Origin of the sequence: Bradyrhizobium sp. HKCCYLS20291, from assembly GCF_051167715.1 — a bacterium.
Lineage (GTDB): Bacteria > Pseudomonadota > Alphaproteobacteria > Rhizobiales > Xanthobacteraceae > Bradyrhizobium.
On record NZ_JBNPTO010000002.1, the window covers coordinates 789,367 to 835,973 of the forward strand.

Here is a 46,607-nt window from a genome sequence, read left to right on the forward strand (position 1 = left end):
CTCCTCTCAGTGAATGGTGACGAGAGAACTGCAACGGACAGTCCGCGTTCCGCCGGAACCACGATTTCGTCACGTTGCGCGACAAGCGGCCTCACCGCGACGCGGAAGTGTTACTGAGTGACGGTTGGGGGAGGAGAATTCGTTGTTTCGGCAACTGTGGGTTCGTGCGCACGGTTGTAGTTGAGAACTTGGTTGCATCTTGTCGATCGATGCGAACCGCCCGCCGCAACGACAGTCGGCTCCCTCTCCCCGTTCTTCACGGGGAGAGGGTTGGGGTGAGGGGCAACGGCACGGGAAGTGCAAGTCTTTCCCCGATGGCTTGTGATGAAAGAGCTAAGCTCGAACTGCGTCGGAGACGCGCGAGCCTCGAGCAGACTTCAGTTCTAACAACTAAGTCTGCCCATGTGGCTGCCCCTCACCCCGACCCTCTCCCCGTGAAGAACGGGGAGAGGGAGCGCACCGCCGTCGCGGTTGCAGCTCACGGCTTATTCGCTCGTTTCTCATGGAGGAAATCGGCAGAATTTAGCTAAACCCTGCAGGCCTGCCAACCACCTACGCCGCCAGCGCGCCGTCATCAACCGCTTCGGCGTAGAAGGCGATGGTCTCGTAGCGGTAGTCGCAGAGGCGGCAGTGCCAGAGATAGGCGGTGCGGCGGCCATCCTTCTCGACCCAGGACGGCAGCGCGATCGGCTCGCCGCATTGGGCGCAAGGATTGTTGCGCGGCATGTCGAGGACGCGCACGGCGGGTTGCGGGCTGTCGATGCCTCGGAAATGGATGTTAGTTGATGCGATGTCGGCTGGCTTCGCGGCCATGACGCGCTCCCTCTCTGTTCAGTCTTTTTGAATGAGTCAGGCTTGCTGTCGAACTGACAGGTCTCATCATAGCCGCATGGCCACCGGTTTGCACGCGCCGGGATGCCGCGCGACATCCGACCTCACGCGGATGCGATCGATGTGTTCGATTCAGTGAGCGGCAGAATCGACCGCCGGTTCCACGGCATGCCGGACGCCAGCCTTGCGCAGATGGATGGTGGCGATGTCATCGGCATAGACTTTCTGCCAGCCATCGACATGGTCGAGCAGCTTGGTGGCCGCGCTCTGGGTGCGCAGCAAGGTCGCCTCGATCTGGTAGTCCTTCAGCAGGCGGAACAGATTGTCCGGCTCCATCAGGCCTGACGCGGCGTTGTGATCGACGAAGAATTTTTCACCATAGAGCTCGGTGCGGCCGTCGATGAACGGCGCCACGCCGGCCGAGATCAGATAGCCACCGAAATCGTAGTCGTTGAGGACGCGGGTGAGGTTGAGCTTCTTGAGCTCGGTCACCGCCGCAACCGGCGTGCCGCGCAGGTTGGGCGCAAAGGAGAGGATCGGCGCCGAGGCGAAGGTGGCCATGCAGAGCGCGAGCACGACCGCGGCCGTCAGCAACGCCCGCGCACCGCCGGCTGTTTGCGTCGGCTCTCCGTTGGATTGCCGCGCCAATGGCGATGCGAGCACCAGCGGGCCGACCAGCGCCAGGATTTCCGCAGCGCGCCCCTGCGCCAGCGCCATGTGCAACAGGCCGAGCAGCATCAGGATGCGCACCGGCGGCAGCCGGACGCCGTGAAACAGCGCAAATCCGATCGCCATCAGCAGGCAGATCTCGAACGGACCGAGGCCCTGGAAATCAGCCGCCTTCCATTCCACGATCAGCGGCAGCGCCTCGCCGAGCGACAGGATCTTCTGCGACGCGAGCAGCGCGTTCCAGCCATAGGGCGTGCAGCAGCTCGCGGCCAGTGCCAGCGCGGCGAAGGCGGCCCAGCGCAGCGCGAGCGCACGGCGGGCGTGCGGCTCGGCATTCACCAGCGCATCGAGCGCGGCGGGTGCGATGAAGAACAGGCCGAACACGAAGCCGCCGTGCAGATTGGCCCACAGCGCCAGCAGCAGCACCATCGCGATCGGCGGCGCCTCCTTGCGGTCTGCGGCGTCGATCAGCCCGGCCATCCAGGCCACCAGGATCGGAAACGCCAGCACGTGCGGCCGCGCCAGCAGGTGCGGCAGGCAGAGCAGGAACGCGGCGACCACGAACACCAGCGTCGTGCTGTCGCGCAGCTGTCGGCTCAAGGCGCGCGCGAGCAGCGCGAAGGCGAGCGCAATGGCGGAAGCCGCCAGCACCACAGGGCCGGTCCAGCCGGCGATGGCGTAAGCGCCGGCATAGGCGACCTGCGCCAGCCATTGCGTCGAGATCCACGGCGCGCCGCGCATGGTGAAGGAATAGACGTCGACCTCGGGAACCGCGCGATGGTCGATGATCCACTGTCCCACCGTGATCTGCCACAGCGTGTCGGGATCGTTGAGCAGCCGGTTGCCGGAGATCAGCAGCAGCGCGTAGACGCCGGCGCCGACCCACAGCGCGAGCTGCGCGTGCGCCGGACGGGCGGTCGCTTCGGAGTGGGTGACGGACAGCGTCATTGCGGCAAGAGCCCTGATCGGGAGACGTCCGCCACCCAAGCACGCCGGCCATAATTCGGGGTAAATCCCGGAAACCATCGTGCCCAAACCGGCGTCATCGCCGCATTTCGGCCATAATATCGCCCGGCGTTCGCACCAATTACGGTGCGTAAAGTGTAAACGCGTGCCGGGGGGCCTGCTTGGCACGCGCGTTGGTTCCCGGGGGATCCTGACACATGAAACGTCTCGTGCTGACGGCCTGCCTGGCGGGCCTTGCCATGGCTGGTCACCTGCCGTCGGTCATGGCGGCCGAGGATGCGACCACCGCATCGGACACGGCCGGCAAGGCCCGGTCCGGCAAGATCAAGCTGGCGCACGTCCGTGCCGACAGCATCAAGGATTTCGCCGCGCGCAGCGCCGTGACCAAGGCCGCGCGCGAGGTCGAGGCGATCGAGGCGGTGAGCAGCGCCGACACCACCCAGCCGATGGATGCCAATGCCGCCGCGCCGGCCGATGCCGACGCCCTCCCGGCCGAGCCCGCCGCCGAGCCGCGCGAGACCGAGCGCCGGGCTGCGGACATCAAGCCCAAGCACATGAACACCGGCCATCCGCATATCGATGCGCTGGTCGCCGTTCATGCCGCCGCCAACAACATTCCGGAATCGCTGATTCACCGCGTCATCGTGCGCGAGAGCAAGTACCAGAAGGACCTCGTCGGCAGTTGCGGCTGCATCGGCCTGATGCAGATCAAGCTCGGCACCGCGCGCGGCCTCGGCTACACCGGCGATGCGGCCGGCCTGCACGATCCGAACACCAACCTCACCTATGGCGTGCGCTATCTCGCCGGCGCCTATCGCGCCGCGCGCGGCGATCACGACCGCGCGGTGGCCTATTTCGCCAAGGGCTATTACGAGGTGGCCAAGCGGCAGCGCCTCGCCGATTCCAGGCCCTCCCTCCGGCCGGTGCGCGTCAGCGCGCCGCTCGACATCACGCCGAAGATCGCCGGCAGCCGCCACGCCCGCGCGCACTGACGCGATTTGGTTCCTAACGGCCGTACACCGTGTTTCCATGACACTCCGTTGACACGGGGCCGTATCGGTCTATTTTAAGCGCGTTCCGAGGGGAGCTCCGAGGGGGAGCTGAGATACCGCAGCGTGAATGCGGTGACCCTTTGAACCTGATCCGGGTCATGCCGGCGAAGGGACAGGGATGCAGCAGACGCTTACGCGCGGGGATGTCCCCGTATCCATCATCGGTGCAGGCATTGCAGGCGCCTGGCAGGCGCTGCTGTTCGCGCGCGCCGGTCACGACGTGACCCTGCACGAGCGCAGCGACGCCGCGCTGATGCTCTCCACCAGCCATTGGGCCGGCGGCATGCTGGCGCCGTATTGCGAAAGCGAAATCTCCGAGCCCGTCATCAGCCGGCTCGGCCTCGCCTCGCTCGACATCTGGCGGCGCGAGATGCCGGAGACGCCGTTCAACGGTTCGCTGGTGATCGCCCATGCCCGCGACCGCGCCGATTACGACCGCTTCGCCCGCCGCACCTCGGGCTATCAGCGGCTCGACGCCGCGGCTCTCGCCGCGCTGGAGCCGTCGCTGGAGGGCCGCTTCCGCGAGGGCCTGTTCTATCCGACCGAGGGCCATGTCGAGCCGCGCCGCGTGCTGCCGAGGCTGCACCAGAGGATCGTCGAAGCCGGCGGCCGCGTGCTGTTCAACAGCGCGGTGAGCGCTGATGATCTCGATGGCTTGGTGATCGACTGCCGCGGGCTCGAGGCGAGAGACGCCGAGCCGGAGTTGCGCGGCGTCAAGGGCGAGATGATCCTGATCGAGACATCAGAGGTGCAGCTGGCGCGGCCCGTGCGGCTGATGCATCCGCGCTTTCCGCTCTATCTGATCCCGCGTGAGGACAACCTGTTCATGCTCGGCGCAACCTCGCTCGAGGCCGAGGACACCGGCGTCAGCCTGCGCTCGGCGCTGGAGCTGCTGGGCGCCGCCTACTCCGTGCATCCCGCGTTCGGCGAGGCGCGCATTCTCGAATTCGGCTCCGGCTTGCGGCCGGCCTATCCCGACAATCTGCCGCGCATCACGGTGCAGAGCGAGCGCGAGATCCGCGTCAACGGCCTCTACCGGCACGGCTTCCTGATCTCGCCGGCGCTGGCGCAGGCGACGCTCAACTATGTCGCGCATGGCCAGATCGACAACGAGGTGATGCGATGCGCGTGACGGTCAATGGCGAAGCCCGTGACATCAGCGCCACCAGCGTCGCCGCGCTGCTCTCCGAGCTCGACTACGAAGGCACCCATTTCGCGATCGCGCTGAACTACGACGTCGTGCCGAAGAGCCGCTGGGCCGAAACGGCGCTGAACGCCGGCGACGAGATCGAGATCATCACGCCGCGGCAGGGAGGGTGATGGCCGTGAGACGCGCGCTCTGGCCTCAAACTCCGCCGTCGTCCCAGCGAAAGCAGGGACCCATAACCACCGGCCGCAGTGATGGCGCTCGGTCTCTCCCATCGTGCCGCCACGCGAGATCACGCGGTATGGGTCCCGGCGTGCGCCGGGACGACGGCTTCGTTCGGAGCGACACCGTCCGTAACGACGGAGACAACTAATGCCTACATTCTACGACAAGACCTTCACCTCGCGCCTCCTCATCGGCTCCGCGCTCTACCCCTCGCCCGCGATCATGCAGGACGCGATCCGGGCCTCCGGCGCTGAGATCGTCACCGTGTCGCTGCGGCGGGAGGCCGCGGGCGGCAAGAGCGGTGATGCATTCTGGAAGCTGATCAACGCGCTCAATGTCACGGTGCTGCCGAACACCGCCGGCTGCCGCAGCGTGCGCGAGGCGGTGACGACCGCCAAGCTCGCGCGTGAATTGTTCGGCACGAACTGGATCAAGCTCGAGGTGATCGGTGACAACGACACCCTGCAGCCCGACGTCATAGGCCTGGTCGAGGCCGCCACCATCCTGATCAAGGACGGTTTCGAGGTCTTCCCCTATTGCACCGAGGATCTGACGGTGGCGACACGCCTGGTCGATGCCGGCTGCAAGGTTGTGATGCCCTGGGCGGCGCCGATCGGCTCGGCGAAGGGCATCATCAATCGCGACGCGCTGAAGCTCTTACGCGACCGCCTGCCCGACATCACGCTCGTCGTCGACGCCGGCCTCGGCGCGCCCAGCCACGCCGCGGAAGCGCTGGAACTCGGCTACGACGCCGTGCTGCTGAATACCGCGATCGCCAAGGCCGCCGACCCCGTCGCGATGGCCCGGGCCTTCAGGCTCGGCTGCGACGCCGGCCGCACCGCCTACGAGGCCGGGCTGATGGACGCCCGCGATTTCGCTTCCCCCTCCACCCCTGTCGTTGGGACCCCGTTCTGGCATGCCGTATCCTGATCGCTTCTATCCCGTCGTCGACAGCCTCGCCTGGGTCGAGCGCCTGACCAAGCTCGGCGTCGGCACCGTGCAACTGCGTGCCAAGGATCTCAATGACGGCGAGGCGCTGCAGATCGTCACCGACGCGCTCGCCATCACCAGGGGCACGGCGACGAAGCTTATCGTCAACGACTACTGGCGCGCCGCCGTCGTCGCCGGCGCCGAGCATGTCCATCTCGGCCAGGAGGATCTGGCGGAGGCCGACGTCAAGGCGATCAAGGACGCTGGCCTCACGCTCGGCCTCTCGACCCATGACGATGCCGAGCTGGAGACTGCGCTCGCGGCCCAGCCCGACTACGTCGCGCTCGGCCCGATCTTCCCGACCACCTTGAAGGCGATGCGCTTCGCGCCGCAGGGCATCGCGAAGATCGGCGTGTGGAAGCAGCGCATCGGCAACATCCCGCTGGTCGCGATCGGCGGCATCAAGCTGGAGCAGGCCGCGGAGATCTTCGCCGCCGGCGCCGACTCCATCGCCGTCGTCAGCGACGTCACCCAGAACCCCGACCCCGACGCCCGAATCCGCGCCTGGCTCGATGCGGTGAGGGAGCCGGCGTGATGCCCCACTCGCTCCACCGTCATTGCGAGCGAAGCGAGGCAATCCAGGGCCGCGGGTGCCGCCCCGGATTGCTTCGTCGCAAGTGCTCCTCGCAATGACGTCCCCCATTCACTCCGACAACAACAATTGAGAAGGAGGATCCCATGAACATCCGCTCCAATCCCGACACCACCCTGCCCGCCGTCACGACCGGCCCGCTGCCGTCCTCGCGCAAGATCTACGCGACACCTGACGCCGCGCCCGACCTGCGCGTGCCGCTGCGCGAGATCATCCTCTCCGAGGGTGCGGGCGAGCCGAACCTGCCCGTCTACGACACCTCCGGTCCCTACACAGATCCGTCCGTGACGATCGACGTCAACGCCGGCCTGTCGCGCGCCCGCTCCGCATGGGTGCTGGAGCGCGGCGGCGTCGAGGAGTATGAGGGCCGCGACATCAAGCCGGAGGACAACGGCAATGTCGGCGCCGACAAGGCGGCGAAGGCCTTCGTTGCGCATCACAAGCCGCTGCGCGGCCTCGACGGCCACAAGATCACCCAGCTCGAATTCGCCCGCGCCGGCATCGTCACCAAGGAGATGATCTACGTCGCCGAGCGCGAGAATCTCGGCCGCAAGCAGCAGCTGGAGCGCGCCGAAGCCGCGCTCGCCGACGGCGAGAGTTTTGGCGCCGAGGTCCCCGCCTTCATCACCCCGGAGTTCGTACGCTCCGAGATCGCGCGGGGACGCGCCATCATCCCCTGCAACATCAACCACGCCGAGCTGGAGCCGATGATCATCGGCCGCAACTTCCTCACCAAGATCAACGCCAATATCGGCAACTCGGCGGTGACCTCTTCAGTGGAAGAGGAAGTGGACAAGATGGTGTGGGCGATCCGCTGGGGCGCCGACACCGTGATGGACCTCTCGACGGGCCGCAACATCCACACCACGCGGGAATGGATCCTGCGCAACTCGCCGGTGCCGATCGGCACCGTGCCGATCTACCAGGCGCTGGAGAAGTGCAACGGCGATCCGGTGGCGCTGACCTGGGAGCTCTACAAGGACACCCTAATCGAGCAGTGCGAGCAGGGCGTCGACTACTTCACCATCCACGCCGGCGTGCGGCTCGCCTACATCCACCTCACCGCGAGCCGCGTCACCGGCATCGTCTCGCGCGGCGGCTCGATCATGGCCAAGTGGTGCCTCGCGCATCACAAGGAGAGCTTCCTCTACACCCATTTCGACGAGATCTGCGACATCATGCGCAAGTATGACGTCTCGTTCTCTTTGGGCGACGGCCTGCGCCCCGGCTCGATCGCCGACGCCAACGATCGCGCGCAGTTCGCCGAGCTGGAGACGCTGGGCGAGCTCACCAAGATCGCCTGGGACAAGGGCTGCCAGGTCATGATCGAAGGCCCCGGCCACGTGCCGATGCACAAGATCAAGATCAACATGGACAAGCAGCTCAAGGAGTGCGGCGAAGCGCCGTTCTACACCTTGGGGCCGCTGACCACCGACATCGCGCCGGGCTACGACCACATCACGTCAGGCATCGGCGCCGCCATGATCGGCTGGTTCGGCTGCGCCATGCTGTGCTACGTGACGCCGAAGGAGCATCTGGGTCTGCCCGATCGCAACGACGTCAAGACCGGCGTCATCACCTACAAGATCGCCGCCCACGCGTCTGATCTGGCCAAGGGCCACCCCGCCGCGCAGCTGCGCGACGACGCGCTGTCCCGCGCCCGCTTCGAGTTCCGCTGGACCGACCAGTTCAACCTCGGCCTCGACCCGGACACCGCCAAAAGCTTCCACGACGAGACTCTGCCGAAGGAAGCCCACAAGGTCGCGCATTTCTGCTCGATGTGCGGCCCAAAGTTCTGCTCGATGAAGATCACCCAGGACGTCCGCGACTACGCGGCGACGCTGAATGATCCCGCTACGGTCGGCATGACCATCAGCGGCACCATCGAGGACGGCATGGCCCAGATGAGCGCCAAGTTCAAGGAAATGGGCGGCAGCGTTTATCTGGATGCTGACAAGGTGAAGGAGAGCAACAAGGCGTTGTCCTGACGCCGCGCGCAGCTCTCTCCATCGTCATGGCCGGGCTTGACCCGGCCATCCATCAAAGCCGGGCGCAAGCCCGGCTTTTTGCTCATGTTGCTGCAGTTGTCGAACGATCCAATCCTTCGTTCTCGTTAAATGTACGCGCCATCTTGGCCTTTCGAAGCAGGTGCTGCGCAAACAAAATCAGTTCAAGAGAAAGCAAAGGGTCGTCTATCCATTTGAACTCGTGCGTAACTGGATTGCGGATTCCTAGCATTGCACCCGCATATAGCTGCAGATAACCCTTTTGCTCATCCTGTTCGGAGGTTGTTTTACGTTCGCTCCAAAAGAGGAGCGGATTCGCAGTACTAAATACTTGTTGCATTAGCGGCGTCCCAGATACTCCAAGAGCATTCGACTTCTGTTGAACATACTTTTCAACAGCCTTGAACGCTTCTTGAACAGCGAGCGAATAGTGCCCGGACGCGTAAAGATCGCGAGAGACGGATTCAATTTCAACTTCTGTAACGGCGCGGATGTAAATACTTACCGGACCGGAGTCTTCACTCAACCGAGGAAGCGCAAGCATTCGCGGAGCTGGCAGCGCGAGAACGGTCTGGGCTAATCCCACTTCCAGGATATGTTCTTGTAGCTGCTTTATGCGCTCAAGAAAGTGGCTTATCATACAGGTAACGCCTCATCGCTGAAAAAATTGACTCGATCTGCTCTCCCGTCGCGTCTGCACTGATATGAATTTGAACATTTACGTTAAGCGGCATCAAGTCGAGTTGCCTCGCGTTCGGAGCGACTTCGGTCGATTTTATCTGCTTAGATGGCTTAGCCTTTGCTGCTTTTGGCGCTTCAGCGGACCCCTTTTGCGCTGAGGCTCCTTTCGAAGGACTCTCGCTAGGCGTTCTGCTACCCATCATAAGATAGGTCGCAGCCTTATTTCCCGCTGTACCGCTGCCGAGTCCTTCATGCGTAAACCACGCTATGGCCTTCTGCCGGTTCTGATCCTCCGGCGGAGCAACGTGCAGTAGTCCTTCAGGGTATACAGACGCCAAGATTTCCTGCACTGCAGCGGAATAAGTCTCGTTGTTGCGCCAACGTAAAGCAACCGCTGTCGCCTTGCCTTCTTCCGTGAGAATTCCCACGCGTTTAAGTTCACTAAGATATTGTCGAGCGGCAACTTCCTGAACACCGAGCTGAACGCCAAGAAAGCGATCATCTATCGTAACCGTAGGGGTTCGCTGCAGAATTCCTCTTAGTCCCCACCAGACGGTGGCAGGTATTTGCGGATAGCTATTTTTATCAGCCATTTCACTCCCCATGTAACTTGCTTCACAAGCAATCCTCTTACTAAGGTATATATTTCCAATGAACTTCAAGGGGAAGTTGCATTTTTTCCTGTTATATTCCTCTCCGTGATATGAGCCACGGGAGAGCAAAAGAGATCATAATATGCCTTTTCGGACTTACGCAGAACTCAACAGACAATCTCAGAAGAACTAAAAGGCGCCACTCAAACTCTCGGGTCGGTTCAATATGCTCAGACTCGGAGTTGCGCATTTCACTTTTTATAGAGGCATAGGCTTCGTGCCCATCCACCACATCCCCGCCCCATCGCACATCAAAGCCCCTCCGCTGTCGTTCGGGACCCGCGTCGGCGATCTCCTCTTCATCTCTGGCATTCCAGGCTTCGATACCCACGGCAACCTGCCCGATGAGTTCGAGGCGCAGTTCGCCAATGTCGTGACCAACTTCACGCGCGTGCTGAGCGAGGGCGGCGCTGGCATCAGCGATCTCGTCAAGGTCAACGTGCTGCTGACGCGCGCGGGCGATGTGGCGGCGATGAACCGGCTCTATGCTGCGGCGTTCGGGCCGGCGCCGTATCCGGCACGCACGACGTGCGTGGTGGTGGCGCTGCCGGATCCGAAGATGCTGATCGAGATCGAAGGTGTTGCGGCGGTGGCTGGGGCATAGCAGTGTGGCAGGCCTTGTTGTTGGACCACAAGCGCCTTGCACGGTGCGCGTGAATGCGCCCTCGCCCCTTGTGGGAGAGGGCATGTAGGACAGCGCGGCTAACTCGGTTGGGTGAGGGGTTCGCATCCACGAGATCACCTGCCGAGAGAAACCCCTCACCCAACCGAATGCGCGGACAGGCCTTGCATGCCCTCTCCCACAAGGGGCGAGGGCGCTGTATCTGGCAGCCCAGAGCTCGGCGGCATTGCGGTGAACATTCACGGACGCTTGCGACCGGACGGCAGGCACGCCGCCGCCCTGGCGGCGGTCGCTTTGCCCATCCTACACGCCCCGAGCAGCATCGGCGGCCGACTCACACTTGTCATTGCGACGCGGGCCGTGGTTGAATACCGCCGGGGCGGGGGAATGCCGGCGATGTTCATTGCATATTTCAGGGCGGCGCTGGATCGGACCCCGCGCTTGCAACTCGCTGGTGCAGCGCTCTTGCTGACGGCTGGCTGCTCATCGGTCCCGACCCAGACCGAAGCCGCAAAGCCGCCGGAGGCGCCGCGCCCCGGCTACGCCGCGTTGCATGTCGGCAGGCCCATGGGAAGAAACGTCAGCATCTTCCCCATCAATATTCAGATCGACGGCAAGACAGTCGCCTCGCTGACACCTGGCCGTTACACCACCCTCGAGCTCACACCCGGCAAGCACACCATCGGAGTGCCGGACGATACGTGGAGCGGCGCAACGGCCGGCACACCGCATCCCGCCGATTTCGTCGCAGCCGCCGGAAAGACCTATTATGCCGTGCCGACGCATTGGTTTGCCGGCAACGATCAACGCGTCACGATGGTCGGCTCAGCCGTCGTCGTCGATCGCGTGGCCCATCAGCAGGTCGGCTTTGCCGTTCAGGAGACCCCACCGGCGGAGTTTGCCAGCCTGAACTTCACATCGTCGCCATAGGGCTCCGCAAGCGAGACCACTGTCCCTCGAACCTTCGCTCTCAGACATCGACGATGACCGCTCGGTTCGAAATCCTGCCCGCATGGGCGGCCTAGGAGGCCGCCCGCGCCGTCATTCGCTCGAAGTCATGCTGCGCTTGCGGCCGAACGGTGGGCACGCTGCCGCCCTTCGAGCGGCAGCTTTGCTCACCCTACGGTACGAACAGAAACTGCGCATCGCTGCCCATTCCCGTTGCAACCCTGCGTCGTCCTGACCCACGCCCTGCTATTTCTCCTCTTGCGTACATTTAAATTTTAAATATTATGAAATAATCGGAAACATTATATTAGAAACTGCCGAAATAAATGTTTCATTCATGGCCCTCTCACGCCCTGCCCGGTCTGCTGCGGACGGCCGCCGCACCGGTGCTGGCGCCCATCCGCGATGCCTTCCGGACGCAGGTCTATCCGCTCGGCTACGTGCCCTCGCATGACGGCATGCGCGGGCTGATGACCTTGGGCGTGGTCACGGCGCATGTGTCGCACACGCTGGTACCGGGCGCGGTGCTGTATATCGACCTGTTCTTCGTCGCCAGCGCCTATTACATCACCGGCCTCTTGCTGCGGGACGTCGACAAGCACGGCCGCATCCGGTTTCGCGAGTTCTACGCCCGGCGCTTCGCGCGGATCGTGCCGCCGCTGCTGCTGATGCTCGCGGCCTATCTGCTGTTCACCTGGCTGCTGCGGCCGCCGTTCCTGCCGGCGCTGGAGCGCGCCGCGATCGCACTCGGCTACATCGCCAACTACTGGTACGTATTCGATCCCAAGACGATCGAGGACATCGGCCACACCTGGACCTTGTCGACCGAGGAGCAGTTCTACCTGCTGTGGCCGCTGACCTTCGCGCTTCTGGTGAAGCGCTTCGGCGTGACATGGCGGCTGGTCGGCGCCATCTGTGCCATTGCGGCAGCGATCTGGGCGTGGCGCGTATCACTGGTCGCCGGCGGCGCCGAGTGGCGGCGGCTCTACACCGCATTCGACACCCGCGCCGATGCGCTGATGGCAGGCTGCGCGATGGCGGTCGTGCTGCGGCTGGTGCCGCACGGCGCGTATCCCGCGCTCGACCGGCTGTGGCCGAAGCTGGCGTGGCCGCTGCTGCTCTACTGGGGCACGATCACGTTCGTGTTCTGGGCGGCGGACGGGCCAAGCATGAACTACTATCTGTTCGGCAGCATGGTGTGCGGCGTGCTCCCCGGCATCCTCGTGCTGACCCTGCTGGGCCGCAGCCAAGGCACAATTCTGCACCGCATCTTCGAGCAGCCGGCCGCCATCTTCCTCGGCCGGATCTTCTACGGCATCTATCTCTGGCACCTGCCGATCCTGAATTTCCTCGACAGCTACGGCGTCTGGTGGCCGATGCGGCTCGCGATCGGGCTGCCGCTGTCGATCGTCGCCGCGACCTTGTCCTATGCCGTGCTGGAGCGGCGCTTCCTGCGCAAGGCAGCAGCCTCGCGACCACCCGCGGCACGGGCCTCCGTCACTGCCGCCATGCCGTCGCTGGCCCCGGGATCCCTCGCGCATGCCGAGCAGACCGTCGCAGAGTTGAAGCCGGCGCCGCGACCGACAGCCACCGTCGAGGCACGGCTGGCCTAGCTGAGACGCAGCCTCGCGCTGCCTCAGCCATGCAGGAGCGACAACGCATGTCCGCTCGCGCGGATTTGCCGCACGCGGCGGGCGCGGCTGCCTTCAAAATGATCGAGACCGCACCGACACCGCGTCCCGGGAAGGGGCTACTTTGTTGCCGGAGTTTGTCGATGCCTCGTTTCACCACGATCTGTATTGGCTCATGCGTTACCGCAGCCTTGCTTGCCGCCACGCCCGCTAGGGCCGGCTATTACATCCTGCGCTGGGACAATTCCGGGATCTGCCAGGTCTGGAGCGAAGCGTTCGCCTTCAAGCCGCCGCCGTGGCCGTCGCGCTACAAGGTCATCAGCCGTCTCGTGCCGACCTTCAACGACGCGGTCACGCTTCAGGTGAAGCTGCGGCGCGAGGGACGCTGCACGCTCTGAAGCCGCAGGGCGGGCGCCGCATTTGCACGCCAGGAGGCGCGCCTCGCACCTCATCCGTCGTGACAGCAGCGTGTCGTCTTGTCCGTGCTGACATCGCTGTGAACGGCGCCCCATCGCGGCTTGCGCCGCGCGCCCTTTTGTCGCACCACTTTCGCCCGAGGCCTGCCTAGCGCAGGCCTTCACGCCAGCCCGCGACCGCGGGCGGCTTTTGTTTGCTTGAGGAGATTGACGATGCGTCGCTTGACCACTCTCGTCGTTGCTGCGGCCCTGTCGGCTGCGTCCGTCACTGCGCCGGCCCTCGCCGCGCCTGCGCCCAAGAGCGGCTATTACGTGATCCGCTGGGACAACACCGGCATCTGCCAGATCTGGAACACCGAGCTGCAGTCGAAGCCGGTCGAATGGCCCTCGACCTACAAGATCGTCTCCAAGCCGGTGCCGACCTTCGTGGAGGCGACCAACATCCAGCTCAAGCTGCGTGAGGAGCGCCGCTGCTTCCTGTAAGCCGAACGCGCAAGGGGTGCCGCCCGGCCGCAGCGTCATGGACCGCCTGCCCGATCAGTTGCAGCCCGGCCTGCGCCTCGTGTTCGTCGGCACCGCCGCGAGCGAACGCTCGGCTGCGACCGGCCACTACTACGCGCATCCCGGCAACCGCTTATGGCCCACGCTGCACGCGACGGGCCTGACGCCGCGGCTGTACCGGCCGGAGGAGTTTCCGGCGCTGCTCGCGCTCGGCATCGGGTTCACCGATCTGTGCAAGCACGGCGCCGGCATGGACCATGTCGCGTTGAAAGCCGGCGTCGACATCGCGGGCTTCGCGGAGAAGATCCGACGCTACCAGCCGCGCACCGTCGCTTTCACCAGCAAGAAGGCCGCGAGCCTGTTCTACGGCAGACCGACCAGCGCGATCGGGTTGGGGCAGCAGCCGGAGCAGGAGGATTTTCCGACCACGTTCGTGCTCGCCTCCCCATCCGGCGCCGCGTCGGGCGCGTGGACGTTGCAGCCGTGGCAGCAGCTGGCGGCGCATGTCGTCGGGACGAACTGATATGCGGCGCGCCAATGATGATCGGTAGGGTGGGCAAAGCCACCGCCCGCAGGGCGGTCGCGTGCCCACCACGCATCCGCGCACTCGGAAGCAATGGTGGGCACGGCGCGCGAGACATCGCAGCAAACCCGATCCACGCGAGCGCGCCTTTGCCACCCTACGGACTCGGGCGCAGCATCGGGCGCGTGGACGTTACGGCCGTGGCGCGAGCTTGCGGCGCAGCTCGTGAAACTGGACATGTTGACAGCTCAGCCGCGGTAAGGAACCTGGGCCGACATCAAGGAGGATCTCTGCGTGCGCCATGTGAATGTATCAGCCAGCGTGCTCATTTCTCTCGCCGTCCTGTTCGCGCTGTTGCCTTGCGATACGTACGCCGAGGATCACGCCCGACAGGGAATCCAGGCGGCCAATCTGGCGGCGCGCCTGCCCGCCGACTATCGCCGGCAAATCGCCGACTATGTCCGTGTACGCAACGGCTACGTCCTTCGCGATGCTCAGATATCAACGCCCTACGAACGCTGGGGCGGACTGTTCGCCGGTGGCACCTTCATCGCCATATGCGTCGTGCTGCATCGGGACAACATGCTGGGCATGGTGGTCCAGGACAACCATGTCCTGACTTTCGAGGGCGGGAAGCTCCACGAGGTAGGAAAAGGCACGGAATCCTGCGAAGGTCTTTCTCGCTTTACCGAGCTGATGCAGCCGCCGGCGGCAACGCAGCCCCAGCGTAGCGGACCTGCCACGCCGGCGCAGCGCGCTCCGAAGCCGCCCGCCCCGGGTGGCTCCCGGACCTGATCTTCGAGCGCCGCATCGGCCAAATGACGATGAACTACGCGACGCCCGACGGGCAATTCCCGCATGCCGCCATGCGCGAACTGCCCGTCGTGTTAGTTTGCCGCAGAGATCGCCCTTGTCACGTCGGGCAAATCAGGACGATGTTCTCGCTCAACCCGCCTCGAGCAGAGGGACGTACGCGTCGTCACGAACGTGAGGTGGGCTGCGATGGACGTGACATCCGTGCTTGACGAGCGCGGTTGGCACGGACGGCGAAGTCGTGTGGTCCTGGCCTCTCGACGCTGAGGTCAAGTTCGCTGCCGATGCTGTGACGGCTCGCGCGGGCGATGGGGGCAAGAAAGCCGATCCCCAGGGAGAGCACGAAGGACACCGTTAAAACCAGTCGCGCGGGGAAGGCCGGGATGTCCCAGCCGAACCTGTGGTACTGCCGCCTGCATTTTTTTCTGCAGGCGGGCCATGGGGGCGGCAGGCTCCCGGCCTTCTCCGCGCCCTCTCATTGTTGGGAGGGCGATGACGAATGCATGATCCGGGCACGATGTGCAGCGGGAAGGCGATGTCGCGTGTCATGAGTTGCCGCAACCGTCACCCCACCCTCACTGTCGTCCCGGACAAGCGCGCGGCACGCGCGCGCCGATCCGGGATCCATAACCCCAGGGAGTAGTATGAGGCACGATAGCCGCTCCATCTCGCCCAGCCACGCTCGGCACGGCGTATGGGTCCCGGGTCAGCGTCCACCAACGCTTCGCGTTGGTGGCCTTGCCCGGGACGACATCGTTTTTGTGGTCAGCGGCGGTGGTAAGGCGGAACGCATGTCTGTGGAGCCCGGCTCAGGGCCGGGACCACATCGTTGTTAGTTGCGATGCGCCGATTGCCCCAACTACCTGATCGTGATCGCCAGGCCCGACAGGTCGACGTTCGCCAGCAGGCCGACCTGCTCGCCCGAGAGCTCGAGTACCGCGCCCTTCTGGTTGGTCAGAATGATGCCGCGCACGCCGCGGCCGACGGCGAGGCCCGCGCCGGCGGCGCCGTAGACGCCCTCGACGTCGGACGGACGCCAGATGTTGCTGACGCGGCCGCGCAGCACGGTGCGCGAGCCGCCGAACACCAGGCCGTAGTCGATGCCGCCGGTCGACAGCGGATAGGCGCGGCCGTGGAAGTTCAGCACGCCGCTGCCGCCGGAGCCGCCGATGATCCATCCCGCCTTGTAGATGGTCAGCGTGATGAAGCCACCATCCGCGTGCGCCGTGGCCGGCAGGATGGCGCCGGCTGCGGCCGTCAATGCCACCAGCAGACCGCGAAGCGAGGATGCAATTGTCATGGATGAAGTCTCCAGCGAAGTGATTTTGCGACGTGAACTACGAAGATGCGAAACCGAGGTCGGTCGATGGCCCAGGGACCATCATGTCTGACGATCATGCCCCACCAAGCGAATCGATCGGGCCGAATTTAGCCGTTTGCGCGGCGGGACGCACAGCGTGTCGCACATGTGGTCGAAATACCGCTGCAGCGCCGCATGGGGCGGCGATCGGATTTGAACCGGTTCCATGACGATCGACACGAAGGGGTGGCCGGGCCCAAGCCCGACCGGGCTCCGGCTCACGCACGACCCGGGGCGCATCATTCGTATGATCATTTGAGGAGCCTTACTGATGAAACGCATTTCGCTGTTGTGTGCCACCGCCGCCATTGCCGGAGCCGCGCTATCCGCCGCTACGCCCGCCAGCGCCGCGCCCTATCACCTGATCCGCTGGAACGACACCGGCTTCTGCCAGGTGTGGGACAATGGCGTGCCGACCACGCCGTGGCCGGGCAACTATCAGTCGATGACCACCAAGGTGCCGACCGTCATCGAGGCGCTGGCGATGAAGGAGCATCTGCTCCGCCACGGTCACTGCAAGTTCTGATCGCCCCTCTCCGACCACGCACCGGGGCGGAGCGGCTGCAGCTTCTCCGCCCAAATTCGTCGAGACCCGCGCGAAACCATGGCACTTTCGGGGTATTCGGGCCCGCACGGCGGCTACGGGCCGTTTGTTAAGGCCCCATTAACCTTGTCCGACCACGGTGATTTACGGGCTGGATGTTCAGTTGGTCTCGATGTTTTCGCGTCGTTCAGTATCGGCGCGGGCGTTGATCGGGAGGAGTTATGTCGCAAGAGTTGTCAGCCGAAGCCGCGAGTCCTTCGCTGGTTCCCATCGCAATGCCGCCGTCGCCGTCCGCGACGGAGGTTCTGCCGCTGTTGATCGGCACGCCATTGTCCGAGATCGAGCGCGAGCTGATCGTCCAGACGCTGGCGCACTGCAACGGCAATCGCACCCACGCCGCCAGGCTGCTCGGCATGCCCGTCCGCACCCTGCGCAACAAGATCCGCAGCTACACGGCCGACGGCATCTCGGTGCCGGCCTATTCGGCCTGAACCAACGCCGGCCGCGCGACCGCCCGTCGCGTGGAACTGATCAGGATGCGGCGCCGATTGATGTTGATCAATCGGCCCCGCAGCCCTGCTGCAATTGCTGCCGTCGTCGCCGCTCTGTTAGGCTTCGCCACGAATCAGCGGTTTGTAGCGGAGTTGCGGTAGTGGCAAGGAATCCGGCCGGACGCGGCCTGCAGGGCCCCGTGGGTCCACGTGGCCCGCAAGGGCAGCCCGGACGGCGCGGACCGGATGGTCAGCGCGGCAAGCCGGGTCCTGACGGCAAGGCCGGGCCGCACGGCAAGCCCGGTCCGCAGGGACCGCGCGGCGAAGCCGGCAAGCCCGGTCCACAAGGAGCAGCCGGACCGCAGGGTCCGCGGGGCGAACCAGGTCCGCCGGGCACGCTGCCGACGATCGATCAGCTGATGCCCTGGCTGGAGCAGATCTTCGCCGCCTACGACGAGTACAAGCGCAACAGGGATCGCGAGGCGCATGAACGCGACGCGCAGCTCGTCGCTGTGCGCGACATCTTCGCGTCGTCCGAGCACGACGAGGCGCTGGAGGAAGCCTTCGAGGACGACGATCCGCACGAGATCGACGTCCCCAAGAAGAAGAAAAAGAAGAAGCACAAGAAAAAGAAGCGCGGCAAGCACGCCCGTGACGAGGACCACGGCGACCGCGACGGTGACGAGCGCGATCACGGCGACGACGGCTTCTGAAATCGCCCAGTGCGACGCAACGTGCGCTTGGCGGACTGGTGTTTGGCGGACTAGCGCTTGCCGAAGCGGATCTCCGAGCGCTCGCGCGCCTTGGCGGCCTCGATCTCGCGATCCCGCGGCGCGGCCTGGGTCTGCAGCGAGGTGAGCAGCCGCCGCGCCGCGTCGGCCACCTCCTCCACCGCGCGTGCGAAGGCGGCCTCGTTGGCCTGCGACGGTGCGCTGAAGCCGGACAGCTTGCGCACGAATTGCAGCGCCGAGGCCTGGATTTCGGCTTCCGTGGCCGGTGGCTCGAAATTGAACAGCGTCTTGATGTTGCGGCACATGACGGTTGAATCCGGTGCTGAACCAAGTCGTCCGATGTGCTATCATGCCCCTGAGGCGGCCGAAAGAGTCGCGCACAGATCAGGGGGAATCCATGCTTCGACCGTTCGCCGCCGTCGTTTCCGCGTTCGTCGTTCTTTGCGCGCCAGCCCGCGCCGCCGACTACCCCGCCCCGAAGCAGGGCGATGTCGTCATCAAGGATTTCAAGTTCCACACCGGCGAGACGCTGCCGGAGCTGAAGCTGCACTACACCACGGTCGGCGAGCCCACCGGGCAGCCGGTGCTGGTGCTGCACGGCACCGGCGGTTCGGGCGCCAGCATGCTGGTGCCGAGCTTCGCCGGCGAATTGTTCGGCAAGGATCAGCCGCTCGACGCGACCAAATACTACATCATCATTCCCGACAGCGTCGGGCACGGCAAATCCTCAAAACCCTCGGACGGGCTGAAGACCAAGTTCCCCGCCTATGACTACGCCGACATGGTCGATGCGCAGCACCGGCTGCTCACCGAGGGTCTCGGCATCAAGCATGTCCGCCTGATCATCGGCAATTCGATGGGCGGCATGCACAGCTGGGTGTGGGCGACGCGCTATCCGGAATTCATGGACGTGGCGGTACCGATGGCCTCGCAGCCCACCGAGATGGCCGCCCGCAACTGGATGCTGCGCCGGATCATGCTGGAGACGATCCGCAACGACCCCGACTACAATGGCGGCAACTACACGGCACAGCCGCGCATGATGAAATATGCCGTCACCGCCTACGGCACGGCGACGGCCGGCGGCACCATCGCGTATCAGCTGGCCGCGCCGACTGCCGCCAAGGCCGACAAGATGGTCGACGAGCGGCTGGCGACGCCGATACCGGCCGATGCGAACGACTTCATCTATCAGTGGGACTCGTCGCACGACTACAATCCGTCCGCCGATCTCGAGAAGATCAAGGCGACGGTCCTGCTGATCAACTCCGCTGACGACGAACGCAATCCACCGGAGACCGGCGTCACCAGCGAGGCGATGAAGCGCATCGCGAATGGCAAGGTCCTGCTGATCCCGGCCTCCGCCGAAACGCGCGGACACCTCACGACGGGTAGCGCGAAGTTCTATGTCGAGCCGCTGCGCGAGCTGCTCGCCACGGCGCCGCAGCGGGGCATGTGAAACGGCGGAAGGAGCGAGCGATGCGCAGGATCATCGTGGCCGCCGTCGCGGCCGGCTCCGTCGCCTGCGCGACGCTCGCATTCGCGGTCGACAACGGGCAGTTCGAGAACGTTCCACCTGATGTGCGCGCCTGGTTCAAGAGCGTGATCGCGCCCAACGGCGTGCCGTGCTGCGACGTCTCGGACGGACATCGCACGAGCTACGATGTGCGCAACGGCATTTATTGGGTGCCGATCGAGGGGCGCTGGATGCCGGTGCCCGAGCGCGCCATTATCCGCGACCGCGGCAATCCGGTCGGCGAAGCCGTGGTCTGGTATGTCCATCACCGCGGCGACATCATCATCAGCTGTTTCGTGCCCGCCGATGCGGTCTGACGCGGGCGGATCCGGCAACCGAGGAGAAGAGCCTTGAACGACGCGCCCTCTGCCGATCTCGCCGCGATCTATCCGACGCCGAACGAGCGGGTGATCGCCAAGGTCCGGCCGGCGCTCGATGGTCACAGCCGCAAGTTCATCGCGATGTCGCCGTTCTGCGTGGTGGCGACATCGGGCAAGGACGGCGCCGTCGACGCGTCGCCCCGCGGCGGTCATCCGGGGTTCGTTCACATCGACGGCGACCGGCGGCTGCTGCTGCCGGACCGGGCCGGCAACAACAGGCTGGACACGCTCACCAACATCACCGCGGGCTCGGGGAAGGTGCAACTGATCTTCTTCGTGCCCGGGATCAACGAGACCGTGCGCGTTGGCGGAACGGCTTCGCTGTCGACCGAGCCGGAACTGCTCGCAAGGCTCGAGGAGTTCGGCAAGCCGCCACGCTCTCTGCTCGTCATCGACGTGCAGGAGGTCTACTTCCATTGCGGCAAGGCTATCATGCGATCCCGGCTCTGGTCGCAGGACGCGCAGGTCCCGCGCTCGGCGATGGCAAGCATCAGCGAGATCATTCACGATCAGACCAGCCTCGGAACGCCCGAGCCCCAGGACATCACCGACGCGCAGTGGCGCGAGCAATTATGAGAATGACATCCGTTCGCAGCGTGATGTCAGCAGATGGTCAGCTGCGAGCAGCTATCACGCGAACGGCAACCAGGCGCTGTTCGCGCCTTGATGCAGGTCAACAATCGTCGAGGCGGCAAAACCTAGGTATCAATGCGACGAATTTGTATCCTTGGACGAACCTCGCCGATGCCCGCGCTCTTCCGCGCTGCCCATCGTGGGTGGCCTTCCCGCTTCGCCGGCGCGCTGCTGGTGCTGGGAGCGGCGGCGTGCGGTCCGGCGCTTGCCGAGGACGTCAAGCTCACGCCTGAGCAGGCGCGCAATCTCGGCGTGCGCGTTACCCATCCGGTGCCGAGCCCGACCGACAAGACGCTGCCCTACCCCGCGCAGATCGTCATTCCCACGCCCCAGCTCTGGGTCGTCAGCGCGCCCGTATCCGGCATGGTCACGAACCTGGCCGTGGCGCGCGGCGATCGTGTCGGCGTCGGACAGAATCTGCTGACGCTGGAGAGCCCCAGCTTTGTCTCGCTGCAGCGCGAGTACCTGCACGCGCTCACGCAGGAGGTGCTCGCCGCGCAGCAGCTCAAGCGCAACGCCGACCTGTTCGAAGGCAAGGCGATCCCGCAGCGCGTGCTGGAATCCAGCCAGACCGAGGCGCGCCAGGCCAGCATCGTGGTTGCGGAACGACGGCAGATGCTGCACCTCAGCGGCCTTTCGGACGAGGCCATCGCGCGCCTCACCAACGAGGCCGCGATCAGCGCCACGTTGACCGTTGCCGCGCCGCAGGCCGCGTCCGTCGTGGAGATCGCGGTGTCTCCCGGCCAACGGATGGAGCAGGCGGCGCCGCTGGTGAAGCTCGCGCGCCTGTCGCCGCTGTGGGCCGAGATCGCCATTCCCGCCGCAAACATTGGCTCCATCAAGTCCGGCGCCAAGGTCGAGATCGACGGCTACGCGACGCCGGGGCGCGTCATCCTGGTCTCCGAGACCACCGACGCGGCGACGCAGACCATCCTGGTCCGCGCCGAGATCCCGAACAATGGCGAGCTGCATTCCGGACAGACCGCTGCGGCCCGCATCGGCTTCATCTCGGCGGGCGAAAGCGCCTGGGAAATCCCCTATGCCGGCCTGGTCCGCCGCGGCGAGCAGGCGTCGATCTTCGTCGCCATGGAGGGCGGCTTCCGGCAAGTGCCGGTGACGCTGCTCGCGGAAGATCAGGATCACGTCGTCGTATCCGGACCCATCGCCGCCAAAGACGATATCGCAATCGGCGGCATCTCGGCGCTTCGAGGCATCCTCTCGCGCCTAGGGCAATAGACCGATGCTGCAAAGGCTGGTCGCATTCGCATTGTCGCAGCGCCTGTTCGTCGTGCTCGGCGTGCTGCTGCTGCTCGGCGCTGGGGCCGTGGTCCTGCCAAGCCTGCCGATCGACGCCTTTCCGGACGTCTCACCGGTGCAGGTCAAGATCATCATGAAGGCGCCCGGCCTCACTCCGGAGGAGGTCGAGCAGCGCATCACCGTGCCGATCGAGCTCGAGCTGCTCGGCCTTCCCAACAAGAAGATCCTGCGGTCGACGACGAAATACGCCCTCGCCGACGTCACCGTCGAGTTCGAGGACGGCACCGACATCTACTGGGCGCGCAACCAGGTTTCGGAGCGGTTGTCGAACGTCTCGCGCGACTTTCCGGACGGCGTGAGCGGTGGCCTGGCGCCGATCACGAGTCCGCTCGGCGAGATGTTCATGTTCACGATCGACAGTCCCGAATTGTCGCTTGCCGAGCGCCGCAGCCTGCTCGATTGGGTGATCCGCCCGGCGCTGCGCACGGTGCCTGGCGTCGCCGACGTCAACGCGCTCGGCGGCCTCGTCCGCGCCTTCGAAATCGTGCCGCGAAACGATGCCTTGGCCGCCCGCGGAATCTCCTCCGAGCTGTTCCGCAAGGCGATCGAGGCCAACAGCCGCAACGACGGCGCGGGTCGCGTCAACCAGGGCGAGGACAGCGCGCTGGTCCGGATCGAAGGCAGCATCCGGACCATCGACGACATCAGGGCCATCGTCATCGAAAGCCGCGACGGCATTCCAGTTCGCGTCAGCGACGTGGCGCGCGTCAAGATCGGCGCGCTGACGCGCTATGGCGCTGTCACGGCGGACGGAAAGGGCGAAACTGTGGAAGGCCTCGTGCTCGGTCTCCGCGGCGCCAATGCCGGTCAGCTGGTGCGCGACGTGCGCGTGCGGCTCGAGCAACTGAAGCCATCTCTGCCGAGCAGCGTCAGCATCAACGTGTTCTACGATCGCAGCCGGCTGGTGAACCGCGCCGTCGGCACGGTGGTGCGCGCCCTCGCCGAGGCCACGGTGCTGGTCGTGGTCCTCCTGCTGCTCTTTCTCGGCAATTGGCGCGCTTCGCTGGTCATTGCGTTCAGCCTGCCGCTCGCGATCGTGATCGCCTTGATGGTGATGCGCGCCGTCGGAATGTCGGCCAATCTGATGAGCCTCGGCGGGCTTGCGATCGCGATCGGCATGCTGATCGATGCGCTCGTCGTCGTCGTCGAGAACATCGTGGGCAATCTCGGAAAGCGCGCCCCCGGCGAGACGTCACCCCTGATCCACCTCGTGTTTCGCTCGGTCTGCGAGGTCCTGCAGCCGGTCGCATCGGGTGTCCTGATCATCATCATCGTCTTCGTGCCGCTGCTGACCTTGCAGGGATTGGAGGGCAAGCTCTTCATCCCCGTCGCGCTGGCGATCATCTTCGCATTGGCCGCGTCGCTGCTGCTGGCGTTGACGGTGATTCCGGTGGCGACGTCGTTCGTGCTCAGATCTGCATCGCATCAGAATCCGTTGCTCATCCGCGCCGCGCAGCGCATCTACGCACCCGCCCTCGGCTGGGCGCTACGGAACGAGCGCACGGTGATCGTCGCCGCCGTGGTGAGCCTGCTGGCGGCCGGATACGGCTACACCCTGCTCGGCAAGACGTTCATGCCGACAATGGACGAAGGCGATGTCATCGTCAGCGTCGAGACGCTGCCGTCGGTCAATCTCGACGAGTCGATCGCGATCAACGGCAGGCTGCAGAGCACGCTGCTCAAGGTGCCCGACATCGCAGCGATCGTCGCGCGAACAGGATCCGACGAGCTCGGCCTCGATCCGATGGGACCGAACCAGACCGACACCTTCCTCGTGCTCAAGCCCGCCGACCAGCGGGTGAGCCAGGATCGCGAGGTCCTGCTGCAGAAGCTACGGGACGTGCTCGCCGGTTTTCCCGGCATCTCGCTGAGCTTCACGCAGCCCATCGACATGCGGGTGCAGGAAATGATCAGCGGCGTGCGCGGTGACGTCGCCATCAAGATCTTCGGCCCTGATATCGCCAAGCTCAACGACATTGCGGCCCGGCTTTCGTCGATGCTGTCCGGCATCGACGGCGCCGAGGACGTCTACACGACGTTGAACGAGGGGGCGCAGTACTACACGGTGGCGGTGAACCGCCTGGAGGCCGGACGTCTCGGGCTCACCGTCGATTCCATCGCCAACTCGCTGCGGACCCAGATCGAGGGACGTACCATCGGCACGGCGCTCGAAGACGGGCGTCGGACGCCGATCCTGGTCCGCGGCAGCGATACCACGCGGGAAGCGCCGACCCTGCTGGCGATGCTGCCGCTGACGCTGGCCTCCGGCCAGCACGTGGCGCTGTCACAGGTGGCGCGCATTCAGCGGGTCGACGGCCCGGTCAAGATCGATCGCGAGGACGGCAATCGGATGAGCGTGGTTCGCAGCAATGTGCGCGGCCGCGACATGGTCGGCTTCGTGCAGGCCGCCCAGCAGAAGGTGGCGGCCGAGCTTCAGCTTCCGGCCGGCTACCGGCTGACCTGGGGCGGACAGTTCGAGAACCAGCAGCGCGCCGCGGCGCGGCTTTCGGTGGTGGTTCCCGTCGCGATCGGCCTGATCTTCGTGCTGCTGTTCACGACCTTCGGCTCCGTCCGTCAGGCCATGCTCGTGCTGATCAACATCCCCTTCGCCCTGATCGGCGGTGTGTTCGCGCTGATCTCGACGGGCGAGTACCTCTCCGTGCCGGCCTCGGTCGGCTTCATCGCCCTGCTCGGAATTGCGGTCCTGAACGGTGTCGTGCTGGTGTCTCACTTCAACCAGCTCCGTGCTCATGGGCTGTCCGAGCAGCGCATCGTCGTCGAAGGCGCCATGCGCAGGCTTCGGCCGGTGCTGATGACGGCCAGCATCACTGCGCTGGGATTGATTCCGCTGCTGTTTGCCTCCGGGCCGGGATCGGAAGTTCAGCGTCCCCTGGCCATCGTGGTGATCGGCGGGCTGCTGTCGTCCACGCTGCTGACGCTCATCCTGCTGCCGATCCTGTATCGCCGCTACGGTGCGGCAACGAAGGATGCGACATGACGGCCCAAGCGGTCTGCCTGACACTGGTCGTGCCGCACGCTCTGCGCGGCGACGTCTTCGACTATCTCAGCGAGCAGGCTGATCTGGTCGCGGGCTTCACCGCTTCGGATGCCGCTGGTCACGGCGCACGCATCCGGCTGCGAACGGCCGCCGAACGCGTCAAGGGATACGCCGACGAGGTCGTCGTGCGTGTCGTGCTGCAGGAGAATGATTGCGAGCGGCTGCTCGACCGGATCAGAAGCACATTCGCCGGAACCAAGCTCGTCTATTGGGTCATGCCCGTCACAAGCTTTGGCGTCATCGACTGATCGTCCTTGCGTTTGCTCCACCGGCTGCCGATTCGAGGCTTTGAACAATCAGCCTCGAACCGACCGCGTCGCGAAACACAAATGCCGCCGGCCGACAGAGTCAGTGCTCGCTCTCCAGGCCGCCGACGTGCTTCTGGGTGTAGAGTTCCAGGCCGATGCGGCCGATCAGATCGAGCTGGGTCTCGAGGAAATCGATGTGATGCTCCTCGTCCTTCATCAGCTGCTCGAACAGATCGCGCGAGACGTAGTCCTTCACACCGTGGCAATAGGTGGCGGCTTCCTGATACAGCGCCCGCGCGCCGATCTCGGCGGCAAGGTCGCACTCGATGATCTCCTTGACGTTCTGGCCGATGCGCAAGGGATCGAGCACCTGCATGTTCGGGAAGCCGTCGAGGAAGAGGATGCGGTCGGTGAACTTGTCGGCGTGCTCCATCTCCTCGATGGACTCCTTGCGCCAGACCTTGGCCATCTCGAGAAGGCCCCAATTGTTCAGCAGCCGATAGTGCAGCCAATACTGGTTGATGGCAGTCAGCTCGCTGCGCAATCCCTTGTTGAGATATTCGATGACCTTGGGGTCGCCCTGCATAGATAAGCTCCGAAAAAGTTAGAGGCCGCAGGCGCTCAATAACAGGTTCAGAGTGCGGAGACGACCCCGTTCATGCGCATTTTCCGAGCGAAACGGGAGCGTTTGAAGGCAGACGCGCGTCAACAAGCCGCCAGCGCGAACCGGCTCTGAATGTCGTCCTCGGCCCTCTGGACGGCAGTAGCGGCATGGGAATGCGCGTGCTGGCAGCCGGTCTGACAGGCCCGCGCGCACGGACCCAACGCCTCATCAATGATCGTCTTGATCGTGCGCGCACAGCGGCCGCACTCCGCGCTGCACCCGAGACAGCCATAAACCTGCTTCGGGCTCCGCGGCAGTTCGTCCGCGGATGTCACCACCTTGCGGATGTCGTGATCACTAATGACGTTGCAGGAACAAACAATCATGAGAAACCGGCCAGTCGTCTTTGGTCAGCTATCGATAGTGATTGGCATATGCCCGCGCAAAGGGAAAACGGCGCTTTTGAAGCTATTCCAATCTCGTAGCTCATCTAGAACGAATCCAGGAATGCGACCTTGTCGCAGATCAAACTCGCTACGCGCTGGGCTCAATCGCCTCCGCCCCCGTCGCCTCCGCCTCCGTCCCCGCCGTCGGAACCGCCGCCATCAATGGGGTTGCCCATGACATCGCTCGCGGTATTGCTGAACCAGCCGGACGGGCCACCGGACTCCCAGGGCCACGAACCGCCCGAATCGGCCGCTGTCGTGTCGGCCACGCGCCGCCGTCCCCTCCAGTCTATGACGACCAGAAGCACGTAGCCGGCTCCCGCCGCTAGAAAGACCGCGACAGCAATTACCAAGGCACTCGGCATGGCAGCCCCGAATCTTTGCATTTTGTGCAAGGCAGCATTGAACGTAGCCTAGGCATGGGTCGTCCAATGGGACGAGCCCGTTCATTGATCATTCAAGCGGGATATGGGAACCTATCGCATGGCCTGTGCGCCATTCGCCGACCGGAGTGAAAGAGGTGAGGTCATGAAGAAGACTCTTGCGGCCATGGCCGCCTTGGCAACCCTGACGACTGCTGCAATAGCGCCCGCTCCGGCGGAAGCGCGTGGTGGTCGCGTAGCGGCCGGTGTTGCGGCCGGATTGCTCGGCGGCGCCCTCATTGGAGGAGCCATCGCGGCAGGCAGCAATCCCTACTATTACGGACCCGGCTATTCGTATGGACCTGGGTATTCCTACTATGGCGGGCCGGCCTATGTCGCCGATCCCGGCTATGCCTGCTACTGGCAGCGCCAGCGCTTCTGGGATGGCTATGGCTGGCGGATTCGCCGCGTGCGGGTGTGCGAGTGATCGTTCACCTTCATTAATTCCATGACCCTGCAGCGAAATTTCGGACACGCTGGCCGCGCTGGCCAGAAAAAGCCGTTTTTCGGTCCCATGGGGTCCGGAGGGTTTACGAAGGGTTGACGGATTCTCGTGTTTTCTCACGAAGCTGACGGCCCTTAATCGAGCGTAAAACTATCACCCACCCGGCGCCTGCCTCGGCGCTCCTCCAGGAGATCTTGGACCATGAAGAAGATCCTGACCGCGGTGCTTGCGGTTGCGACAATCGCCGGTTCGCTCAGCGTGACCGCACCGGCTGCGAAGGCTGGCGACGTCGGCGCCGGCGTTGCGGCCGGCCTGATCGGCGGCGCCCTGATCGGCGGCGCGATCGCGTCCAGCCGTCCGGCCTATGGCGGCCCGGTCTACGTCGAAGCTCCCCCGCCCGGCCCGCCGCCGTGCGTGTGGCGCCGTGAGCGCTATTGGGACGGCTACGGCTGGGTGTCGCGCCCGGTTCGCGTCTGCTACTGATCGAGACAACGCATTTCGATGCGGCAAGCCCGGCCCTGCGGCCGGGCTTTTTGCTGCCCCCATCCCGCACGCGCCAGCGCCTTCAGCGCGCGGCGTTGATCGCCTGCAGCACCGATTCGCTCGGCCAGCAATCGACCTTGAGGCCCGCTTTCTTCTGGAACGTGCCGAGCGCCGCACGGGTCTGCATCCCGGCCTTGCCGTCGAGCTTGTCGGCGTAGAGGCCGAGTCGCGTCAGCCCCTTCTGCATCGCCTCGACATCCTTGCTCCGCAACTGCTGGGACGCCGACCACGGCGTGGCGAACCCGGCCGGGCTGGTCATGCGATCAGCGAGATGGCCGACGAACAGCACGTAGAGGTCGGAGAAATTGTACTCCTTGATGACGAAGTAGTTTGCCGTCGTCAGGAATGCCGGACCGTAGATGCCCTCGGGCTGCAGCAGGGACGCCGGCTGCTGCTGCTCCGCCGCGCTCAGCCGCTGGCCGCGCACCGGGACGAAGCCGGATCGCAGCCACTCGGAGATCGGCTTCTTCACCTCGGGCACACCGCTCGTGCAATCGACATTAGCCGGCGGCTTGACCTCGTAGGCCCAGCGCACACCGCCTTGCCAGCCCTTGTTGGCGAGTTGCTTTGCCGCCGAGCCCAGGGCATCCGGCACCGAGTGCCAGAGATCGACCTTGCCGTCGCCGTCGAGATCCACACCGTGCTTGTAGTACTCCGAGGGTAGAAACTGGGTGAGGCCAACCGCGCCGCCCCACGACGCCCTGAGGTCGCGGCGCGACACCACACCATCGCTCAGCAGCTTCAGCGCCATGATGAACTCGGTGCGGTACTGGTCCTTGCGCCGCCCGACATAGGCCTGGGTCGCCAGCACGCGCAGCGCGTCATAGGGCAGCGCGTAGCGGCCGAAATCCGTCTCGCGGCCCCAGATCGCGAGCACGATCGGACCGGGCACGCCGAAGCGGCTTTCGATCTCGGCGAGCGCCGGACGATATTGCTGGATCAACGTCTGGCCATGCGCGGCCAGGCGAGAAATCGAGGCTTCCTTGATGTAGTCGGCCGGCACCTGCACGAACTCGGCCTGCGCCGGCGCGCCGGTCGCGGGGCGGCCGGGCAGCAGCAGATCGGGCAGTTTGTAGTCGGGCTCGAGTCCCCGGGTTTCGGCGTCAAACGCCGCACGCGAGACGCCCTGCTCCTTGGCTTCCGGCCAGAGCGAGGCCACGAACTGCGTGAAGGCGGCGTCGGCAGCGAGAGCATGACCGCCGCCGAGCCAACAAAACGAAACACCAACGATGACGAAGGTGCGCAAGCGGAATAACAGCTGTCGTGCCATCTGACAGGGCTATCACAGCCCACAGCACTTGTGAACGTCGCCAGTCCGCTGGAACTCAGCGCCTCAGTGCCCCGCCGCCCGCTTCGCGTCCTCGATCGCGGCATTCGAAATCTTGTCGACCACGGCAATGCCGATCGCCGACAGGATGAACACCGTATGGATGATGGTCTGCCACATCACGCCGGTCTCCGTGTAGGTCGACTTGCCCGACGACAGCGCGCCGGCCTCGATGAAGGTGCGTAGCAGGTGGATCGAAGAGATGCCGATGATGGCCATCGCCAGCTTGATCTTCAGAACGCTGGCATTGACGTGGCTGAGCCATTCCGGCTCGTCCGGATGACCCTGCAGATTGAGCCGCGACACGAACGTCTCATAGCCGCCGACGATCACCATCACCAGCAGGTTCGAGATCATGACAACGTCGATCAGGCCGAGCACCGCCAGCATGATCTGCTGCTCCGAGAAGTCGAAGGCGTGCGCGAACAGGTGCCAGAGCTCCTTGAGGAACAGCACGACGTAGACGCCCTGCGCGATGATCAACCCGACATAGAGCGGCAACTGCAGCCAGCGCGAGCCGAAGATCAGCATGGGAATGGGGCGCAGCGCTCCGCCCTTGGAGGACAGGGACGCGTCGGGGGAAGACATGATGGGGAATCTCGCGGCTGGGATGGAATGCGGAACGTCTATCTACGCAATCGCATAGCACGCGGAAGCGACAACACGTCGCAACGAAGGCGCGACGCTTTGTCCCGGATCGGAGACAGCGTCGCGCCTCGCCATTTGGCGAATCAGCGGGTCAGCTTCTTGTACTTGACCCGGTGCGGAATCACGCTGTCCTGGCCGAGCCGGCGCATCTTGTCCTTCTCGTAGTCCTGGAAGTTGCCCTCGAACCATTCGACGTGGCTGTCGCCCTCGAAGGCCAGCATGTGGGTCGCGATACGGTCGAGGAACCAGCGATCGTGGCTGATGATGACGGCGCAGCCGGCGAAATCCTCCAGCGCCTCTTCGAGCGCGCGCAGGGTATCGACGTCGAGATCGTTGGTCGGCTCGTCGAGCAGCAGCACGTTCGCGCCCGACTTCAGCATCTTGGCGAGATGCACGCGGTTGCGCTCACCGCCGGAGAGCGCGCCGACCTTCTTCTGCTGATCGGCGCCCTTGAAGTTGAACGACGAGCAATAGCCGCGCGAGTTCACTTCCTTCTTGCCGAGCAGGATCAGCTCGTTGCCGCCGGAGATTTCCTCCCACACCGTCTTGTTGCCGTCGAGCGCGTCGCGCGACTGGTCGACATAGCCGAGATGCACGGTCTCGCCGACGGTGATGGTGCCGGCATCGGGCTTCTCCTGGCCGGTGATCATACGGAACAGCGTGGTTTTGCCGGCGCCGTTCGGGCCGATCACGCCGACGATGCCGCCGGGCGGCAGCTTGAAGGTGAGATTGTCGATCAGCAGGCGGTCGCCGAAGCTCTTGGACAGGCCCTCGAAGTCGACGACGTTCTGGCCGAGCCGCTCGGCGACGGGAATGATGATCTGCGCGGTCTGGGTCTGCTTCTCGCTGGCCTTCTTGAGCAACTCCTCGTAGCGCTGGTAGCGCGCCTTGGACTTGGCCTGGCGGGCCTTCGGCGAGGCCGCGATCCACTCCTGCTCGCGCGACAGGGTGCGCTGGTGCGCGGCGTCCTCGCGGCCCTCCTGCTCCAGCCGCTTCTGCTTCTGCTGCAGCCAGGACGAGTAGTTGCCCTCGTAGGGGATGCCGCGGCCGCGGTCGAGCTCCAGGATCCAGCTGGTGACGTTGTCGAGGAAGTAGCGGTCGTGGGTGACGATCAGGATCGCGCCGGGATAGTTGCGCAGATGACCTTCGAGCCAAGACACCGATTCGGCATCGAGATGGTTGGTCGGCTCGTCCAGCAGCAGCAGTTCGGGCTGGTCGAGCAGCAGCTTGCAAAGGGCGACGCGGCGGCGCTCACCGCCGGAGAGCTTGCTGACATCGGCATCGTCGGGCGGACAACGCAGCGCGTCCATCGCCTGGTCGACCTTGCTGTCGAGATCCCAGAGGCCTTGCGCCTCGATCTCGTCCTGCAGCTTGGTCATCTCGTCGGCGGTTTCCTCGGAATAGTTCATCGCCAGCTCGTTGTAGCGATCGAGAATCGCCTTCTGCTTGCCGACGCCGAGCATGACGTTCTCACGCACAGTGAGCTTGGGATCGAGCTGGGGCTCCTGCTCGAGATAGCCGACGCGCGCGCCCTCGGCGACCCAGGCTTCGCCGGTGTAGTCCTTGTCGATGCCTGCCATGATCTTGAGCAGTGTCGACTTACCCGAGCCGTTGACGCCGAGCACGCCGATCTTGGCGTCGGGATAGAACGACAGGTGGATGTTATCGAGCACCTTGCGGGTCGGATAGGCCTTGGACAGGCCCTGCATGAAGTAGACGAACTGGCGCGCCATCGCGTGTCCCTCGAAACCTGCCGGAAATTTGCGGAAAATGGTTGCCGCTGATGTAACCGCGCGGTCCCCAAAGGGCAACCGGCGAGGCCGTCTGGGCGGCGACAATCACCGGGAGAATGACCGTCGGATCGGTCACAGTCGGGCCACACGCCCGCGGACGATTACGGGTCCCTCACCTTGTGTGCGGCCGATCACGACAATTGCAACCATCTTTTAATTAATTCGGCGGGACACTCGGTCTCGGCACGCAGAACCGCGCGCCCAAGCGGCACAAAGCCCGAGACGACAACAGCGAGAGCCCGTCATGGCCACCCTCACGTCAGCCTCCCTGCCCGCCCCAGCGGCAGAACGCCGAAACCGCACCGGCCTCCTGGACGAAGTCAGGAGCTTCTGGCGTGAATTCGCGACGCGCGCCTTCAATCCTTACCGGCCGGAACAGCATTACATGCGTGGTCCGGGCCCGGCATGGCGCGCCAAATACGGCAGCGATGCCGCGTTCCGCCTCAAGACCAACGTCGACTGATCTTTCGCTCCGTCCGCTCCGTGACGGCGCCTTGCGCCTTCCGCGCTTTGCGCGCAACCATGCTCCATTCCCAACGGCGTCGACGATCGCGCCGTTCCCCGATGAATGGAACTAGGCGATGACTCGGCTGCGCTGCGCAATCCTCGACGACTATTACGACACGACTCTCTCGCTGGCCGACTGGCCCCGGCTGGCCGGCAATGTGGACGTGACCGCCTTCACGCACCCGTTCGACGGCGAGGAAGCCGCGGCCAGCGCGTTGGCCGACGTCGATATCATTTGCGCGATGCGCGAGCGGACGCCGTTGCCACGCACCCTGATCGAGCGGCTGCCCAAGCTGAAGCTGCTCATCACCTCGGGCATGCGCAACGCTGCCATCGATATGGACGCCGCCAAAGGGCGCGGCATCGTCGTCTGCGGCACGCAATATGGCCGCGATCCCACCGCGCCGCTGACCATGGGCCTGATCCTGGAGCTGACCCGCAAAATCGGCCAGGAAAACGCCCGCATGCATGCCGGGCAGCCGTGGCAGGCGCTCGGCGGCGTCGAGATCGAGGGCAAGACGCTCGGCATCATCGGCCTCGGCAAGCTCGGCACCAAGATCGCCGGGCTCGCCAAGGCCTTCGGCATGAACGTGATCGCCTGGAGCCCCAACCTCACGCCGGAGCGCTGCCAGGAGGCGGGCGTCGGCTACGCGACCAAGGAGCAGTTGTTCGCGACCGCCGACGTAATCACCATCCACGTCGTGCTCAGCGAGCGCTCACGCGGACTGGTCGGGGCGGCCGACATCGCCCGGATGAAGCCGAGCGCCTATCTCGTCAACACTTCGCGCGCGCCGATCGTGGACGAGGCCGCACTGCTGCAGGCCCTGCGCGAGAAACGCATCGCCGGCGCCGGCCTCGACGTGTTCTCGGTGGAGCCGCTGCCGGCGGCGCACCCGCTGCGCGGGCTCGACAATGTCGTGCTGACGCCGCACCTCGGCTACGTCACCGAGGAAAGTTTCCGGGCGCATTATGGCCAGATGGTCGACTGCATCGCCGCCTGGCTCGACGGCACCGAGCCGCCGCGCCGGCTCGCCTGACCGTGGACAGCCCCAACGCAAAACACCCTCCGCAAGGAGGGTGTTTTGTATTTGGATCTCAGCCGTTCAGCGGATGGTCACCGGCGGCGGCAGCGGCTGCACCGCGGTCGGCTGATTGACGGGAACGGTGGCCTGCGCCTGAACCGGAGGCTGCCCGGACGCCGCAGCCGCCATGTTCTTCGCCGAGCCCGGAGGGGCTCCGCCCGGCATGACGACCACGCGGGTGCCGACCTTGACGCGGTCGAACAGGTCCGAGACGTCGTCGTTCAGCATGCCGATACAGCCCGAGGACACGAACTTGCCGATCGTCGACGGCTGGTTGGTGCCGTGGATGCGGTACACGGTCGAACCGAGATACATCGCCCGAGCGCCGAGCGGATTGCCCGGGCCACCGGCCATGAAGCGCGGCAGATAAGGCTGGCGCTCGATCATCTCGCTCGGCGGATACCAGTCCGGCCACTCGGTCTTCTTGGTGATCTTCTGGACGCCGGTCCAGGTGAAGCCCTCGCGGCCGACGCGGACGCCGTAGCGCATCGCCCGTCCGTTCCCGAGCACCAGATACAGATAGGTGTTCGGCGTATCGACGACGATCGTTCCCGGCGGCTCCTTGGTAACGAAGTCGACCTCCTGACGGCGCAGATTCGCCGGCAGCGGCGCCGGTGCCGCATCCGGCTGCTCTTCCGGCGGCAGCGCCGCCACCGTCATCGGCCGGTCGCCGGCCGGCGCCTGGACCGCGCCTGCGACGGGCGGAGCAGCATTGCCGACCACACCCGGCGGTCGCGGCGCGCCGGCATCACCGCCGGGCGCACCATTGCCATAGGCCTGCTGCCCGGAAGCCGGACGATCGGCATAGATCACGGCGGGCGGACCAGCCGGACGACCATAGCGCGGATCATCCGGAGACATCACTGGACCGGTCGGAGCAGCGCCGTAAACCGGAGCCGTGCCGGGACGCCCGTAGCGGGGATCGTCCGGTGACATCACCGGTCCGGTCGGCGCCGCGCCGTAGACGGGGCCATTGGCAGGACGGCGGTAGCGCGGATCGTCCGGCGACATCACGGGGCCGGGCGGCGGAAGAGCCGCGGAGTTGCCCGGCGCGTCCTCGTCGTCGAGCTCATCAAAATCAGGGTTCTGTCCGCGCACGTCGGCTGGATAGGGCGTAGGCTGCGGCGAATAGGCGCCCGGCGCCGTCTGATAGACCTGCTGTGCTCCAGCAGACGAGGCTGCCGCCACGCCCGCTGCCGCGACCGCGCAAACCGTCAGGATATGTCTGATCATCATCGCCCTTGCAGTATCCCCAAGCCGCCGATTGGGACCTTTGCCCTGCCAGATGGCCGAAGATAGCGGCGCATTCAAGACAATTCGGCCCAAGACGGTCCCATTTCGGCAATTTGTGATCATGTCACCGTCGTTGCACGGAAGTCTCATGCCGCCGAAAAAGTGCAGCGGAGCTGCGGCCGTGGCGTTCGGCGGCTCGATTTGGCGCGCGGGCGGGAACGCTTGCGGTATGGTGATCTCAGCCTGATTCGCGATGCACGGCAGAAGCCGGCACCGTCGCGAACGCGGCATTCCCTGTGATCACCGCGTTCCCTACTGGCTCTAAGGTCTCGGCAGTCCCGCTGCCGTGACGAGAGTTCCCGTCAATGCTTCCCGGCTTCCGTTTCCTCGTCGCCGCGATCGTCTGCTCCATCTCTCTCACCATCTTCGGCATGGGCGCCGCCGCCCTGTTGCGAGCCGCCCACGAGCAGTTCGCCAGCAACTCGTCCTGGCATCAGACCCAGGCGTCGGGTTTCACGGCGTTCCTGCCACCGGCCGAACCACCGCCGGTTCTGGCCGTGCTGCGCCTCGAGCCGGCCGCGCCTCCGCCACTGGCTCTCGCGGCGGCTCCTGCGGCCCCGGCCGAGCAGACGGACGTGCCGTCCGCCAGCGACAAGGCCGATGTGCCGCCGGCCGTCGAAGCGACGGCCGTGCCGACGCCATCGCTGCCGGCTGAAACGGTCGACACGGCCGCAACATCGGATCTGGTCCGACCAGCGGCAGATGAGCGTGCCGAAGCCTCCAAGGCCGCTCCCAGCATGGCGGACGCGAGCGCCTCGACGCCAGTGCTCGTCGAAAAGGCCTCCGACAAACCGCGGCTCGACACCACGCCCGATGCTCCGGCGCCTGCAACGGCGCCGGCCCCGAACGAGGCCACGATCGTTCCGGTCGCAGCATCACCTGCCCCGCAGGTGCTGGCGAGTGCCGATCCGGCCTCGACGACACAACCGGCCGCCGCACCGACGCCGGTCCCGGCCGTGCTGGATCCGATTGCAGCCAAGCTCGCCGCGCTGGCCGAGCAGCCGGTGCCGGAGAAGCCCGCCCTGAGCGAGCATCGCGCGTCGGTGAAGGTGGCCAGCGTCCAGTTGCGCCGGAGCGTGGTGAAGAAGCGCGCCCGCGAGAAGCATCTCGCTGCGCGCCGGGCCCAGCAGCGGCGCTATGCGCAGCGGGCCCGGGCGGCGCGCGAGGCCGCCGCACAACAGCAGCAGCAGTTCATGGATCCGTTCTCGCAGCCCTTCGCTCAACCGCAGCCGGTCGGACAGCAGGCGGCCGGGCCGCGGACGCGATAGAGGCTCCGCCGCTCAGGCGGGCCCGGTCGCGACCGGCGGACCGTTTTCGACGCCCCATTCCGACCAGGAGCCGTCGTAGAGCGCGGTGTCGCGGATGCCGAGACGATAGAGCGCCAGCGTCAGCACGGCGGCCGACACGCCCGAGCCGCACGACGTCACGATCGGCTTTGCGAGATCGACACCCGCGACGCCGAACGCCTTGCGCAATTCGTCCAGCGGCTTCATCTCGCCGGTCGCGGCGTTGAACAACTCCGCATAGGGCAGATTGCGGCTGCCCGGGATGTGACCCGAGCGCAGCCCCGGTCTCGGCTCCGCGACCTCGCCGGCAAACCGCGGCGCCTGGCGCGCGTCGATCACCTGCTCGGCGCCACCGGCGAGATTGGCAACCATCTGCTCGATCTTGCGCACGCGCGCCGCGTCGAAGCTTGCAAGATAGGTCCCCGCTGCGGGCGTCACCTGCCCGCTGTCGACCGGACGCCCCTCGGCGATCCACTTCTTCAGGCCGCCATCGAGCACGCGCACGTCCTGGTGGCCGAACGACAGAAACATCCACCACGCGCGCGGGCCGGCGACCCAGCCGCCGGAATCATACACCACCACCGTATCGGCATTGCTGACACCCAGCCGGGCGGCATCGCGGCCGAACTGCTCGGCGCTCGGATACATGTGCGGCAACAGATTGGAATGGTCGGAGACCTCGTCGACGTCGAAGAACACGGCGCCGGGAATGTGCGCCTTCAGGTAGTCGTCCTTCGGCAGCGGCAGGACGCCGGGCATCTTGAAGGTCGCATCGACCACCTTGACCTTGGGGTCGCCGAGATGCGCCGCGAGCCAGTCGGTGGTGACGAGCGGGTCGTTGGGGGTGGTCATGCGCAAACACTCCGAGCCGTAAATTCGACCGTCATCGCCGGACTTGATCCGGCGATCCATCTTGTCGAAGCGATGGACACGCGGGTCAAGCCCGCGCCTGACTGCAGGTTCAATCCTTCTTCTTCGGCGCCCACGCCTCGACCGGCCCGCCCGCCTCGCGCCAGGCGGCGAAGCCGCCGCCGATATGAGCGACCGGCCTCAGGCCCATGTCCTTGGCCGTCTTGGCCGCGAGCGCCGAGCGCAGGCCGCCGGCGCAGTGGAAGATGAAGGTCTTGTCCTGCTGGAAGATCGGCTTGGCATAAGGGCTCTGCGGATCGATCCAGAACTCGAGCATGCCGCGAGTGCAGGAGAACGCGCCGGGAATCTTGCCGTCGCGCTCGATCTCACGGGGATCGCGGATGTCGACGATGACGACATCGTCCCGCCTGGCGGCTTCGATGGCGTCAGCCGCGGAGAGCGTCTCGATCTCGGCACTGGCTTCGTCGATCAGCGCCTTGATGCCGCGGGTGATGATCTGGGGCATTCTCTAGCTTCCTCCCGGCAGTCATTCCGGGGCGATGCGCAGCATCGAACCCGGAATCTCAAAGTGGCAAGGCAATATCGAGATTCCGGGTTCGCCCTTCGGGCGCCCCGGAATGACAAGCATCAGCGCACCAGCTCCTTCATCGCCCCTTCCAGCCCTTCGATGGTGATCGGATACATGCGCTCGGAGAAGATGCGGCGGATGATGGTGGTGGACTCCGAATAGTCCCAGTGCTTCTGCGCCACCGGGTTGAGCCACACCGTGTGTGGATAGGTCCGGATGATCCGGTCGAGCCAGACCGAGCCCGGCTCCTCGTTGACGTGCTCGACCGAGCCGCCGGGCACCATGATCTCGTAAGGCGACATCGAGGCGTCGCCGACGAACACGACCTTGTAGTCGTGCGGGTACTTGTGCAGCACGTCCCAGGTCGGCGTGCGGTCGGTGAAGCGCCGCTTGTTCTGCTTCCACACGCCCTCATAGAGGCAATTGTGGAAGTAGAAATATTCCATGTGCTTGAATTCGCTCTTCGCCGCCGAGAACAGTTCTTCGACCTGCGCGATGTGCGAATCCATCGATCCGCCGATGTCGAAGAACACCAGCACCTTGACCGCATTGCGCCGCTCGGGCCGCATGTGCACGTCGAGATAGCCGTGATTGGCGGTCTCGCGGATCGTGGTGTCCAAGTCGAGTTCGTCGGGCGCGCCGGTGCGGGCGAACTTGCGCAGCCGGCGCAGCGCCACCTTGATGTTGCGGATGCCGAGTTCGACATTGCCGTCGAGATCCTTGAACTCGCGGCGGTCCCACACCTTCACGGCACGGTTGTTGCGATTCTTCTCCTGGCCGATGCGGACGCCTTCGGGGTTGTAGCCGTAGGCACCGAACGGCGAGGTGCCCGCCGTGCCGATCCACTTGCTGCCGCCCTGGTGACGCCCCTTCTGCTCTTCCAAGCGCTTCTTCAAGGTCTCCATGAGCTTGTCCCAGCCCATGGCCTCGATCTCTTTTTTCTCTTCCTCGGTGAGATATTTCTCGGCCAGCTTCTTCAGCCATTCCTCGGGGATCTCGGCCTTCTCCATCGCGTCGAGCAGGTTCTCGAGCCCCTTGAAAACGGTGCCGAACACGCGATCGAACTTGTCGAGATTGCGCTCGTCCTTCACCAGCGCCGTGCGCGACAAATAGTAGAAATTCTCGACCGAATGCTCGGCGAGATCGGCGTCGATGGCCTCCATCAGCGTGAGATATTCGCGCAGGGAGACCGGGACCTGCGCGTCGCGCAGTGCTGTGAAGAATTGCAGGAACATGCCCATTAGATCGCCCGGCCCGCAGGGCGCGTCAAGGGCTGCTCCTGGCGGCCGCCTGGACCGGCGGCCTTTTTGCTCTACAATCCCCGGAACAACACAGCGAATGGGGGTTGTCATGGGTATCATTGCAGCGCTGATCATCGGCGCCATCGCGGGCTGGCTGGCCGGGCTGGTCGTGCGCGGGGCCGGTTTTGGCCTGATCGGCAACATGGTCGTCGGCATCATCGGCGCATTGGTCGCGAGCTACGTGCTGCCGGAACTGCACATCGCGCTCGCCAGCGGCACTCTCGGGGCCATTCTGGACGCCACGATCGGCGCGGTGATCGTGCTCGTGATCCTCTCCTTGATCAGGCGCGCTTGATTATTTTCCCTTCCGATGGCAGCCATCATCTCAAAGTCGCAGCGGCCCCGGCCGCTGCGTAGCCACTCAACACAAGTTCGACCGACAAGCGAGGCGCGATGAAATTTACCGGCACCCAGGACTACGTCGCCACCGACGACCTCAAAGTGGCCGTCAACGCGGCGATCGTGCTCGAGCGCCCGCTGCTGGTGAAGGGCGAGCCGGGGACCGGCAAGACCGTGCTGGCCGAAGAGGTCGCGAAAGCCGTCAACGCGCCGCTGCTCACCTGGCACATCAAGTCGACCACCAAGGCCCAGCAGGGCCTCTACGAATATGACGCCGTGTCGCGGCTGCGCGACAGCCAGCTCGGCGACGCCAGGGTCTCCGACATCAAGAACTACATCAAGCGCGGCAAGCTGTGGGAGGCCTTCACCGCCGAGCAGCGGCCGGTGCTGCTGATCGACGAGATCGACAAGGCCGATATCGAGTTTCCGAACGACCTGCTGCTCGAGCTCGACCGGATGGAATTCCACGTCTACGAGACCAACGAGACCATCAAGGCCAAGCTGCGCCCGATCGTGATCATCACGTCGAACAACGAGAAGGAATTGCCCGACGCCTTCCTGCGCCGCTGCTTCTTCCACTACATCAAGTTCCCCGACCCGGACACGATGGGCCGGATCGTCGACGTGCACTTCCCGAACATCAAGAAGCGGATGGTCGAGGAGTCGCTGCGGATCTTCTTCGAGGTCCGCGACGTGCCCGGCCTGAAGAAGAAGCCGTCGACGTCCGAGTTGCTCGACTGGCTCAAGCTGCTGCTCAACGAGGACATCGGCCCCGAGCAGCTGCGTGAGCGCGATCCGCGCAAGCTGATCCCGCCGCTGCATGGCGCGCTGCTCAAGAACGAGCAGGACGTGCACCTGTTCGAGCGACTGGCCTTCCTGAGCCGGCGAGAGGTCTGACAAAGCCCCCTTGTAACTCGACCGGGCAAGGACCCGCATCGGCCGTGCGCTCATCGTCCGGCCATGCGGTGAAGCGCACGGATGATCCCGTCGACCGCGATCGGCTTCTCGCAGCGGAGAATCTTCGAGAAGCGGTCCGGGATGATGGATTCGTCGTAGCCCGTCGTGAACACGAACGGGACGTCGCGCTCGATCAGCAGGTCGGCGACCGGGAACGCCATCTCGCCGCGCAGATTGACGTCGAGAACGGCGCCGTCGATTCGCGCCTCGCGCTTCGCGAGGGCGAGCGCATCCGCAACCGTGCCGACTGGACCCAGAACCTTGGCCCCGGCATCGCCGATTTCACAGCGCAACTCGTCGGCAAGCATGTACTCGTCCTCGACGACGAGGATGAGACGATCATTCAGCGGGCGTTCGAGCATGCTCATCGCGCTCCGGCGCGTTCTCGTGGCCCGCGCCATGGGAAGTTCGCCCCACCGAGAGGCGGAGGCGCCGCACGACCGACATCCTGACGCTCGTTCACTTGCTGTCCCTTTTTGTGCTTCGTAGAGAGAACAGCCAATCGCGCCAAGCGCGCGCCCGGCCACCCCGACCAGCAAAGATAGAACGCGGCGCGAGCATGAGGGTTCCCGTCGGCGGGAACCTTCCACAGGCCGAGCGGAACATGGGACAAGCGGCCGTCCGGCGCTCGACGCGCCGGCCCGGGCTTGTTATGCGCCACCCTCTGCGAGACGCGCGTTCGAGTCGGGGCACATGACGATTGCAATCGAGATGGGGCAGACGGCGGCAGGCGCGCCTGCGGCCCTCGACCTCGAAGAACTCCTGGCGACCCGGCTCCTCGTGCAAGGCAATTCCGGCTCCGGCAAGTCGCATCTGCTGCGACGGCTGCTCGAGCAGAGCGCACCTTGGGTGCAGCAGACGATCATCGATCCCGAAGGTGACTTCGTCACCCTCGCCGAGCGCTTCGGCCATCTCGTCATTGAGGCCGAGGACCACACCGAGCGCGCCTTGCAGGTCGCCGGCGAACGGGCGCGAATCCATCGCGTGTCCACGGTGCTCAATCTTGAGGGGCTCGACGCCGAGAACCAGATGCGACGCGCGGCCGCGTTCCTGAACGGCCTGTTCGAAATCTCCCGCGACCATTGGTACCCGATGCTGGTCGTGGTCGACGAGGCGCAGCTGTTCGCCCCGGCCGTCGCCGGCGAGGTGTCCGACGAGGCCCGCAAGGCCTCGCTCGGCGCGATGACCAACCTGATGTGCCGCGGCCGCAAGCGCGGGCTGGCCGGCGTGATCGCGACGCAGCGGCTCGCCAAGCTCGCCAAGAACGTCGCCGCCGAGGCCTCGAACTTCCTGATGGGCAGGACCTTCCTCGACATCGACATGGCCCGCGCCGCCGACCTGCTCGGCATGGAGCGGCGCCAGGCGGAGGCGTTCCGCGACCTCGAGCGCGGCCAGTTCATGGCGCTCGGCCCGGCACTGTCGCGCCGTCCGCTCGGCCTGCGCATCGGGCCTACCGACACCAAGCCGCGCAACGCGACGCCGCGGCTGATGCCGCTGCCGGAGGCCTCGCTCGAGGACGCCCGCGCCGTCATCCTGGCTGCGCCGCCGCCCGAGACCAACGCGCGGCCGCAGCGCAGGCCGCAGCCCGAGTTGCTCGACCAGCTGATGGCGGCGAAGTCGGCCGCGCTGGAGCTGCGTCCCGAGCCGCCGGCGCCCGCGGTCAGCGAGGAGGAGCTCGCCGAGCGCCGCGCCCGCGTCGAGCGCGTGCTGCGTGCCGTGCTGGCCGAGCCCGACGCCGGCTTCCGCGCCGTCGGCGTGCTCTACCAGGAGTTCGTCGTCCGCTGCCGCATCGCGGGGCTGGGCACAGCCGTACCCGACCTCAACGAATTCCGCCGCATGCTCACCCGCGCCCGTGCCGGGCTGGGCGGCGACGAGACCGCCGACGACGCCGGCTGGCAGGACGCCAGCTTGCGCGCGTCGCTGCTGCCCGAGGACATGCAGGGTGTGTTCATGATGATCGCCCGGGCCGCCAAGGACGGCCGTCCCTGCCCGAGCGATGCTGCGATTGCTCGTGCCTATGGCTCGCATTCGCTGCGCCGGGCGCAGCGCCTGCTGACCTATATCGAGGACCAGGGCCTGATCGTCTGCCAGCTCGACGGCGCCGGCCGCCGCATCGTCACCCTGGTCGAGCTCGCCTGGGCCACCGCCCCCGGCGATCCCAACGCCGACGACGCGGCCGAGCAAGGCTGCCTCAACTCGCAGGCTTGATCGCGCCTTTGAAGCCGGGGAACAATATGCCGGCCCCGCCCTTGCGCCAGCGTTGAAAAGCTGAATGATCCGTCCGGTTTGCGATGCCGGAAGGCCGGGCCGGCCGCAGGGCGGATGCGTTGCATTGTTGAGGATGGTTCGCAAATGCCAACGTTGACGGTGCAAGCGGCGGGCCTGCCGGAGGCGCCGGGGTGGTTCTGGCTGTATGTCGCGTCCAACGCGATCATCGCCTGCGCCTTCTTCACGATCTCCGCCGTCATCGCTCTCTACCTGTGGCGACGCTGGAAAGAGGTCATGTTCCGCGGCGCCCTGGCCGCGCTCGGGGTGTTCGTGGCGCTGTTCGGCCTCACGCGTCTGCTCTCGATCCTCGATCTCTGGGTGTCGGACGTCAGAGTCGAGAGCCTCGTCTACGCCCTTCTCGCCGTGATCTCGGTCGTGGTCATCGCGGCCATGATTCAGATGCTGCGCCAGATCCTGGTACTGCCGACGCGTATCGTGCTGCAAAGGGCCTACGAACGGTTGGAGGAAGAAATCCGGCAGCGTCGCGCCGCCGAGGCGATGGTACAGCGATTCCAGGAGATCGAGGCCACCGAGGCCCAGGTGCGGCAGGCGCAGAAGATGGAGGCGATCGGCCAGCTCACGGGCGGCGTCGCACACGACTTCAACAACATCCTGACCGTCATCACCGGCACGATCGAGATCCTCGCCGATGCGGTCAAGGACAAGCCGCAGCTTGCCGGCATCGCCAGCATGATCAGCGCCGCCGCCGAGCGCGGCGCCGACCTCACGCGACACCTGCTCGCCTTCTCGCGCCGGCAGCCGCTGCAGCCGCGCGCCACCGACATCAATGCCCTCGTGGTCGACGCAGGCCGCCTGCTCCGCCCGACGCTCGGCGAGCAGATCGAGATCGAGTCGATGCTGGCCCACGACAGCGCGCCGGCGCTGATCGATCCGAGCCAGCTCTCGACCGCGATCCTCAACCTGGCCCTGAACGCGCGCGACGCGATGCCTGACGGAGGCAAGCTGACCCTGGAGACGAAGAACGTCACCCTCGACGAGGACTATGCCCAGCTGAACCGCGAGGCCAAGCCCGGGAGCTACGTCATGATCGCGGTCAGCGACACCGGCCAGGGGATTGCCGCCGCGCTGCTCGACAAGGTGTTCGAGCCGTTCTTCACCACCAAGGATGTCGGCAAGGGCTCGGGCCTCGGGCTGAGCATGGTGTATGGCTTCGTCAAACAATCCAACGGTCACGTCAAGATCTACAGCGAGGAAGGCCACGGCACCACCGTGAAGCTCTATCTGCCGCGCGCGGCGAGCGCGCCGGAGCTGCCTGTCGCCGACAGCGGACGACCGGCGGTGGCGCGCGGCGACGAGACCATCCTGATCGTCGAGGACGATGCGCTGGTGCGCGACTACGTCGTCACGCAGGTGCGCCGGCTCGGCTATCGCACCCTGTCCGCCAGCAATGCCGCCGAGGGCCTCGCGCTGATCGACAGCAACGAGCGCATCGACCTGTTGTTCACCGACGTCATCATTCCCGGCGGCATGAATGGCCGCAAGCTCGCCATCGAGGCCGACAAGCGCCGTCCCGGGCTGAAGGTGCTCTACACCTCGGGCTACACCGAGAATGCCATCGTACATCACGGCCGCCTCGACGCCGACGTGCTGCTGCTCGCCAAGCCGTATGTCAGCGCCGATCTCGCGCGCATGATCAGGACGGCAATCGAGGCTTGAGGCCGAGGCCCTCGCGCACGTAGCGAGCGCTTGTCCGGGACGAGGGCGGAGGAGTTGGTTCGCGGTGTGAGCGAGCACACATGCGTGTCCCGATTGGCCACCACAGCCACCACACGAACAGTGTCGTCCCGGGCAAGAGCCGACGAAACGGCCGAGCAAGGCCTCCTCAACCTTTCCGCATGACTTCGACTCCGCACAACCACGGCGATAGAATTGCCGCGCTCTTGCGTCGGAGCCGAAAAGCTGAATGATCCGGTCGGTTTGAGGCGGCGATGGGCCGGTTCGGTCCCGTGCTGGGCGTGTTGCGTTGTTGAGGGTGTTTTGAGTATGCCGAGGTTGACGCCGCTGGCAGTGGATGTGCTGGGCGCGACGGGGTTGATCTGGCTGCAGGCCGCCTCCCACGCCATCATCGCCTGCGCCTTCTTCACGATCGCCTTCGTGATCGGCCTGTTCCTGTGGCGGCGCTGGCGCGACGTGATGTTTCGCGGAATCGTGGCGGGGCTTGCGATCTGGGTCGTCATCGGCGGCACTGGCTGGCTTCTGTCGGTGATCGATCTCTGGGTCCCGGTCCCGTCGCTCACGATCGCCATCGATTTTCTTCAGGCGCTGATGGCGCTCAGCGTCATCGCCACCATGCTCAAGATCATGCCGCGGCTCTTGGTGCTGCCGACCCGCATCACTCTGCAGAAGGCTTACGCCCAGCTCGAGGAGGAGATCCGGCAGCGCCGCGCCGCCGAAGCGATGGTGCGGCGATTCCAGGAGATCGAGGCCAGTGAGGCCCAGGTCCGCCAGGCGCAGAAGATGGAGGCGATCGGCCAGCTCACCGGCGGCGTCGCACACGACTTCAACAACATTCTGACCGTCATCACCGGCACGATCGAGATCCTCGCCGATGCGGTCAAGGACAGGCCGCAGCTTGCCGGCATCGCCAACATGATCAGCTCCGCGGCCGAGCGCGGCGCCGACCTGACACGGCACCTGCTCGCCTTCTCGCGCCGGCAGCCGCTGCAGCCGCGCGCCACCGACATCAACACCCTCGTGGTCGATGCGGCTCGCCTGCTGCGCCCGACCCTTGGCGAGCAGATCGAGATCGAGTCGATGCTGGCCGATGACAGCGCGCCGGCGCTGATCGATCCGAGCCAGCTCTCGACCGCGATCCTGAACCTCGCGCTGAACGCGCGCGATGCGATGCCTGATGGCGGCAAGCTGACGCTGGAGACCAAGAACGTCAGCCTCGACGAGGACTACGCCCAGCTCAATAGCGAAGCCAAGCCGGGGAGCTACGTCATGATCGCGGTCAGCGACACCGGCCAGGGCATTGCCGCCGCAGTGCTCGACAAGGTGTTCGAGCCGTTCTTCACCACCAAGGACGTCGGCAAGGGCTCCGGCCTCGGGCTGAGCATGGTGTATGGCTTCGTCAAGCAGTCCAACGGTCACGTCAAGATCTATAGCGAGGAAGGCCACGGCACCACCGTGAAGCTCTATCTGCCGCGCGCCGCGAGCGCGCCGGAATTGCCTGCCGCAGACAGTGGACGACCGGCCGTGGCGCGCGGCGACGAGACCATCCTGATCGTCGAGGACGATGCGCTGGTGCGCGACTACGTCGTCACGCAGGTGCACCGGCTCGGCTATCGCACTTTGTCCGCCAGCAATGCCGCCGAGGGTCTCGCGCTGATCGACAGCCGGGAGCGTATCGACCTGCTGTTCACCGACGTCATCATCCCCGGCGGCATGAACGGCCGCCAGCTTGCCATCGAGGCCGAAAAGCGCCGCCCCGGGCTGAAGGTGCTCTACACCTCCGGCTACACCGAGAATGCCATCGTGCATCACGGCCGCCTCGACGCCGACGTGCTGCTGCTCGCCAAGCCATATGTCAGCGCCGATCTCGCGCGGATGATCCGAACGGCGATCGAGGCTTGAGGCCTTGCCCGTGCGCGCGTCGCGCGCTGTTGCGGGATGACGGTGAGGGTGTGGCTGGCCGTGTTGGTATCCATCGGCATGCGTCCCGGTTTGCCAACACCGCTCACCACACAAACAGTGTCATCCCGGGCAAGGCCACCAACGCGAGAGCGTTGGTGGCCGCCGACCCGGGATCCATACGCCGTGCAGAATGTGGCTGGGCGAGATGGAGCGGCCATCGTGCCTCATATGTCTTCCTGTGGTTATGGATCCCGGATCTGCGCGCGCGTGCCGCGCGCTTGTCCGGGATGACGGCGGAGGATGTGGTTGGTACTTCGCCGGTGAGGCACGACATCATTGAGACTCGACATCAAAGACACACGACATCGCCTTCCCGCGGCACGGCGTGCCCGAGTGATGCTTTCGTCCTGTCCCTCCAAACAACGAGAGGGCGCGGAGAAGGCCGGGAGCCTGCCGCCCCCATGGCCCGCCTGCAGAAAAAAATGCAGGCGGCAGGTACCACAGGTTCGGCTGGGACATCCCGGCCTTCCCCGCGCGACTGGTTTTAACGGTGTCCTTCGTGCTCTCCCTGGGGATCGGCTGTCTTGCCCCCATCGCCCGCGCGTGCCGTCAAGCAACGATCACGGACTTGACCTCAGCGTCGAGAGGCCAGGACCACACGACTTCTCCGTCCGCGTCGACCGCGCTCGTCAAGCGCAACCGCCACGTCCATCGCAGCCCACCTCACGTTCGTGACGACGCGTACGTCCCTCTGCTCGAGGCGGGTT

General features: G+C 65.4%; 48 protein-coding genes and 1 riboswitch. Of the genes, 32 read left to right on the forward strand and 16 right to left on the reverse strand.

What is annotated here, in order from left to right; genetic code table 11:
- Nucleotides 1-552: 552 nt before the first annotated feature.
- Together ACQR07_RS07725 and ACQR07_RS07730 are read right to left on the reverse strand one after the other, a co-directional pair.
- On the reverse strand, nucleotides 553-813 hold the full coding sequence (locus ACQR07_RS07725; RefSeq protein ID WP_434901702.1) for a hypothetical protein: 261 nt from the start codon (nucleotides 811-813) through the stop codon (nucleotides 553-555).
- Between the two features lie 150 nt (nucleotides 814-963).
- Nucleotides 964-2,448, reverse strand: a complete 1,485-nt coding sequence (locus ACQR07_RS07730) for a hypothetical protein (RefSeq protein WP_434901703.1) — start codon at nucleotides 2,446-2,448, stop codon at nucleotides 964-966.
- Nucleotides 2,449-2,663: 215 nt separating this feature from the next.
- Here ACQR07_RS07730 and ACQR07_RS07735 point away from each other — a divergent pair, with 215 nt between their 5' ends.
- The 6 genes from ACQR07_RS07735 (at nucleotide 2,664) to thiC (ending at nucleotide 8,460) form a co-directional block, all read left to right on the forward strand.
- Nucleotides 2,664-3,458, forward strand: coding sequence for a transglycosylase SLT domain-containing protein (locus ACQR07_RS07735; RefSeq protein WP_434901704.1), 795 nt, complete (start codon nucleotides 2,664-2,666; stop codon nucleotides 3,456-3,458).
- A 78-nt stretch (nucleotides 3,459-3,536) separates the two neighbouring features.
- Nucleotides 3,537-3,648: riboswitch (TPP riboswitch) on the forward strand.
- Entirely contained in the window at nucleotides 3,637-4,650 is a 1,014-nt protein-coding gene (locus ACQR07_RS07740) for an FAD-dependent oxidoreductase (protein ID WP_434901705.1), read from the forward strand. It overlaps the preceding riboswitch by 12 nt.
- On the forward strand, nucleotides 4,641-4,838 hold the full coding sequence (thiS, locus tag ACQR07_RS07745; RefSeq protein WP_434869054.1) for a sulfur carrier protein ThiS: 198 nt from the start codon (nucleotides 4,641-4,643) through the stop codon (nucleotides 4,836-4,838). Before ACQR07_RS07740 ends, thiS begins: the two co-directional genes overlap by 10 nt.
- Nucleotides 4,839-5,037: 199 nt before the next feature.
- Nucleotides 5,038-5,820, forward strand: coding sequence for a thiazole synthase (locus ACQR07_RS07750; RefSeq protein ID WP_434901706.1), 783 nt, complete (start codon nucleotides 5,038-5,040; stop codon nucleotides 5,818-5,820).
- Nucleotides 5,807-6,415, forward strand: a complete 609-nt coding sequence (locus ACQR07_RS07755) for a thiamine phosphate synthase (RefSeq protein ID WP_434901707.1) — start codon at nucleotides 5,807-5,809, stop codon at nucleotides 6,413-6,415. The genes ACQR07_RS07750 and ACQR07_RS07755 overlap by 14 nt, the downstream gene beginning before the upstream one ends.
- A 143-nt stretch (nucleotides 6,416-6,558) precedes the next feature.
- A complete protein-coding gene (gene thiC, locus ACQR07_RS07760) occupies nucleotides 6,559-8,460 on the forward strand; it encodes a phosphomethylpyrimidine synthase ThiC (protein ID WP_434901708.1) in 1,902 nt (633 codons plus the stop codon).
- An 82-nt stretch (nucleotides 8,461-8,542) separates the two neighbouring features.
- Here thiC and ACQR07_RS07765 read toward each other — a convergent pair whose 3' ends face one another.
- Together ACQR07_RS07765 and ACQR07_RS07770 are read right to left on the reverse strand one after the other, a co-directional pair.
- Nucleotides 8,543-9,118 (reverse strand): TIGR02391 family protein, encoded by a 576-nt coding sequence (locus ACQR07_RS07765; protein WP_434901709.1) that lies wholly within the window; start codon nucleotides 9,116-9,118, stop codon nucleotides 8,543-8,545.
- A complete protein-coding gene (locus tag ACQR07_RS07770; protein WP_434901710.1) occupies nucleotides 9,099-9,752 on the reverse strand; it encodes a hypothetical protein in 654 nt (217 codons plus the stop codon). The genes ACQR07_RS07765 and ACQR07_RS07770 overlap by 20 nt, the downstream gene beginning before the upstream one ends.
- 277 nt (nucleotides 9,753-10,029) lie before the next feature.
- On the opposite strand from ACQR07_RS07770, the gene ACQR07_RS07775 reads away from it, so the two are divergent.
- The 7 genes from ACQR07_RS07775 to ACQR07_RS07805 all read left to right on the forward strand — a co-directional run bounded on the left by ACQR07_RS07775 (nucleotide 10,030) and on the right by ACQR07_RS07805 (nucleotide 15,248).
- Nucleotides 10,030-10,416 (forward strand): RidA family protein, encoded by a 387-nt coding sequence (locus tag ACQR07_RS07775; RefSeq protein ID WP_434901776.1) that lies wholly within the window; start codon nucleotides 10,030-10,032, stop codon nucleotides 10,414-10,416.
- A gap of 405 nt (nucleotides 10,417-10,821) precedes the next feature.
- Nucleotides 10,822-11,364: a hypothetical protein gene (locus ACQR07_RS07780; protein ID WP_434901711.1), complete on the forward strand. Its 543-nt coding sequence runs from the start codon at nucleotides 10,822-10,824 to the stop codon at nucleotides 11,362-11,364.
- Between the two features lie 344 nt (nucleotides 11,365-11,708).
- Complete coding sequence (locus ACQR07_RS07785) at nucleotides 11,709-12,995, forward strand: acyltransferase family protein (RefSeq protein ID WP_434901712.1); 1,287 nt, start codon at nucleotides 11,709-11,711, stop codon at nucleotides 12,993-12,995.
- 161 nt (nucleotides 12,996-13,156) lie between these two features.
- Nucleotides 13,157-13,411, forward strand: coding sequence for a hypothetical protein (locus ACQR07_RS07790; protein ID WP_434901713.1), 255 nt, complete (start codon nucleotides 13,157-13,159; stop codon nucleotides 13,409-13,411).
- 231 nt (nucleotides 13,412-13,642) lie between these two features.
- Complete coding sequence (locus ACQR07_RS07795; RefSeq protein ID WP_434869063.1) at nucleotides 13,643-13,912, forward strand: hypothetical protein; 270 nt, start codon at nucleotides 13,643-13,645, stop codon at nucleotides 13,910-13,912.
- A gap of 37 nt (nucleotides 13,913-13,949) precedes the next feature.
- Entirely contained in the window at nucleotides 13,950-14,453 is a 504-nt protein-coding gene (locus ACQR07_RS07800; protein WP_434901714.1) for a mismatch-specific DNA-glycosylase, read from the forward strand.
- Between the two features lie 294 nt (nucleotides 14,454-14,747).
- On the forward strand, nucleotides 14,748-15,248 hold the full coding sequence (locus tag ACQR07_RS07805) for a hypothetical protein (protein WP_434901715.1): 501 nt from the start codon (nucleotides 14,748-14,750) through the stop codon (nucleotides 15,246-15,248).
- Between the two features lie 877 nt (nucleotides 15,249-16,125).
- Here ACQR07_RS07805 and ACQR07_RS07810 read toward each other — a convergent pair.
- The gene (locus ACQR07_RS07810) at nucleotides 16,126-16,566 is read right to left on the reverse strand and encodes a hypothetical protein (protein WP_434901716.1); all 441 of its coding nucleotides are present in this window, start codon (nucleotides 16,564-16,566) and stop codon (nucleotides 16,126-16,128) included.
- A 331-nt stretch (nucleotides 16,567-16,897) separates the two neighbouring features.
- On the opposite strand from ACQR07_RS07810, the gene ACQR07_RS07815 reads away from it, so the two are divergent.
- The 3 genes from ACQR07_RS07815 to ACQR07_RS07825 all read left to right on the forward strand — a co-directional run bounded on the left by ACQR07_RS07815 (nucleotide 16,898) and on the right by ACQR07_RS07825 (nucleotide 18,374).
- Complete coding sequence (locus ACQR07_RS07815; RefSeq protein ID WP_434901717.1) at nucleotides 16,898-17,152, forward strand: hypothetical protein; 255 nt, start codon at nucleotides 16,898-16,900, stop codon at nucleotides 17,150-17,152.
- A gap of 239 nt (nucleotides 17,153-17,391) precedes the next feature.
- The gene (locus ACQR07_RS07820; RefSeq protein WP_434871127.1) at nucleotides 17,392-17,661 is read left to right on the forward strand and encodes a helix-turn-helix domain-containing protein; all 270 of its coding nucleotides are present in this window, start codon (nucleotides 17,392-17,394) and stop codon (nucleotides 17,659-17,661) included.
- Nucleotides 17,662-17,822: 161 nt separating this feature from the next.
- Complete coding sequence (locus ACQR07_RS07825; RefSeq protein ID WP_434901718.1) at nucleotides 17,823-18,374, forward strand: collagen-like protein; 552 nt, start codon at nucleotides 17,823-17,825, stop codon at nucleotides 18,372-18,374.
- 50 nt (nucleotides 18,375-18,424) lie between these two features.
- Here ACQR07_RS07825 and ACQR07_RS07830 read toward each other — a convergent pair whose 3' ends face one another.
- Nucleotides 18,425-18,697 carry a DUF2277 domain-containing protein gene (locus ACQR07_RS07830; protein ID WP_434871129.1) on the reverse strand — a complete coding sequence of 91 codons (273 nt, stop codon included), beginning with the start codon at nucleotides 18,695-18,697 and terminating at the stop codon, nucleotides 18,425-18,427.
- Nucleotides 18,698-18,789: 92 nt separating this feature from the next.
- Between ACQR07_RS07830 and ACQR07_RS07835 the strand changes: the two genes are divergently transcribed.
- The 6 genes from ACQR07_RS07835 to ACQR07_RS07860 all read left to right on the forward strand — a co-directional run bounded on the left by ACQR07_RS07835 (nucleotide 18,790) and on the right by ACQR07_RS07860 (nucleotide 25,544).
- A complete protein-coding gene (locus ACQR07_RS07835; RefSeq protein ID WP_434901719.1) occupies nucleotides 18,790-19,851 on the forward strand; it encodes an alpha/beta fold hydrolase in 1,062 nt (353 codons plus the stop codon).
- Between the two features lie 20 nt (nucleotides 19,852-19,871).
- The gene (locus ACQR07_RS07840; protein ID WP_434871131.1) at nucleotides 19,872-20,225 is read left to right on the forward strand and encodes a hypothetical protein; all 354 of its coding nucleotides are present in this window, start codon (nucleotides 19,872-19,874) and stop codon (nucleotides 20,223-20,225) included.
- Between the two features lie 33 nt (nucleotides 20,226-20,258).
- Nucleotides 20,259-20,864 carry a pyridoxamine 5'-phosphate oxidase family protein gene (locus ACQR07_RS07845; protein WP_434901720.1) on the forward strand — a complete coding sequence of 202 codons (606 nt, stop codon included), beginning with the start codon at nucleotides 20,259-20,261 and terminating at the stop codon, nucleotides 20,862-20,864.
- A gap of 168 nt (nucleotides 20,865-21,032) precedes the next feature.
- Nucleotides 21,033-22,157: an efflux RND transporter periplasmic adaptor subunit gene (locus ACQR07_RS07850; RefSeq protein WP_434901721.1), complete on the forward strand. Its 1,125-nt coding sequence runs from the start codon at nucleotides 21,033-21,035 to the stop codon at nucleotides 22,155-22,157.
- A 4-nt stretch (nucleotides 22,158-22,161) separates the two neighbouring features.
- Nucleotides 22,162-25,236, forward strand: coding sequence for an efflux RND transporter permease subunit (locus tag ACQR07_RS07855; protein ID WP_434901722.1), 3,075 nt, complete (start codon nucleotides 22,162-22,164; stop codon nucleotides 25,234-25,236).
- Complete coding sequence (locus ACQR07_RS07860) at nucleotides 25,233-25,544, forward strand: DUF3240 family protein (RefSeq protein ID WP_434901723.1); 312 nt, start codon at nucleotides 25,233-25,235, stop codon at nucleotides 25,542-25,544. The genes ACQR07_RS07855 and ACQR07_RS07860 overlap by 4 nt, the downstream gene beginning before the upstream one ends.
- Before the next feature lie 100 nt (nucleotides 25,545-25,644).
- Here the strand turns inward: ACQR07_RS07860 and bfr are convergent, their stop codons facing one another.
- Together bfr and ACQR07_RS07870 are read right to left on the reverse strand one after the other, a co-directional pair.
- Nucleotides 25,645-26,130 (reverse strand): bacterioferritin, encoded by a 486-nt coding sequence (gene bfr, locus ACQR07_RS07865; protein WP_434901724.1) that lies wholly within the window; start codon nucleotides 26,128-26,130, stop codon nucleotides 25,645-25,647.
- A gap of 119 nt (nucleotides 26,131-26,249) precedes the next feature.
- A complete protein-coding gene (locus ACQR07_RS07870) occupies nucleotides 26,250-26,534 on the reverse strand; it encodes a (2Fe-2S)-binding protein (protein ID WP_434901725.1) in 285 nt (94 codons plus the stop codon).
- A 588-nt stretch (nucleotides 26,535-27,122) separates the two neighbouring features.
- On the opposite strand from ACQR07_RS07870, the gene ACQR07_RS07875 reads away from it, so the two are divergent.
- Both ACQR07_RS07875 and ACQR07_RS07880 read left to right on the forward strand, forming a co-directional pair.
- Nucleotides 27,123-27,443 carry a hypothetical protein gene (locus tag ACQR07_RS07875; RefSeq protein WP_434901726.1) on the forward strand — a complete coding sequence of 107 codons (321 nt, stop codon included), beginning with the start codon at nucleotides 27,123-27,125 and terminating at the stop codon, nucleotides 27,441-27,443.
- A 219-nt stretch (nucleotides 27,444-27,662) separates the two neighbouring features.
- Nucleotides 27,663-27,944 (forward strand): hypothetical protein, encoded by a 282-nt coding sequence (locus ACQR07_RS07880; RefSeq protein WP_008964967.1) that lies wholly within the window; start codon nucleotides 27,663-27,665, stop codon nucleotides 27,942-27,944.
- Between the two features lie 82 nt (nucleotides 27,945-28,026).
- Here ACQR07_RS07880 and ACQR07_RS07885 read toward each other — a convergent pair whose 3' ends face one another.
- From ACQR07_RS07885 to ettA, 3 genes are all read right to left on the reverse strand, one after another.
- On the reverse strand, nucleotides 28,027-29,274 hold the full coding sequence (locus ACQR07_RS07885) for a lytic murein transglycosylase (protein ID WP_434901727.1): 1,248 nt from the start codon (nucleotides 29,272-29,274) through the stop codon (nucleotides 28,027-28,029).
- A gap of 63 nt (nucleotides 29,275-29,337) precedes the next feature.
- Nucleotides 29,338-29,919 carry a TIGR00645 family protein gene (locus tag ACQR07_RS07890; RefSeq protein ID WP_434901728.1) on the reverse strand — a complete coding sequence of 194 codons (582 nt, stop codon included), beginning with the start codon at nucleotides 29,917-29,919 and terminating at the stop codon, nucleotides 29,338-29,340.
- 143 nt (nucleotides 29,920-30,062) lie between these two features.
- Nucleotides 30,063-31,712, reverse strand: coding sequence for an energy-dependent translational throttle protein EttA (ettA, locus tag ACQR07_RS07895; protein WP_434871141.1), 1,650 nt, complete (start codon nucleotides 31,710-31,712; stop codon nucleotides 30,063-30,065).
- A 304-nt stretch (nucleotides 31,713-32,016) separates the two neighbouring features.
- Here ettA and ACQR07_RS07900 point away from each other — a divergent pair, with 304 nt between their 5' ends.
- Together ACQR07_RS07900 and ACQR07_RS07905 are read left to right on the forward strand one after the other, a co-directional pair.
- On the forward strand, nucleotides 32,017-32,235 hold the full coding sequence (locus tag ACQR07_RS07900; protein WP_434901729.1) for a hypothetical protein: 219 nt from the start codon (nucleotides 32,017-32,019) through the stop codon (nucleotides 32,233-32,235).
- Nucleotides 32,236-32,353: 118 nt separating this feature from the next.
- On the forward strand, nucleotides 32,354-33,316 hold the full coding sequence (locus tag ACQR07_RS07905) for a D-2-hydroxyacid dehydrogenase family protein (protein WP_434901730.1): 963 nt from the start codon (nucleotides 32,354-32,356) through the stop codon (nucleotides 33,314-33,316).
- Nucleotides 33,317-33,382: 66 nt separating this feature from the next.
- On the opposite strand, the gene ACQR07_RS07910 is transcribed toward ACQR07_RS07905, so the two are convergent.
- Entirely contained in the window at nucleotides 33,383-34,597 is a 1,215-nt protein-coding gene (locus ACQR07_RS07910) for a L,D-transpeptidase family protein (protein WP_434901731.1), read from the reverse strand.
- A 362-nt stretch (nucleotides 34,598-34,959) separates the two neighbouring features.
- On the opposite strand from ACQR07_RS07910, the gene ACQR07_RS07915 reads away from it, so the two are divergent.
- Nucleotides 34,960-35,922 (forward strand): hypothetical protein, encoded by a 963-nt coding sequence (locus tag ACQR07_RS07915; protein ID WP_434901732.1) that lies wholly within the window; start codon nucleotides 34,960-34,962, stop codon nucleotides 35,920-35,922.
- 12 nt (nucleotides 35,923-35,934) lie between these two features.
- Here the strand turns inward: ACQR07_RS07915 and sseA are convergent, their stop codons facing one another.
- The 3 genes from sseA to ACQR07_RS07930 all read right to left on the reverse strand — a co-directional run bounded on the left by sseA (nucleotide 35,935) and on the right by ACQR07_RS07930 (nucleotide 38,613).
- Nucleotides 35,935-36,792 carry a 3-mercaptopyruvate sulfurtransferase gene (sseA, locus tag ACQR07_RS07920; protein WP_434901733.1) on the reverse strand — a complete coding sequence of 286 codons (858 nt, stop codon included), beginning with the start codon at nucleotides 36,790-36,792 and terminating at the stop codon, nucleotides 35,935-35,937.
- A 109-nt stretch (nucleotides 36,793-36,901) separates the two neighbouring features.
- Nucleotides 36,902-37,315 (reverse strand): rhodanese-like domain-containing protein, encoded by a 414-nt coding sequence (locus tag ACQR07_RS07925; protein WP_434901734.1) that lies wholly within the window; start codon nucleotides 37,313-37,315, stop codon nucleotides 36,902-36,904.
- Between the two features lie 122 nt (nucleotides 37,316-37,437).
- Nucleotides 37,438-38,613, reverse strand: a complete 1,176-nt coding sequence (locus tag ACQR07_RS07930; RefSeq protein WP_434901735.1) for a vWA domain-containing protein — start codon at nucleotides 38,611-38,613, stop codon at nucleotides 37,438-37,440.
- A 115-nt stretch (nucleotides 38,614-38,728) separates the two neighbouring features.
- Here ACQR07_RS07930 and ACQR07_RS07935 point away from each other — a divergent pair, with 115 nt between their 5' ends.
- Both ACQR07_RS07935 and ACQR07_RS07940 read left to right on the forward strand, forming a co-directional pair.
- Entirely contained in the window at nucleotides 38,729-38,974 is a 246-nt protein-coding gene (locus tag ACQR07_RS07935; protein WP_434901736.1) for a GlsB/YeaQ/YmgE family stress response membrane protein, read from the forward strand.
- A 98-nt stretch (nucleotides 38,975-39,072) separates the two neighbouring features.
- Nucleotides 39,073-39,915, forward strand: coding sequence for an AAA family ATPase (locus tag ACQR07_RS07940; protein WP_434901737.1), 843 nt, complete (start codon nucleotides 39,073-39,075; stop codon nucleotides 39,913-39,915).
- A gap of 50 nt (nucleotides 39,916-39,965) precedes the next feature.
- Here ACQR07_RS07940 and ACQR07_RS07945 read toward each other — a convergent pair whose 3' ends face one another.
- Entirely contained in the window at nucleotides 39,966-40,337 is a 372-nt protein-coding gene (locus ACQR07_RS07945) for a response regulator (protein WP_434901777.1), read from the reverse strand.
- A 331-nt stretch (nucleotides 40,338-40,668) separates the two neighbouring features.
- On the opposite strand from ACQR07_RS07945, the gene ACQR07_RS07950 reads away from it, so the two are divergent.
- From ACQR07_RS07950 to ACQR07_RS07960, 3 genes are all read left to right on the forward strand, one after another.
- Entirely contained in the window at nucleotides 40,669-42,183 is a 1,515-nt protein-coding gene (locus ACQR07_RS07950; RefSeq protein WP_434901738.1) for a helicase HerA domain-containing protein, read from the forward strand.
- 144 nt (nucleotides 42,184-42,327) lie between these two features.
- Nucleotides 42,328-43,920: an ATP-binding protein gene (locus ACQR07_RS07955; RefSeq protein WP_434901739.1), complete on the forward strand. Its 1,593-nt coding sequence runs from the start codon at nucleotides 42,328-42,330 to the stop codon at nucleotides 43,918-43,920.
- A 447-nt stretch (nucleotides 43,921-44,367) separates the two neighbouring features.
- A complete protein-coding gene (locus tag ACQR07_RS07960; protein ID WP_434901778.1) occupies nucleotides 44,368-45,840 on the forward strand; it encodes an ATP-binding protein in 1,473 nt (490 codons plus the stop codon).
- The last annotated feature ends 767 nt before the right edge of the window (nucleotides 45,841-46,607 follow it).

Bases quoted from the DNA above. Each gene is read 5' to 3' on its own strand.
- ACQR07_RS07770 (WP_434901710.1), bottom strand. From the start codon at position 9,752: ATGGCTGATAAAAATAGCTATCCGCAAATACCTGCCACCGTCTGGTGG.
- ACQR07_RS07955 (WP_434901739.1), top strand. From the start codon at position 42,328: ATGCCAACGTTGACGGTGCAAGCGGCGGGCCTGCCGGAGGCGCCGGGG.
- ACQR07_RS07870 (WP_434901725.1), bottom strand. From the start codon at position 26,534: ATGATTGTTTGTTCCTGCAACGTCATTAGTGATCACGACATCCGCAAG.
- ACQR07_RS07755 (WP_434901707.1), top strand. From the start codon at position 5,807: ATGCCGTATCCTGATCGCTTCTATCCCGTCGTCGACAGCCTCGCCTGG.
- ACQR07_RS07855 (WP_434901722.1), top strand. From the start codon at position 22,162: ATGCTGCAAAGGCTGGTCGCATTCGCATTGTCGCAGCGCCTGTTCGTC.
- ACQR07_RS07890 (WP_434901728.1), bottom strand. From the start codon at position 29,919: ATGTCTTCCCCCGACGCGTCCCTGTCCTCCAAGGGCGGAGCGCTGCGC.
- bfr (WP_434901724.1), bottom strand. From the start codon at position 26,130: ATGCAGGGCGACCCCAAGGTCATCGAATATCTCAACAAGGGATTGCGC.
- ACQR07_RS07800 (WP_434901714.1), top strand. From the start codon at position 13,950: ATGGACCGCCTGCCCGATCAGTTGCAGCCCGGCCTGCGCCTCGTGTTC.
- ACQR07_RS07840 (WP_434871131.1), top strand. From the start codon at position 19,872: ATGCGCAGGATCATCGTGGCCGCCGTCGCGGCCGGCTCCGTCGCCTGC.
- ACQR07_RS07725 (WP_434901702.1), bottom strand. From the start codon at position 813: ATGGCCGCGAAGCCAGCCGACATCGCATCAACTAACATCCATTTCCGA.
- thiC (WP_434901708.1), top strand. From the start codon at position 6,559: ATGAACATCCGCTCCAATCCCGACACCACCCTGCCCGCCGTCACGACC.
- ettA (WP_434871141.1), bottom strand. From the start codon at position 31,712: ATGGCGCGCCAGTTCGTCTACTTCATGCAGGGCCTGTCCAAGGCCTAT.
- ACQR07_RS07900 (WP_434901729.1), top strand. From the start codon at position 32,017: ATGGCCACCCTCACGTCAGCCTCCCTGCCCGCCCCAGCGGCAGAACGC.
- ACQR07_RS07885 (WP_434901727.1), bottom strand. From the start codon at position 29,274: ATGGCACGACAGCTGTTATTCCGCTTGCGCACCTTCGTCATCGTTGGT.
- ACQR07_RS07730 (WP_434901703.1), bottom strand. From the start codon at position 2,448: ATGACGCTGTCCGTCACCCACTCCGAAGCGACCGCCCGTCCGGCGCAC.
- ACQR07_RS07880 (WP_008964967.1), top strand. From the start codon at position 27,663: ATGAAGAAGATCCTGACCGCGGTGCTTGCGGTTGCGACAATCGCCGGT.
- ACQR07_RS07835 (WP_434901719.1), top strand. From the start codon at position 18,790: ATGCTTCGACCGTTCGCCGCCGTCGTTTCCGCGTTCGTCGTTCTTTGC.
- ACQR07_RS07810 (WP_434901716.1), bottom strand. From the start codon at position 16,566: ATGACAATTGCATCCTCGCTTCGCGGTCTGCTGGTGGCATTGACGGCC.
- ACQR07_RS07950 (WP_434901738.1), top strand. From the start codon at position 40,669: ATGACGATTGCAATCGAGATGGGGCAGACGGCGGCAGGCGCGCCTGCG.
- ACQR07_RS07740 (WP_434901705.1), top strand. From the start codon at position 3,637: ATGCAGCAGACGCTTACGCGCGGGGATGTCCCCGTATCCATCATCGGT.
- ACQR07_RS07925 (WP_434901734.1), bottom strand. From the start codon at position 37,315: ATGCCCCAGATCATCACCCGCGGCATCAAGGCGCTGATCGACGAAGCC.
- ACQR07_RS07940 (WP_434901737.1), top strand. From the start codon at position 39,073: ATGAAATTTACCGGCACCCAGGACTACGTCGCCACCGACGACCTCAAA.
- ACQR07_RS07905 (WP_434901730.1), top strand. From the start codon at position 32,354: ATGACTCGGCTGCGCTGCGCAATCCTCGACGACTATTACGACACGACT.
- ACQR07_RS07820 (WP_434871127.1), top strand. From the start codon at position 17,392: ATGTCGCAAGAGTTGTCAGCCGAAGCCGCGAGTCCTTCGCTGGTTCCC.
- ACQR07_RS07765 (WP_434901709.1), bottom strand. From the start codon at position 9,118: ATGATAAGCCACTTTCTTGAGCGCATAAAGCAGCTACAAGAACATATC.
- ACQR07_RS07750 (WP_434901706.1), top strand. From the start codon at position 5,038: ATGCCTACATTCTACGACAAGACCTTCACCTCGCGCCTCCTCATCGGC.
- thiS (WP_434869054.1), top strand. From the start codon at position 4,641: ATGCGCGTGACGGTCAATGGCGAAGCCCGTGACATCAGCGCCACCAGC.
- ACQR07_RS07945 (WP_434901777.1), bottom strand. From the start codon at position 40,337: ATGCTCGAACGCCCGCTGAATGATCGTCTCATCCTCGTCGTCGAGGAC.
- ACQR07_RS07830 (WP_434871129.1), bottom strand. From the start codon at position 18,697: ATGTGCCGCAACATCAAGACGCTGTTCAATTTCGAGCCACCGGCCACG.
- ACQR07_RS07910 (WP_434901731.1), bottom strand. From the start codon at position 34,597: ATGATGATCAGACATATCCTGACGGTTTGCGCGGTCGCGGCAGCGGGC.
- ACQR07_RS07790 (WP_434901713.1), top strand. From the start codon at position 13,157: ATGCCTCGTTTCACCACGATCTGTATTGGCTCATGCGTTACCGCAGCC.
- ACQR07_RS07735 (WP_434901704.1), top strand. From the start codon at position 2,664: ATGAAACGTCTCGTGCTGACGGCCTGCCTGGCGGGCCTTGCCATGGCT.
- ACQR07_RS07780 (WP_434901711.1), top strand. From the start codon at position 10,822: ATGCCGGCGATGTTCATTGCATATTTCAGGGCGGCGCTGGATCGGACC.
- ACQR07_RS07860 (WP_434901723.1), top strand. From the start codon at position 25,233: ATGACGGCCCAAGCGGTCTGCCTGACACTGGTCGTGCCGCACGCTCTG.
- ACQR07_RS07875 (WP_434901726.1), top strand. From the start codon at position 27,123: ATGAAGAAGACTCTTGCGGCCATGGCCGCCTTGGCAACCCTGACGACT.
- ACQR07_RS07930 (WP_434901735.1), bottom strand. From the start codon at position 38,613: ATGTTCCTGCAATTCTTCACAGCACTGCGCGACGCGCAGGTCCCGGTC.
- ACQR07_RS07795 (WP_434869063.1), top strand. From the start codon at position 13,643: ATGCGTCGCTTGACCACTCTCGTCGTTGCTGCGGCCCTGTCGGCTGCG.
- sseA (WP_434901733.1), bottom strand. From the start codon at position 36,792: ATGACCACCCCCAACGACCCGCTCGTCACCACCGACTGGCTCGCGGCG.
- ACQR07_RS07935 (WP_434901736.1), top strand. From the start codon at position 38,729: ATGGGTATCATTGCAGCGCTGATCATCGGCGCCATCGCGGGCTGGCTG.
- ACQR07_RS07915 (WP_434901732.1), top strand. From the start codon at position 34,960: ATGCTTCCCGGCTTCCGTTTCCTCGTCGCCGCGATCGTCTGCTCCATC.
- ACQR07_RS07815 (WP_434901717.1), top strand. From the start codon at position 16,898: ATGAAACGCATTTCGCTGTTGTGTGCCACCGCCGCCATTGCCGGAGCC.
- ACQR07_RS07850 (WP_434901721.1), top strand. From the start codon at position 21,033: ATGCCCGCGCTCTTCCGCGCTGCCCATCGTGGGTGGCCTTCCCGCTTC.
- ACQR07_RS07785 (WP_434901712.1), top strand. From the start codon at position 11,709: ATGTTTCATTCATGGCCCTCTCACGCCCTGCCCGGTCTGCTGCGGACG.